This is a genomic window from Roseburia sp. CLA-AA-H209, from assembly GCF_020687575.1.
GTDB lineage: Bacteria > Bacillota > Clostridia > Lachnospirales > Lachnospiraceae > Roseburia_C > Roseburia_C amylophila.
The window spans coordinates 1-57,671 of the sequence record NZ_JAJEQU010000011.1 but is presented as its reverse complement, the minus strand read 5'-3'; the positions used below and the strand labels follow the sequence as shown (position 1 = coordinate 57,671).

53 protein-coding genes and 1 pseudogene (1 of these 54 running past the window's edge) are annotated in these 57,671 nt (G+C 41.5%); 3 read left to right on the top strand and 51 right to left on the bottom strand.

The window, feature by feature from the left end:
• The 22 genes from ylqF to nifJ all read right to left on the bottom strand — a co-directional run.
• Positions 1-465 carry the 5' portion of a ribosome biogenesis GTPase YlqF gene (gene ylqF / locus LKD41_RS10945; RefSeq protein ID WP_117840819.1) on the bottom strand. Its footprint begins 387 nt before the window's first position, so only the first 465 of its 852 coding nucleotides appear in the window; it begins with the start codon at positions 463-465; its stop codon lies off the left edge, out of view.
• A 30-nt stretch (positions 466-495) separates the two neighbouring features.
• On the bottom strand, positions 496-1,083 hold the full coding sequence (lepB, locus tag LKD41_RS10940; protein ID WP_197420859.1) for a signal peptidase I: 588 nt from the start codon (positions 1,081-1,083) through the stop codon (positions 496-498).
• Positions 1,084-1,308: 225 nt separating this feature from the next.
• Entirely contained in the window at positions 1,309-1,662 is a 354-nt protein-coding gene (gene rplS, locus LKD41_RS10935) for a 50S ribosomal protein L19 (protein WP_227701182.1), read from the bottom strand.
• 115 nt (positions 1,663-1,777) lie between these two features.
• The gene (locus LKD41_RS10930; RefSeq protein WP_022242452.1) at positions 1,778-2,833 is read right to left on the bottom strand and encodes a type IV pilus twitching motility protein PilT; all 1,056 of its coding nucleotides are present in this window, start codon (positions 2,831-2,833) and stop codon (positions 1,778-1,780) included.
• Positions 2,834-2,852: 19 nt separating this feature from the next.
• Positions 2,853-3,344 (bottom strand): hypothetical protein, encoded by a 492-nt coding sequence (locus LKD41_RS10925; protein ID WP_227701181.1) that lies wholly within the window; start codon positions 3,342-3,344, stop codon positions 2,853-2,855.
• On the bottom strand, positions 3,337-3,792 hold the full coding sequence (locus LKD41_RS10920) for a hypothetical protein (protein ID WP_022242450.1): 456 nt from the start codon (positions 3,790-3,792) through the stop codon (positions 3,337-3,339). The genes LKD41_RS10925 and LKD41_RS10920 overlap by 8 nt, the downstream gene beginning before the upstream one ends.
• Before the next feature lie 10 nt (positions 3,793-3,802).
• Entirely contained in the window at positions 3,803-4,291 is a 489-nt protein-coding gene (locus tag LKD41_RS10915) for a DUF4860 domain-containing protein (protein ID WP_227701180.1), read from the bottom strand.
• A gap of 17 nt (positions 4,292-4,308) precedes the next feature.
• Positions 4,309-4,656, bottom strand: a complete 348-nt coding sequence (locus LKD41_RS10910; RefSeq protein ID WP_022242448.1) for a hypothetical protein — start codon at positions 4,654-4,656, stop codon at positions 4,309-4,311.
• Between the two features lie 13 nt (positions 4,657-4,669).
• On the bottom strand, positions 4,670-5,722 hold the full coding sequence (locus LKD41_RS10905) for a type II secretion system F family protein (RefSeq protein WP_227701179.1): 1,053 nt from the start codon (positions 5,720-5,722) through the stop codon (positions 4,670-4,672).
• Between the two features lie 15 nt (positions 5,723-5,737).
• Positions 5,738-6,709 (bottom strand): transglutaminase-like domain-containing protein, encoded by a 972-nt coding sequence (locus LKD41_RS10900; protein ID WP_227701178.1) that lies wholly within the window; start codon positions 6,707-6,709, stop codon positions 5,738-5,740.
• Positions 6,710-6,719: 10 nt separating this feature from the next.
• Positions 6,720-7,196: a signal peptidase I gene (locus LKD41_RS10895; RefSeq protein ID WP_242986144.1), complete on the bottom strand. Its 477-nt coding sequence runs from the start codon at positions 7,194-7,196 to the stop codon at positions 6,720-6,722.
• Between the two features lies 1 nt (position 7,197).
• Positions 7,198-8,277, bottom strand: coding sequence for a MucBP domain-containing protein (locus LKD41_RS10890; protein WP_227701177.1), 1,080 nt, complete (start codon positions 8,275-8,277; stop codon positions 7,198-7,200).
• A gap of 3 nt (positions 8,278-8,280) precedes the next feature.
• Complete coding sequence (locus LKD41_RS10885) at positions 8,281-9,039, bottom strand: hypothetical protein (RefSeq protein WP_022242443.1); 759 nt, start codon at positions 9,037-9,039, stop codon at positions 8,281-8,283.
• A 13-nt stretch (positions 9,040-9,052) separates the two neighbouring features.
• Positions 9,053-9,832: a hypothetical protein gene (locus LKD41_RS10880; RefSeq protein WP_118087287.1), complete on the bottom strand. Its 780-nt coding sequence runs from the start codon at positions 9,830-9,832 to the stop codon at positions 9,053-9,055.
• Positions 9,829-10,353, bottom strand: coding sequence for a hypothetical protein (locus tag LKD41_RS10875; RefSeq protein ID WP_118087286.1), 525 nt, complete (start codon positions 10,351-10,353; stop codon positions 9,829-9,831). The genes LKD41_RS10880 and LKD41_RS10875 overlap by 4 nt, the downstream gene beginning before the upstream one ends.
• Before the next feature lie 18 nt (positions 10,354-10,371).
• A complete protein-coding gene (locus tag LKD41_RS10870) occupies positions 10,372-11,346 on the bottom strand; it encodes a DUF5979 domain-containing protein (RefSeq protein WP_118087285.1) in 975 nt (324 codons plus the stop codon).
• On the bottom strand, positions 11,343-12,239 hold the full coding sequence (locus LKD41_RS10865) for a class C sortase (protein ID WP_227701176.1): 897 nt from the start codon (positions 12,237-12,239) through the stop codon (positions 11,343-11,345). Before LKD41_RS10865 ends, LKD41_RS10870 begins: the two co-directional genes overlap by 4 nt.
• A gap of 3 nt (positions 12,240-12,242) precedes the next feature.
• Positions 12,243-13,091, bottom strand: coding sequence for a class C sortase (locus LKD41_RS10860; RefSeq protein ID WP_118087283.1), 849 nt, complete (start codon positions 13,089-13,091; stop codon positions 12,243-12,245).
• Between the two features lie 121 nt (positions 13,092-13,212).
• Complete coding sequence (locus LKD41_RS10855) at positions 13,213-14,679, bottom strand: isopeptide-forming domain-containing fimbrial protein (RefSeq protein WP_022242437.1); 1,467 nt, start codon at positions 14,677-14,679, stop codon at positions 13,213-13,215.
• Positions 14,680-14,746: 67 nt separating this feature from the next.
• Positions 14,747-19,765, bottom strand: a complete 5,019-nt coding sequence (locus tag LKD41_RS10850; protein WP_227701175.1) for an LPXTG cell wall anchor domain-containing protein — start codon at positions 19,763-19,765, stop codon at positions 14,747-14,749.
• Positions 19,766-19,779: 14 nt separating this feature from the next.
• Positions 19,780-20,454 (bottom strand): signal peptidase I, encoded by a 675-nt coding sequence (lepB, locus tag LKD41_RS10845; protein WP_227701174.1) that lies wholly within the window; start codon positions 20,452-20,454, stop codon positions 19,780-19,782.
• A gap of 394 nt (positions 20,455-20,848) precedes the next feature.
• Positions 20,849-24,394, bottom strand: coding sequence for a pyruvate:ferredoxin (flavodoxin) oxidoreductase (gene nifJ, locus LKD41_RS10840; RefSeq protein WP_118056889.1), 3,546 nt, complete (start codon positions 24,392-24,394; stop codon positions 20,849-20,851).
• 228 nt (positions 24,395-24,622) lie between these two features.
• On the opposite strand from nifJ, the gene LKD41_RS10835 reads away from it, so the two are divergent.
• Complete coding sequence (locus LKD41_RS10835) at positions 24,623-26,263, top strand: ABC-F family ATP-binding cassette domain-containing protein (protein WP_227701173.1); 1,641 nt, start codon at positions 24,623-24,625, stop codon at positions 26,261-26,263.
• Positions 26,264-26,427: 164 nt separating this feature from the next.
• Here LKD41_RS10835 and LKD41_RS10830 read toward each other — a convergent pair whose 3' ends face one another.
• From LKD41_RS10830 to LKD41_RS10725, 22 genes are all read right to left on the bottom strand, one after another.
• The gene (locus LKD41_RS10830; RefSeq protein WP_227701172.1) at positions 26,428-27,198 is read right to left on the bottom strand and encodes a flagellar filament capping protein FliD; all 771 of its coding nucleotides are present in this window, start codon (positions 27,196-27,198) and stop codon (positions 26,428-26,430) included.
• Positions 27,199-28,019: 821 nt separating this feature from the next.
• Positions 28,020-28,697, bottom strand: coding sequence for a uracil-DNA glycosylase (locus LKD41_RS10825; protein ID WP_227701171.1), 678 nt, complete (start codon positions 28,695-28,697; stop codon positions 28,020-28,022).
• Between the two features lie 4 nt (positions 28,698-28,701).
• A complete protein-coding gene (gene hisF / locus LKD41_RS10820; RefSeq protein WP_022242430.1) occupies positions 28,702-29,463 on the bottom strand; it encodes an imidazole glycerol phosphate synthase subunit HisF in 762 nt (253 codons plus the stop codon).
• Positions 29,463-30,083 carry an imidazole glycerol phosphate synthase subunit HisH gene (gene hisH, locus LKD41_RS10815; protein WP_022242429.1) on the bottom strand — a complete coding sequence of 207 codons (621 nt, stop codon included), beginning with the start codon at positions 30,081-30,083 and terminating at the stop codon, positions 29,463-29,465. The genes hisF and hisH overlap by 1 nt, the downstream gene beginning before the upstream one ends.
• A gap of 9 nt (positions 30,084-30,092) precedes the next feature.
• Complete coding sequence (locus LKD41_RS10810; protein WP_022242428.1) at positions 30,093-31,664, bottom strand: hypothetical protein; 1,572 nt, start codon at positions 31,662-31,664, stop codon at positions 30,093-30,095.
• A gap of 135 nt (positions 31,665-31,799) precedes the next feature.
• Positions 31,800-32,705, bottom strand: coding sequence for a chemotaxis protein (locus LKD41_RS10805; RefSeq protein WP_022242427.1), 906 nt, complete (start codon positions 32,703-32,705; stop codon positions 31,800-31,802).
• A gap of 111 nt (positions 32,706-32,816) precedes the next feature.
• Complete coding sequence (locus LKD41_RS10800) at positions 32,817-33,530, bottom strand: DUF4352 domain-containing protein (RefSeq protein WP_227701170.1); 714 nt, start codon at positions 33,528-33,530, stop codon at positions 32,817-32,819.
• Positions 33,531-33,581: 51 nt separating this feature from the next.
• Positions 33,582-35,120, bottom strand: coding sequence for a sensor histidine kinase (locus LKD41_RS10795; protein WP_227701169.1), 1,539 nt, complete (start codon positions 35,118-35,120; stop codon positions 33,582-33,584).
• 22 nt (positions 35,121-35,142) lie between these two features.
• A complete protein-coding gene (locus LKD41_RS10790) occupies positions 35,143-35,829 on the bottom strand; it encodes a response regulator transcription factor (RefSeq protein ID WP_022242424.1) in 687 nt (228 codons plus the stop codon).
• A 68-nt stretch (positions 35,830-35,897) separates the two neighbouring features.
• Complete coding sequence (locus LKD41_RS10785) at positions 35,898-36,485, bottom strand: hypothetical protein (RefSeq protein WP_227701168.1); 588 nt, start codon at positions 36,483-36,485, stop codon at positions 35,898-35,900.
• A gap of 15 nt (positions 36,486-36,500) precedes the next feature.
• The gene (locus LKD41_RS10780) at positions 36,501-37,826 is read right to left on the bottom strand and encodes an enhanced serine sensitivity protein SseB (protein ID WP_117946718.1); all 1,326 of its coding nucleotides are present in this window, start codon (positions 37,824-37,826) and stop codon (positions 36,501-36,503) included.
• Positions 37,827-37,937: 111 nt separating this feature from the next.
• Positions 37,938-38,456, bottom strand: a complete 519-nt coding sequence (gene nrdG, locus LKD41_RS10775) for an anaerobic ribonucleoside-triphosphate reductase activating protein (protein WP_117698216.1) — start codon at positions 38,454-38,456, stop codon at positions 37,938-37,940.
• Positions 38,457-38,474: 18 nt separating this feature from the next.
• Positions 38,475-40,637: an anaerobic ribonucleoside-triphosphate reductase gene (nrdD, locus tag LKD41_RS10770; protein ID WP_227701167.1), complete on the bottom strand. Its 2,163-nt coding sequence runs from the start codon at positions 40,635-40,637 to the stop codon at positions 38,475-38,477.
• A gap of 434 nt (positions 40,638-41,071) precedes the next feature.
• Complete coding sequence (locus tag LKD41_RS10765) at positions 41,072-42,289, bottom strand: iron-containing alcohol dehydrogenase (protein WP_022242640.1); 1,218 nt, start codon at positions 42,287-42,289, stop codon at positions 41,072-41,074.
• Positions 42,290-42,420: 131 nt separating this feature from the next.
• Positions 42,421-43,563 carry an LCP family protein gene (locus tag LKD41_RS10760; RefSeq protein WP_227701166.1) on the bottom strand — a complete coding sequence of 381 codons (1,143 nt, stop codon included), beginning with the start codon at positions 43,561-43,563 and terminating at the stop codon, positions 42,421-42,423.
• Between the two features lie 164 nt (positions 43,564-43,727).
• Positions 43,728-45,053 carry an RNA polymerase sigma factor gene (locus LKD41_RS10755; RefSeq protein WP_227701165.1) on the bottom strand — a complete coding sequence of 442 codons (1,326 nt, stop codon included), beginning with the start codon at positions 45,051-45,053 and terminating at the stop codon, positions 43,728-43,730.
• Between the two features lie 114 nt (positions 45,054-45,167).
• On the bottom strand, positions 45,168-45,746 hold the full coding sequence (locus LKD41_RS10750) for a CAP domain-containing protein (RefSeq protein ID WP_227701164.1): 579 nt from the start codon (positions 45,744-45,746) through the stop codon (positions 45,168-45,170).
• Positions 45,730-45,930: a hypothetical protein gene (locus LKD41_RS10745; protein WP_227701163.1), complete on the bottom strand. Its 201-nt coding sequence runs from the start codon at positions 45,928-45,930 to the stop codon at positions 45,730-45,732. The genes LKD41_RS10750 and LKD41_RS10745 overlap by 17 nt, the downstream gene beginning before the upstream one ends.
• On the bottom strand, positions 45,927-46,070 hold the full coding sequence (locus LKD41_RS10740; protein WP_227701162.1) for a hypothetical protein: 144 nt from the start codon (positions 46,068-46,070) through the stop codon (positions 45,927-45,929). Before LKD41_RS10740 ends, LKD41_RS10745 begins: the two co-directional genes overlap by 4 nt.
• 111 nt (positions 46,071-46,181) lie before the next feature.
• Complete coding sequence (locus LKD41_RS10735) at positions 46,182-46,592, bottom strand: L-2-amino-thiazoline-4-carboxylic acid hydrolase (protein WP_227701161.1); 411 nt, start codon at positions 46,590-46,592, stop codon at positions 46,182-46,184.
• A gap of 222 nt (positions 46,593-46,814) precedes the next feature.
• The gene (locus LKD41_RS10730) at positions 46,815-47,339 is read right to left on the bottom strand and encodes a flavodoxin family protein (protein ID WP_227701160.1); all 525 of its coding nucleotides are present in this window, start codon (positions 47,337-47,339) and stop codon (positions 46,815-46,817) included.
• Between the two features lie 140 nt (positions 47,340-47,479).
• A complete protein-coding gene (locus tag LKD41_RS10725; protein ID WP_227701159.1) occupies positions 47,480-48,226 on the bottom strand; it encodes an alpha/beta hydrolase in 747 nt (248 codons plus the stop codon).
• 407 nt (positions 48,227-48,633) lie between these two features.
• On the opposite strand from LKD41_RS10725, the gene LKD41_RS10720 reads away from it, so the two are divergent.
• The gene (locus LKD41_RS10720; protein WP_009203541.1) at positions 48,634-48,864 is read left to right on the top strand and encodes a DUF6061 family protein; all 231 of its coding nucleotides are present in this window, start codon (positions 48,634-48,636) and stop codon (positions 48,862-48,864) included.
• Positions 48,865-49,021: 157 nt separating this feature from the next.
• Here the strand turns inward: LKD41_RS10720 and LKD41_RS10715 are convergent, their stop codons facing one another.
• The 5 genes from LKD41_RS10715 to LKD41_RS10695 are packed head-to-tail and all read right to left on the bottom strand — an operon-like array spanning position 49,022 to position 55,293.
• Positions 49,022-50,731 carry an ABC transporter ATP-binding protein gene (locus LKD41_RS10715; RefSeq protein WP_227701158.1) on the bottom strand — a complete coding sequence of 570 codons (1,710 nt, stop codon included), beginning with the start codon at positions 50,729-50,731 and terminating at the stop codon, positions 49,022-49,024.
• Entirely contained in the window at positions 50,724-52,487 is a 1,764-nt protein-coding gene (locus LKD41_RS10710) for an ABC transporter ATP-binding protein (RefSeq protein WP_227701157.1), read from the bottom strand. The genes LKD41_RS10715 and LKD41_RS10710 overlap by 8 nt, the downstream gene beginning before the upstream one ends.
• Before the next feature lie 3 nt (positions 52,488-52,490).
• Complete coding sequence (locus LKD41_RS10705; protein WP_227701156.1) at positions 52,491-53,963, bottom strand: ABC transporter ATP-binding protein; 1,473 nt, start codon at positions 53,961-53,963, stop codon at positions 52,491-52,493.
• Entirely contained in the window at positions 53,960-54,685 is a 726-nt protein-coding gene (locus LKD41_RS10700) for an energy-coupling factor transporter transmembrane component T (RefSeq protein WP_117499175.1), read from the bottom strand. Before LKD41_RS10700 ends, LKD41_RS10705 begins: the two co-directional genes overlap by 4 nt.
• Complete coding sequence (locus LKD41_RS10695) at positions 54,682-55,293, bottom strand: MptD family putative ECF transporter S component (protein ID WP_009203546.1); 612 nt, start codon at positions 55,291-55,293, stop codon at positions 54,682-54,684. Before LKD41_RS10695 ends, LKD41_RS10700 begins: the two co-directional genes overlap by 4 nt.
• Before the next feature lie 186 nt (positions 55,294-55,479).
• Here LKD41_RS10695 and LKD41_RS10690 point away from each other — a divergent pair, with 186 nt between their 5' ends.
• Positions 55,480-56,448, top strand: coding sequence for an AraC family transcriptional regulator (locus LKD41_RS10690; RefSeq protein ID WP_117499173.1), 969 nt, complete (start codon positions 55,480-55,482; stop codon positions 56,446-56,448).
• 278 nt (positions 56,449-56,726) lie between these two features.
• Here the strand turns inward: LKD41_RS10690 and LKD41_RS10685 are convergent, their stop codons facing one another.
• Positions 56,727-57,437, bottom strand: coding sequence for a DUF6040 family protein (locus tag LKD41_RS10685; protein WP_227701206.1), 711 nt, complete (start codon positions 57,435-57,437; stop codon positions 56,727-56,729).
• A pseudogene (locus LKD41_RS10680) lies at positions 57,415-57,671 on the bottom strand (MobA/MobL family protein); the annotation flags it as partial. The pseudogene LKD41_RS10680 and the gene LKD41_RS10685, both read right to left, overlap by 23 nt.

Below are 57,671 nucleotides of genomic sequence, written 5' to 3'. Positions count from 1 at the left end.
GGTTACACCCGGCTTATTTCCGGTCTTGGCGCAGGCTTTTCCTGCAAAAGTATTGATAAAGGTGGATTTTCCCACATTCGGGATTCCCACTACCATAGCCCGCACCGGACGGTTCTTGATTCCTCTTCGTAAATCACGCTCCGTCTTTTCCTTGCAGGCTTCTGCTATAATTGCAGACACCTGCTTCATGCTTCCTTTATTTCTGGCATCCATGCGTACTACATAATAGCCCTTTTTCTTAAAAAACTCTGTCCAGCCTTCATTTTTTCTTTCATCTGCAAGGTCAGATTTGTTCAACAAAATCAGACGGGCTTTTCCTTTTCCCAGGGTATCTATATCCGGATTTCTGCTGCTCACCGGAATTCTTGCATCCACCAGCTCTATTACTAAATCTACCAGTTTTATATCTTCCTGCATCTGACGTTTTGCTTTCGTCATATGTCCCGGATACCATTGAAACTGCATCTTATTTTCCTCTCTTCCCTTACTGTCCTTCTATTTGATAAAACCGATTTTCCGGAGTGGAGAAATCCGGAACCATGCTTTTCCTATAATATATTCCCGTTTTACATTTCCAATATTGGCATAACGGCTGTCCTCACTGCTGTTGCGGTTGTCTCCCAATACAAAATACTCATCTTCCCCTACCGTAATCTCTTCGGATGCCAGTCCTGCATCTTCAATGGCAGCTGTATCTACTTTTTCATCAAACAGTTCTCCATTTACATAGACTGCTCCATTCTTTATCTGTATCTTATCTCCCGGCACCCCAATGACACGCTTTACATAATAATGCGACTTTTCATTTCCATTTGGAAGAAATACAATAACATCATTTGCTTTTGGTTTCTTCAGTTTATAAACAAAACGATTAACCAGAATCTCTTCTCCGTTCTCTATCGTAGGGTTCATGGACTGTCCTACCACAGTGGTCCGAAGTCCGATAAAATATACAAATACAAATGAAATCACCAGGACAATTGCAATCTCAATGACCCAGGTGCCGATTTCCTTCAGCAGTGGTACATTTATTTTCTTTCTACGTCTGCCAAAATTCAGACCACGAACGCTTCCTCTACGCATAATCTTATGTTCTCCTTCTTACCTGAATATCATTCGATCTATCTGCAGAATCTGCCACCGGCAGCTTCTTATGAATACGTGGTAACTACGAGAAACACGCTTTGCGAGTTTCTCGAGTTATCGCGGTGCTCGCCAAATCTGCATGCAAGCATGCGATTTCTCTCGCTACTCGCGTAAATACAACAAGAGGGACGATACACATTGGCACGTCCCTCTGACAGATTCTTATTTTACTAACTCTTTTACTTTTGCTTTCTTACCGATACGACCTCTTAAGTAATTCAGCTTAGCTCTTCTTACTTTACCAGTTCTTACTACTTCAACCTTCTCTACGTTAGGAGAATGTAATGGCCAGGTCTTCTCTACGCCAACACCATTAGAGAATTTACGAACGGTAAATGTCTCACGGTTGCTTCCGCCCTGTTTCTTTAATACAACACCTTCGAAAACCTGAATTCTTTCACGGTTTCCTTCTTTAATTTTCGCATAAACCTTAACGGTATCTCCTACACGAAACTCTGGTGCATCTGCCTTTAACTGCTCTGCTTCAATGTTCTTAATAATTTCACTTGCGTTCATTTTGTGACCTCCTGTATATTTTGATGTTCTTAATGCATTCATTTGCAACAGAGGACCATCGCCTATTCACAACTGTTGTATTGTATCATGTTCTCTATGCCTCGTCAAGCTATTTTTATAAGCGTTTCTGTAACATTTCCGGATTGGATGCATAAACCAGTGCTGTCTCTTTTGTAATCTTTCCTTCCTGATACAATTTCAAAAGACTGCTGTCCATGGATATCATATCTTCCCGGTTCGAGGAATATACAACGCCGTCAATCTGTGGCACTTTATTCTCACGAATCATATTGCGGATTGCCGGTGTCACAGTCATAATTTCAAATGCCGGGATCACATTGCCATTCACATCCGGCACAAGCTGCTGGGAAACAATCGCCTGCAGCACCATGGAAAGCTGTACTGCAATCTGCCGCTGCTGATTTGCCGGGAACACATCAATGATACGGTCGATGGTATTAGCTGCTCCTATGGTATGTAAGGTGGATATAATAAGATGACCTGTCTCTGCTGCCGTCATAGCAACACCAATCGTCTCGTAATCACGCATTTCTCCAAGAAGAATCACATCCGGACTCTGCCGCAGGGATGCACGTAATGCCGTTACATAATTTTCAGTATCTACATTTATCTCACGCTGGCTGATAATTCCATGCTGATGGCTGTGCAGATATTCAATCGGATCCTCTAACGTAATAATATGCTTGGCACACCGGCGGTTCAGTGCATCTACCATGCAGGCTAACGTGGTAGACTTACCACTTCCTGCCGGTCCTGTTACTAATACCATTCCCTTTGGCTGCAGACCAAGGTCAATGATATTCTGTGGAATTCCAATGTCCTCCGGCTTTGGCAAATCAAAGGTAATCACACGAACCACTGCTGATAATGCGCCTCTTTGCTTATAAGCACTGACACGGAATCTTGACAGTCCCTGCACCGCAAAGGAGAAATCATCATCCCCATGCTTTAATAACCGGTCAATATCACGATGGTCCGCCAGTTCATATATCTGCTCTAAATAATTTTCTGTCTCAGGAGGCATCAACCGCTCTCCCTCTTCTTTTATAATTACATTATTCGAACGATATGATATCGGAAGTCCGGCTATAATAAATATATCTGATGCGTGTTCCTCTACTGCTTTTCGTAATACTTCTTTTACATCCATAATTTTCCCACCAATCTCTTTATTTCTGCCGCTCCATCAACGGAAGCCTTGTTTCCTCCTGTCTTACATCAGTAGCAGTTTCTTTCCATTCTAATATGCTCCATTCCAGCATTTCTCCTGTCTCTCCATCCGTCTCTTCCGTAATAGAAAGCTTTACACGTAACTCCTGTGTGTCCGTCTCCGGCACACAAAAGCTTATGGTATCAGCTGCGTCCTTCACCTCCGGCAATCCTGAAATTTCCTGCAGCGCCATTTCTTTATTTTCGGATTCTTCCAGAATAGCATCTATCTCTGCTAAGACATCATTTGCCTTGTTACATGCTTCATAATAGGCACTCATCTTATCTGCCGCCCGTTTACTGTATTTATAATCCCGCAGGGACGAAGATAATGACAACACTGCAAATAATAAAAAAGTCAGAATCAATACTACCACTAACAAAAAAGAGTATCCAAAAGGACTGGCTATACGCGGTCTGCGTTTTTCTTCGTATAATGCACTCTTACTCATCTTCTGCCGCCTCTCTCTGACTGATTACTCTCTTTAGTTCCACTTCATAAATAATCTTATCTTTCTCCCCATTCTTCTGCTTTACTGCAAAATGACCGACCATCCGCTGCTTCGCTTCACCCAGTGTAATCCACAGGGTATATTCCGCATCTTTCGTCTTACAGTTCTCCCAGTCAGCAGCAAAGGATACCAAAAATGTATTATCCTCTTTCTCATAATAAGAATACTCTTCCTTCAGATAATCTTCCATATCTGTTCCGGAGCGGAATACTTCTGCTGCCGCTGCAGCCTTATGTACTGCCATATTCATATTTCCTGCATCTTCACTGATGCAATGGGATTTTACAAATAGCTGCAATCCCACCGCTGCAGCAATACAGAAAAATAAAATCGATATCATAAGTTCCAGTAAAAATACCCCGGAACGTCTTGCCTGCCTTTCTATCATATGCCTTCCTCTATTCCTGCCCACTGCCGACAACAGCCACCACAGTATCCATTTTTCTCCCCTCTTCCGACATACAGGAAAAATGCAATAATCCATTTTCCAAAGCTTCCATCTTAAAATCTTCAACCGGAATAACTGCCTTTCCATCCGCTGTACTTACAGCAGTTCCGGACCGGACAAAAAGCTCTTTCAACATGCCATCCTCTTCAAAAATATAGGTACAATATTCTTCTCCATCATAATCCTGACGGATGATAAGGCTGTCTGTTCCATCCACCGAACCAATAGTAACTGTCCCATTATCATTCTGATGAATCTTCTCCGTAAGATAAGACAATACTGTTCTGCTTTCATAATTTTCATCTGCCATAGTCGTCGTATCCTGATAAATATCTGCTGCCAGGATAAGCACCAGAAGTCCGCAGATTGCCAGCAGCCCAAACAATGCCCATGGAAATAATATATCAATTGTATGTTTTCTGGCGGTACTCTCTGCCATATTCATCCCTCTTCACTCTAATTCTTGCGCTCAATTACTGTCACATCCGGCATAATGTTTGCTCCAAGCAGCTGGTAGTCCACAAAAAAATGCTCCTTATCATAGGAAAAACCATACTGTTCTTCCAGATACGAAAGACTGTCCGGGTAATGTCCTTCCAGCACATAACACTGCACGATTTCTCTCTGCAAAGCCTCTTCTAAAGAACGTTTTTCCTCCTCTTTACTATCCGCCATCAATCGGTTCAATCCATGGCAGGTCAATAAAATAATACAACTGGAAATGACCACCGTAAATAATATCTTTGCCCAGACAGAATGCCTTTTTTCATGAAAAAAAAGCCTCTTTCGACGAAATCCTTCCATATGCATCTCCTTCTTACAGTCCTGCCATAATTCCCATCAACGGAAGAATCACGGATAACAGTATCATTCCGACAATAACAGACAAAATAATTACAAGTGTCGGTTCTAATATTGCAATATAAGAAGACATTCTCTGATCAATTTCTCTTTCATACTGTCTTGCTATCGTCTCTAATGTTTCATCGGTCTCTCCGGTTTTCCCGGAAATCACCAGCATCCTCTCATACAAGCCCTCAAATATTCCGGCACCGCCTACTGCTGCTGCAAAATCCTCGCCCTCTTCCATTTTCTGGCTGCATTTCTTAATCTTCTTTGAAAAATTCTTATCTGCAATCAATTCGTCTGCAAATTCCAGTCCTTTTTGCGGATTTTGTCCACTCTTTAAAGTCAGATACAGGCTGTCTGCGAAACGACATGCTGCGATTTTATCGTATAAGCCATGAAACAAGTGCATTTTTCTGCTAAAACCAGCAAACGCTCTTCGTCCTCTGCTGCTCTTTACAAAATAAACAAATACTCCAACGATTACCGCCGCTATTGTAATGAATACAATTGCATAATTCGAAATTGTTTTTCCCAATACCAGCATGCCACCGGAAAATCCGGTCATCTGTCTGCCTAACTGGCGAAATACCTGTTCAAATACCGGCATTACTTTTGTTAAAAGTATCACAATTACAGCTATCATCATAGCAACCATAATCAAAGGATATGTAAGTGCGCTTTTAATACTCTTCTCGATCTCATCCTCACGCTCGTAATGGTGAGTCAGCCCATTCATAACATCATCCAGTGTACCTGTTTCTTCTCCTATCTTAACCATCTGAAGAAGATAATCCGGAAATACACTGGTCTTTTCCAGTGCCGGATATAACAGTCCTGTATTTATCATTTCATCATACATTACCTGAAGTATTGCCTTTTCCTGCACATCCTTTGCATCTTCCAGTAATAATGACACCCCCTCAACTGCCGGAAAGCCTGCATGCAGAACCATTGTCATCTGGCTGCAAAAAGATGCACATTCAAGATTTGACAGCTTTTGCTGTTTTTTACTTTTTCCCATACTTTTCTTCCTCTCTTAATATGTGTACTTTATAATATAACGGCTTCCGTCGCCAATATAATCTTTTACAGTATCATCATCATTATTGGCTGCCAGGGTCGGGTCCATAAGAGACCAGTCCTTTCCGTCAAAAGATATCATATTATCTACCCAGCCTATCTCATCCACATAACAGCTGATCCACGCATGATAAGCCTCACCCGCATATCCTACCTGAAGTTTGGTTGGAATTCTCTGCGAACGAAGCATCGCTGCCATCAATGCTGCATAATCAAAACAGATTCCTTTTCCGGACGAAAGTGTTTCATCTACATCCGGCACATATCCATATGCAACATTCTCTGCTTTTTCTTCATCATATGTAATATTTTCAATTACATAATGATAAATGTTGGTTACTACATCAAGGTCACTGTCGCAGCCTGCTGCCAGTTCTTCCCCTTTCTTTACCGCCTTGGAATTCTCATCAAAATCCACATAGCAGTTAGGTGCCAGAAATGGGACAAATTCATCCGTAATGGTAACATCAATACTCTGGGTAAATGCTGTTGCATACAAATTTTCTTCTACTGATGCAGCTTCATATAAGGTCAACTGGTAAGTACCGCTTCCCTGTGTCAGCGGATATACAATATACGTTCCATTCTTTGTCACCAGATAGGTATATGCTTCCCCTTCCGGTGTCTCTATCTGGAATTTCACTTTTTCATTAGTTCCGGTATAATTAAGCATCACATAACCATCGGATGCATGCGATGCATCAATGGCAATCTGATCTGTCCCATAAGCCACTTCTCCGGAAGCCTCCGGATGTAATACTTCTGCTGTCGCATCACGATTTCCCTTTGCGGTATCATTGCTGCTTTGCTCCGGAGAATTCTTCTCTCCGCCACAGCCTCCCAATGCACCGCTCATCAGCAATATCCCTGCGGCCATCCATATTATCAGGTAATATTTCTTACTGTGCCGGCTCTTCTGCCTCTGCATGACAACACACCTATTCCTTTTCCTGTATATTCCTGCTATCTGTACCTATATATAATAAAATTGCCGCCAGTAATACAACTGAGACGATTACAATTTTACCGTAAAAGGTTACCATAGCTGCAAATATCCCTCCTAATACCGGAATGGTCAGGGTTACTTTTCCAATTACCTGTGCATAGGAAACCGGGGAAATATCCTCCGCTTCATTTGCATCTCCTTTGGTAATCAGCTGACCGGACACCACCTGATTCTTCACCACACGATGGGTAATGATAATTCCCGCATCTGTATCGCTCCGATATGCCACAACTTCACCTTCCATAAGTTCTGCCGGTGCTTCTTCCCTGACATAAATAAGACTTCCTACCGGAATCGCCGGTTCCATGCTTCCGGTTACAACTGTATAAATATCAAACCCTGTAAGCCTTGGTAATGTCAATGGTATGCAAATCAGAATCACCAATATCAGAAGAGATACTCCTATCATACTACAGATTCTGGCTATTGTCCTCTTTTTTCTTTTTGTTTTTCCCATTCGTTAATGCCTCTGCTCTGACATTCATTTTCTTTCTTCGTAATGCAAAAGCAGTAAGAGCCACAAGTCCTGCAACTGCCGCTGATGCTACACCAATCAGCAATGGCATATTTCCTGCCGGTCTTTTGGTCTTCTCATCCTTTTGCTGCATATCTGCTAACGGAGTTTCCTCATCATCAAGATTTACCAGTTCCTGCGGAGTCTCTTCATCCGGAATATTTACATTTCCATCTGCCCCTTGATTATTATCCGCATTGGCATCATCTGCTGCATTCGCATTGTTTGCCGCATTTGCATTGTTTGCTGCATTCACATTGTCTGCTGCATTTGCATTGTTTGCTGCATTTGCATCATTTCCGGCATTTGCACTGTTTGCCGCACTCTGTGTATCCGTCGTGTATACAAACGTAAAAATGTTTTCTGCTTCATTGCTGCTTAAGGTTTTCGTCAGATTATATGCCTGCGGACGATAATTTTCAAAATATTTAAACGCCACCACCGGCTGGTCACCCACTGCACCATAGAAGGTCTCACTGTCTGAAAGTGCATTTCCATTGGCATCCTGATAATTCACAGTATATGCTACCATATTTCCCGCAATTGCATATGCTGCTACATACTCCTGATCAGATTCTACCACAAAGGCAGATTTTCCAACAGTATTATTATCCCTTCCGCTCTCCCGGATTCCACCAATATAATATTTTCCATCTTCCTTTAGCTGAATACAGGACTGTGCCCGAACCATAATCCGGTCACCATATTTCAGTCCACTGATTTTTATTTTTTCTCCCTGGCTTTCCTTTTCAATCTGATAAGAAGAACCTGTTATATGATTGTCTACTGTAATTCCATTCGTATCTGAAAAATATCCCTGATTTCCAGAGCATAACGTTACTGTATAGGTATATTCTGTTTCATTTCCACCAACTTTTGCCCATGCCTGTACCGGAAATGCCAGTGTAAGTAATGTTGTAAATAAAATACTTCCGTGAAGAATACGTTCCATTCTTTCTTTTATTTTATTCTTCATCCCTTACTCCTCCTTTTCCAACCGATTTTCAGCTGCCTCATCTTCTTTTCGTGTCCTCTTCACTCTCACAACAAAAAGGACGACTAAAACAAGTCCTGCCGCCAGAGCAAGTGCTGAAAAAAGAAGCACCTGATTATTATCACCCGTTTTAATAACGACATGATTCGACAATGGTGTTGAACCACTGGATAATAATTCTACCGCAAAATTCATCTGCAATTTTGCCAGGGTATCCTGATAGGTATTTCCCTGTGTCTCACCTTCCAGCTTTACGGTTAGTGCAATCTCTGCTTTTTCACCTTTCGCAAGCTCATCCAGATAGAAATAATCTTTCATTGCATTGGTTGCCTGGTGAAGACCTTCACCACTTTCTCCTACCGTATCTCCACCTACATTTTCACTGCTGTATAAAATACGGTTACTTCCATCCGGAGCCGTAAAAGAAAGTATGTACGAATACGCTCCTCCGGAAGCCACACTCTGTGAATCCTCAAGGCTCTGTAATACCTGATTTGTCATATACCACTGCGTATCCCCATCATAGGTATTCTTTAACTCCAGTCTGATATTTACCGTATCTCCCGGCTGAAGCTGATATATCGCATCATCAATATCTGCATTTTTAAATGTGCTGTTTAATTTTTCTCCATCAAACGTTACGTTCCAGTCATCACCGCCGGAAAACTCTTCTGCCTGTACCTGAACAGGGGCTGCTGCAACCAGAGCCAGAGCTGCCATGATACCAATCCATTTTCTCTTCATCTCAGTCTCCTCCTTACTGCAGTAATGTCAGATTTCCATTGGAATCAACAGAAACATCAACTCCCCAGGCACTCTTAATCGCATCCTGCGCATTGTGTGTCTGTACGGCATCCACTTCTGCCTCTACATGAAAGGAAACCCCATCATAATTAAATGTTGTAGTAGTGGTCTTAAGTCCATTTTCCTCCGTTGTATGCTCCGTTACCTTTGACGTAATAGAATTATCAATCTTTAAAGTATCAGAAAATGCCGGTGTACTCTCACCCACCTTCAATACCGATGGCCAGTAAAGAACAGTTCTCTCCTCCGTAGATGCATTTTCATCCACAATCCAGCCATTCTGGGTCAGGTTTAATTCAATCAAACTCGGAGCAAGTGTTGTTTCCTTGCTTCCATCCTCATTCTTCCAGCTCTTATAAATTCTCACACGGACATATTCATCAATATTGCCACTGTTTTTTACGGAAAGTGCTTCCTTATAATTTCTTCCGGCTACCAGCTTTCCATCGGTCTCATCCAGCATATCTGTAAGAAGTGCTCCCTGATTTTGCTTCCAGGCATCATCACTTCCTGCATAATCACGGCTGCTGATATCCTTAGAACCCTTGGCAGATTCTTCCACCAGAGTCACTCCGATATCATACATTTCCATCTGTGCGGTATAATTCTCACTATAGTAAGTAAGTGCTGCTCTCGCACTTCCAACCGCACTTCCTGCCAGAAGAAGTACTGCTGCACCCAATAATAAAAAGGTTCCTTTTCTTCCCTTCATTACTTTTTTCAATCGGCTCATTCTTCACCAGCCTCCCTTGCATCTGCAGTTCCTATATCTGTCCTGGTATCTGCAATCCGGTTCCAGTCTGCATATGGTGTTCCATCCTCTTCATAGAGAACCGGTGTACACTCCTGAACGACCACTACATTAAAACTCTCTTTATATTCCTCCGGTATTGCTATTTGGGCTAAAAGTTCTTCTGTATTGCCACTTACCGGAACAATATCACTATAATACCAATAGCCATCTTCGCCCTGATTCCATGACGAGCCGGACATAGTTAATGTAATCTGACTTCCTGCGAATACCTTTACTCTGACAAAGCAATCACTTTCTCCTGTATTTGTAAGTACGATATGCTTCTCCATATTTTCAACTTTTTCTTCTATTGTAGTTTCATTACCAAGTGTAATCGAATATCCTCCTTCCGCTTCCACATAAGTTGTAAAATACGCCATTGCCGGTGGCACTGCTGCCCCTGTAAGGAATACCAATGCTGCTGCAGTCAGCCAGAACACTTTTGTTTTTTTCTTCATCATCTTATATTCCAGCCTCCTTTAGTCTTTCTTTACACTATTATCCGGTAATTGTGTCCACTGCCATCCCTCATCTTCATCATAATCGAAATGATTGGTCACTCCGTAGCCCGGATTCAATCCGTGGTCATATGTATTATCAAACTCCACTGTTACGATTTCATCCGCACTGATTTCTGCTGTCTGCTGTGGCTCACTTACCAGTCTATAACCAGCCCCACTATATACCTCTGTCACAGTAACTTTTGCACCTGCCGGAATATGATCTGCAATTGCCGCTTTCGTTCCTGCCGATGAATGTGTGGTCGATACTACATTACTGTATACCGTATTACCATTTTCATCTACTGCTTCTATCGAAAATACAAAAGTTACCTCTTTCATTGTCTCATTATAGTTATCAAGATTTTTCTGTATAAGAAGACTTCCATACCGTGGAGAACGTTCCGGTTTTAGATTTGCTGTAACCTCGTAAATCCATTTGTTTTCTGCGCCTGCAGAATGAAATGCCTGATTATCCGGCAACGCAATCAGACCTGGATTAAAATTATACTCATAAAAACCGGTTGATGCAGTTTCAACCACAACAAGATATATCCCAGAATTCAGTTCTTTCTCTCCTGTTCCATCCGTAATCGTGCATTCTGTATCCGGGGTTTTATCCGAAGCGAGCTCCGCTGCCTTCGCTGTCATCTCTTCCCATGTAACATCTCCATTTACCGCATCTTTTAAAGAGAGGGATTTAAATTCTGATGTTTCGCTGTACTCTCCTGCTGCATCCACAGTCGCTACCTGATATATTTTAGCATGCAGTTCCATCCCATTCAGTTCTTCCGTATATTCTTCGCCCTTCGGCACAGATAAAGTCAAAGTACAAGGTTCTGCCGGATCTATTACATTGGTGGCATATGCAGATGCCACATGTAATCCTGCTGCTGCCAAAAACAACGTCAGTAATCCCGCAATATACCCTTTCTTTATTTTTAACTTTTTCATTTTCCACCCTCCTTAGAACCTCTTGAAACTTTTCTATCTCGAATAATCTTTATCAAAACTGTAATCAGAATTGCTGCTGCAACTGCCAGTATTGCATATAACATATAATAATCTTTCACCGTCTGAAGCATAGATTCATTGGCTATTGCCTTCTCATCATCCTCTCCATTATACGGGACACTGTGACCACGCACCAGCAGTCTATGGCTGTTTACACCATATGGGGTGCAGGTGAAAAGTGTTACATAATCTTCCCCTTCGACATTCTTCATTGCCTCTGTCAAAGTATCCGTATCATCCTTTTCTACCATCGGCAGAATCTGATCCACTTCATATGCAAGCACCTTATCCAGTACATGCACATAGAATTTATCACCTTCTACAAGCTGGTCAATATCGGTAAAAAGTTTCGCACTTGGCAGTCCGCGGTGTGCTGCCAGTACACTATGTTTTCCCTTACCACCAACCGGAAGACTGGTTCCGGACATATGACCTGCGCCAATCTGTAATACTGCCTCCGAAGTTCCATGATAAATCGGAAGTCTCTGTTCTATTTTCGGGATGGAAATATATCCCATAATCCCATTATCTCCCGGATTTAATACGGACCAGTATTTACTTTCTCTCATATTCTGTTCTTCCTGTGAAAATGCATCCCCATCGAAGGTATTATTACCTATCTGGGAATTATATTCCTCTGCCATCTCCCAGAGCTTCTGATAGTCTACTTCATCCATATCTGCAACAGTTTCTTCATAACTGGCAATTGCCCTGCTCTGATGGTATTTATTCCATTGATCTGCCACAGTCGGATATGCAAAGATTCCCAGTCCGACCAGGAAAACCAGTCCAAGCAGAATTCCAGGTAATTTCTGCTTCCATTTCTGTTTCATTCCCTACTCCTTTTTCCTCTTCCAGCTAAACCGCTGCCAAATCAAAAGTCCCAGTAAAATCCAGAACAGTAATATAATCGCAACTACAATTGCAACTGCAGAAGTATTGACAAGATATCCATCTGCCGTCACAAAGTTACCGCTTTCCTCCTGTGAAATCCGCTCACCCCTTACCAGCAGCCGATGAGAATTGATTCCATATGGAGTGCAGGTCATTAATGTACAATAATCTTTTCCCTCTTCAATTGTAAGATCATTAATTTCCTGTGGTTCTACAATTTTAATCTGATCCACCTGATAAGTCAGTTTGCGATCCAATACGGTAACGGTAAAGGTATCTCCTGCTTCCATTTTATCCAGATTTGTAAAAAGTCTTGCAGACGGAAGTCCTCTGTGTGCAGAAAGAACACTATGTGTGCCTTCTCCTCCAACCGGCAAACTACTGCCCTCTAAATGGCCTGCTGCAACCTGTAATACTCCTTCCGAAGTTCCATGATAAATCGGGAGTTCCACACCTAACTTTTCAATTGTAACATAACCCATGATGCCGGTGCCAGAAATATCAAGAATGCTGTTATAATCGCCTGCCTCTGCATAATTCAGAAATGGCCGGTTCACATCCTTTAATTTTTCATTGTAGGTATCAGCTTTTTTTAACATTGTGTCTTTTTCTTCTTCTGTCAGTGATTTTACGGCATTACTATAAGACGCAACGGCTCTTGACTGGACTTTTGAATTCCAGTAAGAACTAATTGGCGGATACAGCATCACGGAGAGACCTATGATAAAAACAAACACTAACATTACATTCAGTTTATCTTTCTTAAATAATTTCTTTAATGTCCTCTTCATAGATTTCTCCCTAATGCTGTCAAAGTCCCAGCGAGCGGGAATTTTCTTCCAGTCTCGTTCGTGTATAAATCGGCGGTTCACCGGGAATTCCCGGTGAATTACCGCCGTTCATCTTAAAACTCTAGTTTTTTGCAGTACGTTTTCTTGTGATTAACAATACAGCTGCTACAATCATGATAATTGCACCTACGGTATAGAAAATCTTAGTACCGATACCACCGGTTGCAGGAAGTTCAGTTCCACTTAAGTTCTGTACATCCGTGGATACAGCACCTGTTCTTAAAGTTGCTGTAAAGATTGCTTCTGTTCCTTCTGAAACAACCTTTCCAGAAGCATCTTTTACTACTAATGTCTTTAATTCCGGATTATCTGATGTTGTATCATAGGTTGCTTCTACTGAAAATACAAGATCATCTGCTTTATTATATCCTGCCGGAACAGTTGTCTCAACCAATTTATACCGGCCTGCATCTACACCTTTGAAATAGAAGGTTGTTACTCCTGTAATCTCATTTCCAACTGCAACATAATCACCTGTAGTGCTGTCTAATTTGTAAAGGGTAAATCCTGCACCCTCAAGAGGAGCATTGTTACCGTCTACCTTATTTGCAATTAAATTATATGTAAATACAATAACTTTATCTTCTGGAGTTACACCTGTGCCATCCCCATAAGGATTGTTGCTGTATTCCAGTTTGGATACGTTGGTGTTTCCACCTTCACCGATTACTGCATTTTCATTCAGTTTTGCGGTGTAATTTACAACTACTTTACTTCCAGCTTTTACTGCTTTGATATTCTTTAAATCTGCAAAACGAACTTCAAAAGTGCAGCCATCATCTAAATCTTCTGTAACTACTTCATAGCCGGTTGTTACTGCTGTTCCGTCCACTGTTACAGTTACAGAATCTGCATTGAAAGTAAGTCCGTCAGACATGGTATCATGGAATGCATAATAATAACTTCCATATTTATCATATTTTGCATCTACCGTACCGGTTAACTGGAATGGTACGTTATCTCCGATATCATAATCTGCTGCATCCTGCCAGTCACTCTCTGCACCGGTAGAGTCATTTTTCTCTTTTACTTTCTTTTCAAGTTCCGGTCTGTCTTCCTTTGTTGTTACAGTTACGCTGTCATTTCCAGCTGTGTCTAACATAACAAGGGAATAGGTATCACCTTCATCACCTGTTTTTGTTTCTGCAATCAGGTAATAACCCTGATCAACACCGCTAAATTTATCATCGGATGTTTTTGCTTCCGGCTCTAATGTCTTGATTTTTGCAAATACTGCATCTGCAAATGCACGAATACCATCTGCATCTAATCCTGAAATGTAATTAATTACATCCTTATCTTCTGTTTTTCCTGTTACTTCTTTCAATGCTGCTGCATACTTATCATTTAATGTGTATGCAAATTTTCCTTCACCACCATCTGTAGCATTCAGTAATCTGTATGCCGCATATTCAGAACCTGCTGCGCCATTTGTAATTGTAATGTCTGCTGCATAAACAGTAACACCCATTGCGAATGCCATAACCATTGCAACCATTGCTGCAAAAAGTTTTTTCAATTTTTTCATCTTCTTTCTCCTTCTTTGACCTTTTAATATATTTGATACCTGAAACGGATTTCCTCAAAAGGGGGCTTTATATGCCTGCACCCCTTTCTCTTTTCCGTCTCATCCGGTATCCATACAACAGGGATGACATAAGCATAATTGCTGCACCACCTATAGTATAAACAGTAGTACCTGTTCCTCCCGTTGCCGGAAGTTCATAACCGTATTCCTGATTCTTAACCTGAATCGAAATACTATCAAGATTATCATAATAGGTAAAGGTATATTTATTTTCTTTGCTTAATTCTGTACCCTTCTGACCTATTCCAACTAACTCATAACCATTTACCAGTTTTTCTTTCACCGTGTAGACCTGACCATCTTCCAACGCTTTATTACCATTCTGGTCTGTAATGGTCTTCAATGCAACCGATCCACCCTGGCATACGGCAAATTCTGTAATATAATCAGCTTCATCCGTTGAGTCACCTTTATATAATACAAAAGTAAAGGTTTTCATCTGATCATATGGAAGTTCATTTCCATATGCATCCAGAACGTCTTTCTCAATTACCGGTTTCTTATAAATCTTTACTCCGACCTTCGGAGGCTCTGCCCGCAGTGTTTTTTCATTTCCGTTTACTTCTGCCGTATACTGGTATGCGAAGCTGTTCCATGCAGTCTCACCCGGGTTTGCATTCTCTCCTACTACTCCATTATATTTCACGGTAAGAATACAGCCCTTCTTTAATGCAAAGGTATCTGCCATCTTTATACGGAAGGACACATCATCTGACTGCCAGAAGGAATGCCACTGTTCTGTTGAAGTACCCGACATATCAGCTTCAGTAAAGCTTACCAGATTTGAAAATTCCACAAAATAATCCACGCCTTCTTCCAGCTGCCGTTTTGTGCCGCTCTCCTCAGTTACCCAGAGTTCCAGTCCTTCGGCATATGCAACAGAGAATTCACTTCCTCGTTTTTCTTTCTGGTTCAGTACTCCGGTATCATTTATATGTGGCATACTGTCTACAATAACCATCTGTGTAAAGGAGTTATTGCTGACATTTTCAATATTGTTGGTGTAAATCACATCTTTTCCATCTTCATCCAGATAAATGTAATTCTTTCCTTCCAGTCCAAGATAGCCGCTTCCCCGGTTATCTGAATTACCGGTTTCCTCTACCGTTTTCCATGAGAATGAACCATAATCACCCAATGCATAAACGCAATCAGAAGCTTTTACTCCAATATATTTTCCACTGTCATCCGTCACCAGTTCTCCCGTTTTTACACTGTTATCATCAAACGGATCATCCGGCAGGAGATATGCAGTATTTTCATAAATCTTGTTCTCATATACTGTATTTCTGGTATATACCGTAAACTCCGCTTTTCCACCTGCAGGAATCTGATATTCTTTTCCCTCCAGATACAGTGAAAACTCGTGGGTCGCATTATCCGGTATCAGCTTCCATACTTCTTCAGACAAATCATACTTATGAAGTACATTATCATCCTCATCATAAATGGTCAGTACAAAAGCATTTTTGTCAAGTCCCAGGTGAAGGGTTTTATTAGTTGCCTCTTCTTTCGACAATATATGGAACGGAGACTGAACAGAATCTTTCATTGTATAATCGCAAATTGGAATGGTTCCATCGTTGCGTAACTCCAACAGCCACTTTGTCGTTACATTCGGCTGTATATTGTCCTTCTCTTCCAATTCAACAGCATCTTCCACATTTTTACCAGATGGTATATAGGACACTGCTTTCTTGGTAATTCCCGGAACAATTACATCCTTTGGTGTTATCATTACAGATGACGAAATAACACGCTTTTCTCCTACAATTCCTTTATCTTCCGATGTGCCGTTATTCTGTCTGGAATCATCCCTGGTTCCTCTCATTGTAATGTCATTCGGATTCTCACGATATTCCACATCCTTATCTACCAATAAATCCACGGTATTGGTAATTGGAACATCTAATTCCACGTCTTTACTTACCTTGCACATCACAAAGAATGAAAGATTCTTTCCTGCCGGCAAATCATAACCTTTGCCCTCGGCTCCAATCGTAAAGGTAACCATATGATTTTCCTTATCATCATTGGTCATTGCAATGGTAACATCCCTTACCAGACTTCTGCCATCGATATTGGTTACCTGCGCCATGTTCCAGTCGTTTGACTTAATTGGTTCACTATAACTCTTTTCAATCTGAACCGGAAGCGTATATCCCAGGCTCGGACGTATTCCAACATATTCCAGACCATCCGCCATATGATCTTCCAATGTATCAATATGAACCGGATCTTCTCCTGTATTTGTTACTGTAATATTGTAAATCACATAATTTCCGAGATAATTTCCTTCATTTACACTCTTAGAGAATATGGACTTATCTTTTAACTGGCTGGTCTTCCACTGATGGAACTGATCCAGAATTGCCCACACACTCTTCTGCACATCCACTGCCTGATCCAGTTTCTTTTTTCCTTCCGGCTCCCCTTTTACCGTTACTGTATCCTTCATTCCGTTTACGGTTGCACTATTGGTATAAGTAAAGGTTCCCGTCTGTTCATTCTCTTTATCATCCATATAAATGTAAGCATTGAATTCTTTTTCAATCACTTCACCCGGTGACATGGTGCCAATCTTCCAGATTAAACGGATTCCTTTATGTGCACTGATATTTATTCCATTGCTCTTGCCAATCCAGTATCTCTTTATCTGCACATATTCACCATTTATCTTTGTATAATAAGTTCCCCAGTCAGATGTATTTTCTACATACTCTTTCCAGCTGATACCAGCCTCTACCAGTTCCTCATCATTCTTTGGATATCTGGAATTTAACGTTCCTGCCTGCTTTGCCTTATAAATCTTGTATTCATCCGAAGGAAAGACATGATATGGCATATCATCTGTCAATGACAGTCCGCCTTTCTTATATGCGGCATCTCCATCAGCATTTGTAATCGTTATGCTGTATTTAAATAATTCCTCTGCTTTAAAGGTTTCTCCACCTTCCCCGCCATTAACCTTCTTATCTACGGTAATTGGATTTTCCACTTCAATGGTTTCTCCGGTGCTTTCGCCGGATGAGTTGCTGGTGATATGATTTACAAGGTCATAATCCGCTGCTTCCGGCAATTCATTCAGGTCTACCTTACATACATATTTAATCGTTACTTTCTCTTTGGCATTCAGTCTGCCCAAAGAAAATGTCAGCTTCTTGCCATCCACCTGAAGTCCTACATAGCGGCTGCCGCCTACTGCATTGGATGACTCTGCCACGAAGTCCGTTGCACTTTCGGTTACCTGATTTCCATTCTTATCTATGATATATTGGAACACCAGTCCCTTTGGCAGCGTATCCTCTAAAATCTGTTCAATGGTTTGATAGTCTTCTTTATTTTCGATAGTTACAGTATAAGTAACCAAATCGCCATTTTTTACATTTTTCTTATCACTGCTCTTGTCAATGGTAAGCTCCGGTTTCTTATAAATAACGGTAATGGTTGAATCTTTGCCTTTATAGGACGCTTTGTTGTGAATGGAGGTATTGTTTGGATATTTTGCCAGTTCCTCCTGGCTCTTCACATTAACCGCAAATGTAAATTCTGCTTTCTCACCGGCTTTCAATGTACCCGGTGCCCAGCTTATTGTGCGGGTTTCTTCGTCATATTCCGCGCCCTGATTCCGGATTGCCTGTATCTGCTCCGCAGTCAGCACCAGATGCTCCGGCAGTTTATCTGTCACCTTATAAACGCTTCCATCTGAAGCTTCTCCTTTAATCGGATTGTTTCCAGTATTTTCTACCGTAATCGTATAATTAATGGTATCACCGGCAATTACTTCTTTCTTATCTGCCGTCTTAACAATTTTAAAGTCCTCTTTTATTTCCGGTCTTGACTTTACATCTGCGGATAATTTTGTGTGATCATATTCTTTATAAGGAACAGATTCAAAATCAACATGATTTGTAATTACATCCTCTTTTACTTTTTCTGCGGCTACTGTAATGTAATTATCTGTTAATACTAATTTTGATACATCCAGACTTGCGCTTACATTCAGATGCTCCTGTTCTCTTGTTGGCACACCATCTGTCATATACTGGTTCGGCACACTAATCTTATATGTAACGGTTTTTCCATCCAATGTCAGGCTTGTAACGGTTCCTCCCTGAAGATCAGTAAACTGGAAAATCACATTTCCATTGCTATCCACAACGGAAACACCATCTTCACTGACCTTGGTTCCTTCCGGAAAGCTGATTCCATCCGGTAATGTCAATACATCGCTCAACTCTACATGGTCTGTCCAGATTGCTCCCGTATCACCAACGCCACATGGATTCATACTGTTTGCAGTGATTCTATAATCTAATGTTCCTTCCAGCTTATTGATCTTTCCATTCACCGGAATAATTTCCTTGCTGACAGTTTTTTTCAAATCCTGCCAGAGATTCGTTCCATGCCAGATTAATTCTGCCGGTTCAGAAATCACATCATTGTCTTTCTGATCCGGAATCTCCGGTGTCAATGTTACCTTGGAATCCTTTTCCATAATTCCATTTAAGGAATTAAACTGCAAATCGAAGGAAACGGTTGAACCTGCAGGTGGTTCAAACTCTATGTAAGTCTCATCATCCTCTTCTACCAGTTTTACTTCCAGTGTTTCTTCTGTTGTTTCACTGACCGCTTTATAGGTAACCTGCATAACATCACTTTCTTCAAAACCGGTCAATGTAACTCCTTCCGGCAAATCACTAATCCGGATACGAACCGGTACCAGCTCTGTATCTGTCGGATTTGAGTTGGTTGCACTAACGGTTGCATACAGAATCTGTCCATTTTTCCCATCATCCGGACTCTTCTGTGAAACGCTCAAGTTAATACGCTCACTAATCGTGCCTCCGGCTGACGTCTGCTCTGTTTCCTTATTTCCTGTTGCTGCAAGTCCCGGAAGAATCAGTCCCCAGACTACACCCACCGCCACAAGAACGCAACATATCCCCAGTAAAATTTTTGTTCTTCTGCGGATTTTTCTCTTTTCTTCTGCTTTCTTTACATGTTTTCTTACATTTTCCTGCATATCCCTATCTCTCCCTATTTAAGGAATCCCATTTTACTCAATGGCCAGAATCGAAAAGCCACCTTTCCAATTATCTGATCTTCTGCCACACACCCAATGGCTGAACTCCGGCTGTCAACCGATACTGAACGATGGTCTCCCATCACAAAATATTTGCCTTCCGGCACCTGATAAGGAAAATCAATATCACATTCCCCTAAATCTTTCTTTATTGCATATGGTTCATCTAATTTTTCACCATTTACATATACATTGCCGTCTTCGTCTATATCTATGTAATCACCTGCAGTTCCTATGACCCTTTTTACAAGAATCTTACTCTGATAGTAAAAGCCGATGATATCTCCCTGTTTGATTTTTGTGGTTTTCTTTATTACTACCAGTTCACCATTCTCTAATGCCGGTTCCATGCTCTTGCCCGAAACCTGCAATACCGGTACTAATCTTGTTGCAATCAATACTGAAATTGCTGCCACCACAAGCAGTATTCCGAGTGCACTGAAAAGATGCTGCTTCTTCTCTCTGTGAGCCTGTTCCGCCCGTATACTTTGAAGTGCCACATCTAATTCTATTTTCTTGTCCTTATTCCCGTCATTTTCTTCTGTAGTTTCCTGCAAATCCTTCTGGAGTCCCTCTATAATTTCAATCAACTCCCAGCGTTTCAGCTTGCGGAAATCCTTATCTGCCACAAACTGCACCCCCTGTTATTCTTTTGCTGCCCTTATTATGACCTTCCCCTGTCTTTTCATTCATGTGATTTTTCTTTTGTGTTGAATGTAAGTATATATATTTTTTGTATAGAATTATGTCATATTCTGGCATATAGATTTGATTTTTTCAAACGAAATAATCAGACTAATTTTCGTCTTGAAGATTATATTTTCTTTTTTTCATTGAGTCAATACTTTCTATCAAAAATGAACCAAAAGTACCACAAAATCTCTCAAAAATTGTGTCGTTTTCAGGATTTTTAATTTGATATCGTTCTTATAAAGTAAAAAAAGAGACGTAACTTACACTTCTGTAAATTACATCTCTTTTATTTTACCTAATCGTCAGATTCTTCTGCCCAATCAGCTAATCTTATTTATAAAGCTCAACTAATCTTAACAGATGTTCATAACGAGCCTTTGCAGCTTCCTCAGATGCTTTGAACAGTTTTTCTGCTCTGTCTGGGAAGGAACGTGTTAATCTGCTGTAACGTGTCTCGTTATTTAAGAAATCCTGGTAAGATCCATCACCTGGCTTAGAAGTCAATGTGAATGGGTTCTTTCCTTCTGCTTTCAATGCCGGGTTGTATGAGAATAAGTTCCAGTAACCTGCTGCTACTGCTTTCTTCATCTCATCCTGGCAGTGGTTCATTCCACCCTTAACACCGTGTAACTCACATGGAGCATATCCGATGATAAGTGAAGGTCCGTTGTATGCTTCTGCTTCAGCAATTACCTTAACAGCATTTGCCATATTTGCACCAAGAGCGATCTGTGCTACATATACATAGCCGTAGCTCATAGCGATTTCTGCAAGGCTCTTCTTTCCAACTTCTTTACCAGAAGCAGCGAACTGACAAACCTCACCGATGTTAGAAGCTTTAGAAGCCTGTCCACCTGTATTAGAGTACATCTCTGTATCGAATACCATTACGTTTACGTTCTCACCGGAAGCAAGTACATGGTCTAATCCGCCGAAGCCGATATCGTAAGCCCATCCATCACCACCGAAGATCCATACAGACTTCTTAGCAAGGTAATTCTTCTTATCTAATGCATCCTTAGCATCCGGGCATCCTGCTGCTGCAGCTTTCTCTAACTCAGCAACTAATGCTTCTGTTGCAGGTGTATTAGCTTTTGTATCATTCTTAGTCTCTTCGAACTTGTCAAATGCAGCCTTTAATTCTGCGCTTGCTTTATCAGACTCAGCACATTTCTTAGCGCTTGCAATTGCCTGCTCACGAAGAACTTTCTGTCCGATTTCCATACCAAAACCATGCTCAGCGTTATCCTCGAATAAGGAGTTTGCCCAAGCCGGACCTTTCTTGGAATCTTTGTTTACTGTATATGGTGATGTTGCTGCAGGACCGCCCCAGATAGAAGAACATCCTGTTGCATTGGAAATATACATATGCTCACCAAATAACTGAGTAATCAAACGAGCGTAAGATGTCTCTGCACAACCTGCACAAGAGCCTGAGAACTCAAGCAATGGCTGATTGAACTGGGAACCTTTAACGGTATTGTCTGCCGGCATACCAGGTTTCTTTCCAACGTTTGCTACTAAGTAATCGAATACTGGCTGCTGATCTGCCTGTGATTCCTGAGGAACCATTTCGATTGCGCCTACTGGACATACCGTAATACATTCGCCACATCCCATACAGTCTAATGGGGATACGCTCATTGTATATTTGTACTCGCCAGCCTTTGGCTTTGTATCAGCAAGTTTTGTCTGCTCTGGAGCAGCTTTTACTTCTGCTTCGTCTAACATGAATGGACGAATGGTTGCATGTGAACATACGAATGCACACTGGTTACACTGAATACATTTCTCAGCATCCCATGTAGGAACGGTTACGGCTGTACCACGTTTCTCATATGCTGCTGCACCATGTTCGAACTGTCCATCCGGATTCTTTGCAAATGCAGATACCGGAAGGCTGTCTCCGTCCATCTTGGAGATTGGCTCCATTAAGTCTCTTACCATCTTAACAGTCTCAGGACGTCCGGTTAATTCCTTCGGAGTTGGATCTGCTTCTGGGTTAGACCAGGATGCTGGAACTTCAACCTTATGTACTGCGTCTACACCAGCGTCGATAGCTTTGTAGTTCATTTCTACGACAGCGTCACCCTTCTTACCGTAGGATTTCTTAGCTGCTGCTTTCATGAATTCTACTGCATCGTCGATAGGCATAACGTTTGCAAGTTTGAAGAATGCAGACTGTAAAATTGTGTTGGTACGTTTACCCATACCAATTTCAATTGCTTTGTCAATTGCATTGATTGTATATAACTGAATGTTGTTATCAGCAATGTATTTCTTTGCTTCAGCATTCAGATGATGAGCTAACTCTTCGTCTGACCACTGGCAGTTAATCATGAATACTCCGCCTGGTTTAACATCCTGGGCCATCTTGAATCCTTTGGTTACATAAGATGGGTTGTGGCATGCTACGAAGTCAGCCTGGTTGATGTAATATGGGCTCTTGATTGGCTTGTCACCGAATCTTAAGTGGGAAATTGTTACACCACCGGTCTTCTTAGAGTCATACTGGAAGTATGCCTGGATGTATTTATCTGTGTGGTCACCGATAATCTTAGTAGAGTTCTTGTTAGCACCTACAGTACCGTCTCCACCAAGACCCCAGAACTTACACTCTACAGTTCCTTCTGCAGATGTGATAGGTGCTGGCTTAACCTCTGGTAAGCTTAAGTTTGTAACGTCATCTACGATACCTACTGTAAATCTGCTCTTTGGAGCATCTTTTTCCAGTTCTTTGTAGATAGCGAATACAGATGAAGGAGGAGTATCCTTAGATCCTAATCCGTAACGGCCGCCGCATAATACAACGTCGTTTAATCCTGCTTCACGTAATGTTGTAGCTACGTCTAAGTATAATGGGTCTCCTAATGCTCCTGGCTCTTTTGTTCTGTCAAGAACAGCAACTTTCTTTGCAGTCTTTGGAAGAACTTTTAATAAGGAAGCAGATACCCAAGGACGATACAGACGAACTTTGATTAATCCGACTTTCTCTCCTGCTGCTGTTAAGTAGTCGATTACTTCTTCTGCTACGTCACAGATAGATCCCATTGCTACGATAACACGGTCTGCATCTGCTGCTCCATAGTAGTTGAATAAGTCATAATCTGTACCAAGTTTTTCATTGATTTTGCCCATGTATTTCTCAACGATAGCCGGTAACTCATTGTAAGCTGTATTACAAGCTTCACGATGCTGGAAGAAAACGTCTCCATTTTCATGAGAACCACGCATAGCTGGATGCTCTGGGTTTAATGCATGCTCACGGAATGCTTTTACAGCGTCCATGTTGCACATTTCTTTCAAATCTGCGTAATCCCATTTCTCGATTTTCTGAATCTCATGAGATGTACGGAATCCATCGAAGAAGTTGATGAATGGAACTTTTCCTTCAATTGTTGCAAGATGAGCAACTGGGCTTAAGTCCATAACTTCCTGTGGGTTTGTCTCACATAACATAGCAAAACCTGTCTGACGACAAGCATATACGTCACTGTGATCACCGAAAATATTTAAGGACTGGGTTGCAACGGTACGTGCTGACACATCAAATACACATGGAAGCTGCTCTCCAGCGATTTTGTACATATTAGGGATCATTAATAAAAGACCCTGGGATGCAGTAAATGTAGTGGTTAAAGCACCTGCTGCAAGAGAACCATGTACGGCACCTGCTGCTCCTGCCTCTGATTCCATTTCTACGACTTTAACCTGATTTCCAAAGATATTCTCCTGACCTGCTGCGGACCACTGGTCTACGGAGTCAGCCATTGGACTGGACGGGGTAATAGGATAAATAGCTGCAACGTCTGTGTATGCATAAGCTACATGAGCTGCTGCTGTATTACCGTCCATTGATTGTTTTGCTCTGGACATTATTTATTCCTCCTTATTTAAATAAAAAACTTATGTCTTATCGACCTAAATCACATTTTAGCATTTTATTTGTCGATTATCAAGATTATGGACTGTACGAAATGAAGAACAATCATGAATTTCTTCTATAAGAAGTTTTAGTTGCTTTTCCACTGTTTTTCTAGTATGATACGAATTGGTGCATAAGCATGAAAGCACCGTAAATTCAAAGAGTCAGGAGATTTGATTATGATAAGTGCAAACAATGTAACTTTACGAATCGGGAAGAAAGCCTTGTTTGAAGATGTAAATATTAAATTCACGGAAGGCAACTGCTACGGTCTGATTGGTGCCAATGGTGCCGGTAAATCTACTTTCTTAAAGATTTTATCCGGACAATTAGACTCCACCAGCGGCGATGTGGTTATTACACCGGGACAACGTCTTTCCTTCCTGCAGCAGGACCACTTCAAATATGATGAGTACTCCGTTTTAGATACCGTTATCATGGGAAACAAACGTCTCTATGATATCATGAAGGAGAAGGATGCTATCTATGCAAAAGAGGATTTTTCCGATGAAGATGGTATCCGTGCCAGTGAACTGGAAGGCGAATTTGCTGAAATGGACGGCTGGAATGCAGAATCCGATGCTGCCATGTTATTAAATGGTCTTGGCATCCCGACAGAAGACCACTACACCACTATGCGTGACCTTCCGGGTGCTACCAAGGTTAAGGTGCTCTTAGCCCAGGCATTATTCGGTAATCCAGACATTCTGCTCTTAGACGAGCCGACCAACCACTTAGACTTAGATGCCATTGCATGGCTGGAAGAATTCTTAATCAACTTTAACAACACTGTAATCGTCGTATCCCACGACCGTTACTTCTTAAATAAGGTATGTACTCATATTGCCGATATCGATTATGGCAAGATTCAGTTATATGCCGGTAACTACGATTTCTGGTATGAGTCCAGCCAGCTTCTTGTTAAGCAGATGAAAGAAGCCAATAAAAAGAAGGAAGAAAAGATTAAAGAGTTACAGGAGTTCATTTCCCGTTTCTCTGCGAATGCTTCCAAATCCAAACAGGCAACTTCCAGAAAACGTGCCCTTGAGAAAATCGAGCTGGATGAAATCAAACCTTCCAGCCGTAAATATCCTTACATTGATTTCCGACCACAGCGTGAAATCGGTAATGAGGTTCTTACCGTAGAGGGGCTAAGCAAAACTATCGATGGCGTAAAAGTATTAGACAATGTATCCTTTATCTTAGGACATGATGATAAAGTAGCTTTTGTCGGAAGCAACGAGCTTGCCAAGACTACCCTCTTTAAAATTCTTGCCGGTGAAATGGAGCCGGACGAAGGAACTTACAAATGGGGTGTTACGACTTCCCAGTCCTATTTTCCGAAGGACAATACCGAAATCTTTGATACTGACCTTGTTATCACAGACTGGCTGACCCAGTATTCCGAGATCAAAGATGCTACTTATGTACGTGGTTTCTTAGGAAGAATGCTTTTCGCCGGTGAAGATGGCATGAAGAAAATGAGAGTCCTTTCCGGAGGAGAAAAAGTGCGTGTACTGCTCTCCCGTATGATGATTCAGGCTTCCAATGTCTTAATCTTAGATGAGCCTACCGACCACTTAGACATGGAGTCCATTACCGCATTAAACAACGGTCTGATTAAATTTCCGGGTGTTGTACTCTTCGCTTCCCGTGACCACCAGTTCACACAGACCACTGCCAACCGCATTATGGAGCTTCTTCCAAATGGCGGACTCATTGATAAGATTACCACTTACGATGAATACTTAGAAAGTGATGAAATGGCAAGAAAACGTCAGGTTTACTCCATGAGTGAAGAAGACGAGAAGGATAACTAAAAATAGCTTTTAAGATAGAAAGCAGGTGTTCCAATCGGAACACCTGCTTTTTTGCTTTACCGAAAATTGCTTTCCTGTAACACACGTTTCTTGCTATTTGCATATATTATTTATACCTGACATTTACACCGTCATTATGCGAATCATAATTATTAACCGGTCACTTAGGTTGTCGTATTATAAATCTCGCCGGTATTATAATTGTAGGTATATGTACCTGTATTACCATATGTATTGCCCTTGGATGCTTCCCGTTCTGCATAATAATCTGCTAAAGATGCTTTTGCAGATACCTGATATCCATAGGAACCATTTCCATTGAACAAAGATTTTACCAAAGACATATTTGCCTTCTTAAAAGTATCCTCATCAATACTGAGTTTGTTATCTACACCAACGGTAATTCCAACCTTAGAAAGTAACTTTTCATTGGAATCCGTAGTCCGAACCATGGAAGAAACTGCATTGAGAATTCCATTGGTATTGGAATCTTCTGATTTCTTCAGCAGGTTATTGTAGCTGTCTACGAAAGCACTTACTTTCTTATAAATTGCGTCTTTATCATAATCTGTTGTGGTATTACCCTTTGCATCGGTTGTTGTTACTTTGTTAAATACAGACTTCTTGGTCTTATCCAGTAAAGCATCGGATGCACCCTTCAACTCTTCCGCAGCATCTTCAATTTTTGCTAATGTCTTAGTATCATCCTTTGCAGTAGACGTTGAAGTCTTCTTGTTTGTCTCTACAATCTTGCTGGCAGAATCATTTCCACCATAATATGCCTTCATCAGTTTAAAATAGGAACCGGTACGAATTGCAGAATAATCAGCAATATTAATTCCTAACAAACCGCTGTTTGAAGTTCTGCTTCCATTTGATAATCCGGAAAACAATGTGTTAATTGAATTTGAATCATAATTTGAAATGCCTATCATATAATCACTCCTTTGATATCTGATGTGTAACATCCTTGTCCCACGTCTGCCTATTGTTAAGGCTATTATAGCATTTTAGGCACAGGATTGCAATATTGTGTAAAATTCACAACTTTTTATGTGATTTTTTTCATCTATTGTAACTTTTCACAAAGTTTTTATGGTTTGTTCATAGTTTTGTCATATTTATAGCATACTATAGAACCATCAAAAGAAACTCATGTTTTTAGATATATTTTTTCATAATAGCCTCGGCATCCGAAAGATGTCGGGGCACTCCTCATTTTAGGAATAATTTTTTATGTTGGCTGGATACCATGTTGGCAATTCGAAGAATAACAGGATTTCATGGGGTTCTATGTTGATTCGACATGAAATACCTGCAGTTCTTAGCACATATTTTTCTTGATTACAAAATGTCTTTCCGTTGCTTTGACTGACTATCCGCACTGTCCGCCAAAGACGGATGTTACACAAGATTTATAAGGGGCACTAAGAATTTCGAAACATATTGTGTTTTGCCCGGCAACCGGTGCAAATTCACATCCATGTTCAGATTGCACCTCGCCGGCACATCCTGTGCCGGCGTTGCCGGTTGCAATACGAAATTCTAAGTGCCCCTAATAAATTGTGTCATACATCCGTCCTTTTGACGAACCGTGCGGATAGTTTGTCAAACATTGGAAAGACACTTTATATTGTAAAAAGAAAAATATGTGATTTAGAACTGCGGTATTTTATGCCTGACATAGAAACCTGTTAAATCCTGCAATGCTTTGTTATTCAACATTATTGGTATCAAGTCAACATTAAAATCCATCCTACAAATTCTCAATCTGCCAGTCTATCGATGCCACTCCATGCTCTTCTAAAAATGCATTCGCCTGTGAGAAATGTTTGCATCCGAAGAAACCACGGTATGCCGAAAGCGGGCTTGGATGAGGTGCTTTTAATATCAGATGCTTCGGATTGGTAAGCATCGGAATTTTGCTCTGTGCCGGTCTGCCCCACAGCATATAGACAACTGGTCGATCCTGGGCATTGACCGCCTGGATAATGGCATCCGTAAAATGCTCCCATCCTTTGCCCTGATGGGAGTTCGCCTGATGTGCACGGACGGTCAGAACCGTGTTCAATAATAATACACCCTGCTTTGCCCATTTTTCCAGATAACCATTGTCAGGGATATAGCAGCCAAGGTCATCCTGTAGTTCTTTATAGATGTTCTGTAAAGATGGTGGAATCTCTTTCTGATCCGGCAGTACGGAAAAACTAAGACCATGTGCCTGATGTTCATTATGGTATGGATCCTGTCCCAAAATCAGCACCTTTACTTCTGAAAGCGGTGTCAAGTGCAAGGCATTAAAGATATCATCTGCCGGTGGATATACCACATGGGTGCTGTATTCTTTTTTTACAAAATCATATAAATCTCTGTAATATGGCTTTTTAAACTCGGCAGATACACTGTCCAGCCAGTCATTGGTAATCATTGCCATAGTTTTATCTCCTTACTGATACCCCGCGACCTGCAAGATAATTCTTAAGGTCCATAATTTCAAGTTCTTTATAATGGAATAATGATGCTGCTAGTGCTGCATCTGCTTTACCTTCTGTCAAAGCTTCATAGAAATGCTCTTTCGTTCCGGCTCCACCGGAAGCAATGACCGGAATAGATACATTTTCTGCAATCTGTCTGGTCAGTTCCAAATCGTAACCGGCTTTCGTGCCATCACAGTCCATACTGGTCAAAAGAATTTCTCCGGCTCCAAGCTTCTCGACTTTCATTGCCCATTCTACCGCATCAATACCTACATCAATTCTTCCGCCATTTTTATAAATGTTCCAGCCGCTGCCATCTTCTCTTCTTCTCGCATCAATAGCAACAACCACACACTGACTTCCGAATTTGTCTGCCGCATCACTGATTAACTGTGGTGTATTAATTGCAGAAGAATTAATGGAAATCTTGTCCGCACCTTCCCTAAGCAGCACTTTAAAATCTTCTACACAGCGGATTCCTCCGCCTACGGTAAATGGAATAAATACATTTTCCGCTACACGTCTTACCATATCTACTACTGTATTACGGTTATCCGAAGATGCTGTAATATCTAGAAATACCACTTCATCTGCTCCGGCTTTATCATATGCTGCCGCAATTTCCACTGGGTCACCGGCATCTCTTAAATTCACAAAGTTCACACCTTTTACAACTCTTCCATCATTGACATCCAGACATGGAATAATTCTCTTGGTAAACATTATTTCACACCTCCCTGTAATGACGCAAAGTTCTTAAGTATCTTCAGTCCAACGGAGCTGCTCTTCTCCGGGTGGAACTGGCAGGCAAAGATGTTGTCCTGCTCCACAGATGCATGAATAGTGACTCCATATTCCGTAGTTGCTTTTACAATTTCTTCATGCTTTGCCTGTAAATAATAAGAATGCACGAAATATACATAGGCATCCATCGGCACATTCTGAAACAGTCTTCCATTATTCTGTAAATGCAGGGAATTCCAACCGATATGCGGAATTTTCAGCCCATAAGTATCCGGGATTCGCACAATTTTTCCCTCTAAAAGCCCAAGTCCCTCTACTCCTTCTGACTCTTCGCTTCCTTCAAACATTAACTGAAGTCCGAGGCAGATTCCAAGGAATGGCACTTTTCTTTCACAGACTTCATGGATGACCTTGTCCAGTTCATAGCGTTTCAGATTATCCATTGCCACACCAAAAGAACCAACGCCCGGTAAAATCACCTTATCTGCCTGTTCAATGGTATGAAAATCTCTTGTAATTACGCTTTCCTCACCCAGATATGCTAATGCTTTTTCCACACTCTTTAAGTTTCCTGCATCATAGTCAATAATTGCTATCATAATGTTCTCCTATTCCAGTCCTGCTGCTGCAAGTATCCCCTGAATTGCCTTTGTATAATCTGTTCTCTTTGTCATCGCATGCAATTCTGCTGCCTTTTCCTCCGATACACCAAAATGGTCTGATAACTGCTGCAAAATCTGATTCTTCAGTCCTGCCATTTCGTCTGTTATCTCATATTCCTGAGCCAGGTCTGCGCCATCTACGCATCTGCCATATCCACGAATCAGTGCGTCTAAAGCCATCTCGTTTTCATTGATTCCGCTTAAGCTCTCATAAGACTGATATTCTCTCTGTATGGAAGCCAGCACCTGTGCCTTCTTATAGAAATTCTCGTCTTTTCCCTTTACAGAAGAACCAGCTATGGTCTGGAATGCTGTTACATAGGAGCCGCTTGCAAAATCATCCTTTGCCTGCTGCATGTCCTGTCCATACTGCAAATTGGAGCTTCCCAGCAAAATCAAAATAAGAATGGAAAGTGCCATAATAAAAATCAGAATAACCGGCTTCTTTGGAAGAGGCGGCGTACGGTCTATTTCTTTTGGAGGCTTCTCTTTCTTTACCTTTGGTGCCTTCTCCTTCTTCGCCTTTTCCTTCTTTTCTTTTTTCTCTTTCTTGCCCTTCTTACCGGCTCCCTCGTCTGCATCCATCTCTTTTAAGATTTCTCTATTTTCGAATGAAATGCTGCCAAGGCTGTCATCTTCTGCAATCTTTGTATCATCCTCTTCTTCATCCGGTCCAAATAAAGCGGACATAATTTTACTGAAGAATCCCTGTTTTTTTCTCTTTTCCTTTGCTTCCTTTAAATCCTTTAATTCTTCGATACTTCCAAGGCGTTCAAATTCATCCTGGACCTCACTGTCCTCATCTTCTGAATGCTCTAATTCTTCTCCATTTTCATCTGCTTTCAGCAAATCGCCGATATCGGATAAGTCAGCATCTCCGGATAACATATCCATAAGATTAATGGCATCATCATCTTCTGAAAGAAGCGGTTCCTCTTCCTCAGATTCTGTCTTTGATGCTTCCGGTATCTCCGCCGCCGAATCTTCATCCAGCGTATCAAAGAAGCCCAGCGTCTCTTCTTCCCCGGAAGCATCATCTTCCGGTGTTTTCGACGTATCCGGGTGTTCTTCCTCTCCGGAATCTCCAACCTTCTTCCGGACCGCATCCATGATATCATTCACATCTTCCATCATATCTGATGCTGCAGACCCATCTGTTGCCATATCTGTGGTTCCTGATGAGATTGACTCCGAAGCTTTCTCGACATCGGATGTCTTGTCTTCATTGACATCAATATCTGCCTGATTTGATGCCTCTTCGTCTAATTCCATTTCGAATTCCTGCAGGAAATCATCTGCTGCTCCTGTTGCCAGCTCCTGTTCAAATTCACGCTGGAATCCTGTGCCGGAGTAGTCCTCGTGCTTCTTTTCCACCGGCTTTTTCTCCCGTTCTCTTGGCTTTGCAGCTTCTTCATTCATTGATTGAATCAGATTCTCGATATCCTTCTTATTATTTCTTCTGTTAGCATCTGAAACTGAATTCAGCAAATCGTCCAGATAATCTTCACTCTTACTCAAATTTATACCTCCATGTATCCAAGTTGCCTGTATATCTGCTTACAGGGTCTGCCACAACATCTCCCAGCAGATGCCGGACAGCGTAAAGGAAAGGGATGTGATGTAACATCACACCCCTTTGTCTGCGTTCTTTCCTTACTTTCCAGTCTGGTCAATCAGTCTGTCGATAGCCTGTACCAGACTTCCAATCTCCGGTTTAGTCAATTGGGCGTCTGCTCCGAGTGATTCACCTTTTCTTCTCATTTCATCATTTACCAGGGAAGAGAAAATGATTACCGGAATATCATGCATGTTATCGTTCTCTTTTACCAGTTTTGTTAACCGGTGTCCGTCCATCAATGGCATCTCGATATCTGTAATAATACAATGTACTTTATCTTTTACATTGCCGGCTTTCTCATAAGCACAAAGCTTGTCCCATGCTTCCTGTCCGTTCGTATTGACATTCAGGTTGGTATAACCTGCTTTCTTCAGACAATCTGTAATCAATTTACTTAATAATGGGGAATCCTCTGCGATCATAATCGGGGAATCATTACGGTTACGATTTTCCAGATGCTCTACATCAGATACCTTAAGTCCTGTTTCCGGGCTGATATCAGAAATAATTTTTTCAAAGTCAAGAATAACAATCAACTGTCCATCCAGTTTAATGACTCCGGTTGATACACCCTTGTCCTGGACATTAATTGTTGCATCCGGTTTGATAATCTCTGACCAGGAGACACGATGAATTCCAATAACCTGATCTACATGGAATGCAATATTTAATTTATTAAAGTTTGTGATAATAAACAAACCTTTTCCTTCTTCATCCTGCATACCAAGGCATCTTCTCAGGCTGATTACCGTCAGCATGGTATCTCGTGGCATAAAGATTCCTTCCACACTCGGATGTGCATTTGGTACCGGGGTTACCGGCTGATAGGATAAAATCTCACGAATCTTCGCTACGTTAATTCCGTAATGATTATCCCCTAAAGTAAACTCCAGCACTTCCAGTTCGTTCGTACCATTTTCTAACAGAATATTTGTCTCCATTTATGTTTTCCTCCCAAGGTCATTTCTTAGAATATTTCTATTTCGAATTATAACATAATATCACATAAAAATGCACCGTTTTTTTACAATTCTCTAGATATTTTTACCATTTTATAGATTACAGGTCTTATGTACCGTGTTTTCGACTACTTCCAGAGAGATTTTACTCAAATCTTCCGGTGTACTTTCCGGCACCTCAAAGAGTAAAACCGTATCTGTACCACTTCCTGCTTCAATAGTTCCCTGATATGTTCCAAAGTCATTTAACAGAATTGTGACCTGTGCAACAGCTTCCACGCTGTCATTTAACGTCACGCGGAATGACACCTTGCGGCTTAACATATCACAAGCTACTGCTTCCGTTCCAGCATTCTCTAAATGAAAATGTAAAACCAGGTATTTATTTCCGGCATCCGGCTCTACCATATAGGATGAATTCTGCTGATAAACTGTTGCAAATTCCGCACCGGTGTACTGCGTATCAATACCCGGTATTGCTACTGCATCGTTTAAGGACACACTGTTGTCCGATGCCGCATTCTCCGGAGTTCCTGTTGCATCTCCACCTTCTGATGACATCTGCTCAGTGGAATCCGGCTGTTCCACAGCCTCGGTATCTGCAGTCTCTGTTGTCTCTTCACTCTTCGATAGTCTTACAATTCCATCCTGCCGCTTTATATTATACTTTGATACTACATGTGCTGCATAATCTACAATTGTCTGTTCTTCCTGCTCCGTTAATTCAATCGGCTGCTCTCCGCATCCACCTAATAATAACGCAGCCAACAGCACACATGCCGTTGTTTTTATCTTTCTGTCCCTCATAGGCACTCCTTAACTTATCAATCTATTCCTATGTTAGCATTTTTCCGGCTTTCAGGCAATAGTTATTTCACATTCTTCCTCGTTATCATCGCAATTGCTGGTGTCTAATTCTATCCAGAATTCCACACCATCCTCATGGTTAATGACTCCGCACTGCTGATGCATGGAATCCATAATTGCTTTTACAATGGACAGACCAATTCCGCTGCCTCCATAAGCTCTGGTTCTTGCTTTATCTACCTTATAGAATTTAATCCAGATATTATCAATGTCTTCTTCCGGAATCGGCTTTCCTGTATTAAACACGCTGACTCTTACTACATCCTGCTTACATTTATAAGAAATTTTAATCCGGTTTTCACCTTCCAAATGGTTGATTGCATTGCTCAGATAATTGGTTATAACTTCTTCTATCTTAAATTCATCCGCCCATACAAAAAGCGGCTGCTCGTCAAATTCCAGAATAGCTCCCTTCTGTTCTAAGATAATGGCATTACTGGCAGTTACTCCACGTATCAGTTCGGTGATATCAAACCGTTCCATCACAATAGCATCATTCCCAAATTCCAGCTGATTCAAAGTAAGAAGTTTCTTTACCATGCGGTTCATCTTCTCTGCTTCATCTGTAATGACCTCACAATAGAAATTTCTGCTCTCCGGATCGTCCTGCACACATTCCTGTAAGCCTTCTGCATAACCCTGAATCAGTGCCAGCGGTGTCTTTAACTCATGTGAAACATTTGACAGGAAATCTTTTCTCATCTCGTCAATCTGTTCCTTCTTTTCGATATCTATCTTCAATTCATTATTGGCACTCTTTAATTCCGATATGGTCCGCTCTAAGATTTCCGATAGCTGATTCATATGCTCGCCCAACTGTTCAATCTCATTATCTCCCTTGACCTCATACTTCGCATCAAAGTCGAATTCTGCCATTTTCTTGGATATATCTGTAAGCCGCAGAATTGGGTTAGTAATACGGCGGGTAACAAAAAAAATGATAATACCACTCACTATTACCGCAACAACTCCTACATCCATCAGCAGACGATTAGACACCTGCGCACTTTCCTTGATACTTTCCAACGGAGTTCTCGCCAGCAAAAGATTACCATCTGCCAGGGTTCCCCAGAGAATCAGATAATCCGACTCCAGTCTGGTATCCTCTTTTTCTCCCATGACATAATTGTCGGTTGCTTTCAGTACTTTCATATTAAGATGCATATCATCATTCTGCACACTTGCCATGATAATTTCCATAAACTGCATCCTGAGATTTTCCACACCATTGGTAGAAGAACGCACTACTGTACCATCGGATGTAATAATTAAAATCGTCAGGTTACCATTGGAACAGATTTTTTCAAAATCTATATCATAATCTGATGTATTTAAGATTCCCTGTTCACTGGCCGCATTTATCTGCTGAAACCCATTTTCCAGCACTTCCTGTTTATAGCGGGTATAATAGCCTTCCAGCAGGGTAACATTAAGAAGCCAGCACAGTAATACCGTGCCGGCCACTAATCCAACGATAGTCAATGTAATCTGCGTTGTAATGGAATGCTGTTTTTTCTTATTCTTTGCCATATATCTTCCACCTTATCACATTCTATTGCGGTGCATCAATGTCCAGCTTATAGCCCATACCCCAGATTGTCTTGATATAATCCCCTTTTTCGCCCATCTTGCTGCGCAGCTTTTTCACATGGGTATCGATGGTTCTGGCATCACCGAAATAATCATAATTCCATACATGATTCAGAATTTTCTCACGGGATAAAGCAATTCCCTTATTCTCCATGAAATATGCCAGAAGCTCAAATTCTTTATAGCTCAAATCAATATTTTTGCCGTCAATTGTTACCATGTGGGCAGCCTTGTCCATTACAATGCCACCTACTTCCAGCACATCATCTTCCGTATAATTGCCGGTTCTCCGCAAAATTGCCTCTACCCTTGCCACCAGGATCTTCGGGCTGAATGGTTTACTGATATATTCATCCACACCAAGTTCAAATCCCAAAAGCTCATCACTTTCTTCACTCTTGGCTGTCAGCATGATAATCGGTGTCTTGGAACTTTCCCTGATTTCCCGGCATACATCCCAGCCGTTCATCTTCGGCATCATAACATCCAGAATAATCAATGCAATATCTTTATTTTTATAAAATACATCTAAGGCTTCTTCTCCGTCTCCTGCCTCTAACACTTCAAAGTTCTGTTTTACTAGGAAATCCCGCACCAGCTTACGCATACGGCTTTCATCGTCTACCACCAGAATTTTACGTTTTTCCATATTTGCTTCCCTCTTCTTTTTTCTATAGTTTAACGGATAAATATGTCAAATTTGTGTTCTTCTGCGATTTAATTCTGCTTTTCCAAAGCATCCAGTGCCGCTTCTCTTTCATCCAGTTCCTGTTCCCACTCTTCATATTTATTAATGATTTTCGTCTCATAATTTAAGATTGTGGTACTGCCACTGGTAAGGCTGATGGCAAACATGGCAATAATAATGATAACCAGCACAATATTCACAGAAAGTAAGATGCGGCAGCGCTTCTGTAATTTCGTTTCCTGTTTTTCCTCTGAATTTTTATCAGCATTTTCATTCTGGTGCTCACCAGATTTTTCTTTGCCAGCTACATGGTCAAGGTCTAAGCCCATATCTTTCACCGGAATACCTGGTATTTCGGATGCATCCACCCCGGGCAGTCCTTTCAGATAATCCTGCAGTTCTTTTAGATAGGCATATCCTATCGGTGTATGGAACAATTCCTGAGCCATGATTCTCTGGTAGATTTCCTGTACCATCTGTGGATTATCCATATTCATATTATCATGTATGTACTGGATTCCTTCCACTTCCTTTTTTGCCAATTTTGCCTGATCTTCATTTTCAAATACGAATCCACTTACTTCCCAGACTTTGCCATCTAATTCTTTTTGTTCCATATTTCCTCCTGCAATTTACAATCCCAGAAAAGTCTTTTTATAAAATGGTGCAACCTCACCAATCAGCTCCATTGCCTTTTCGTCTGCTTCATGCATATCAAGACGCATATAGCCAAGGGACGGCTTTACAGCTTCAGCAATTCCTTCAAAGACGCTCTTTCTCTCACCCTTAAACTCTACAACCAGCAAATAACTAATGTCATCCTTACGTTCAATCTTCGTTACCAGATATGCTTTCTTAATATTCTTCTGTTTCTTCATATATTCACTGAGTATCTGTTTCAGTTCATCCGCCTCCGCAATTGGCTCACCAACAAATACACCCGTTTTCTTTTCAACAAGATTGCCAGATGCCATCTCAGCTTCCTGCCTCTTATAGCGTTTGAAATAACCTATAATAATTTTCTTCCGGTTCTCTTCTACCCGAAGTTCCATACTGCCCGGATTGATTACAAAATCTCGCTCTCCTGCAATCTTCATCAGCTGGTCAAAACTGACTTTCTGTCCCTTCCATTCCTTTACATTATAAATCTTCTGGAAACTCTGCCAGTCTGTATACACCGGCATCCACTGTGCTCCATTGCTATCCTGTAACAATGCAAACTGAAGGGCTGTTCCCTTTTTTCCGTCTGCATCCTTTTCCTCCTTCGGGTCCTCTACCACTTTTACCGGACATAAGAATTCCCCACGGACTACCTCTTTTAACATACGGTCACATAAGAACTGCTCCGCACGTTTCCACTGTTCATCTTTCTTTTCTTCAAATAAAATCTGTCTGTGTCTTGCCATTGCAAGAATCAGAGCCGGATTTACGACCGGAATCTGTGCTTTGGAAAGCTCGGAAAAATCCGGTGGTGGAAGCAAGTCATCTCTTTTTAATCTGCAGGAATAGCTTCCCACATCCAGTATCAGATCTTCCATACCCCACCAGTGGAGGTTTGCCCAGAAGAACATCTGCTTGTCTCCTCTGATTCCTTTTAATTCCAGTTCTACATTCTGCTCTTTATAATGTTCTATTGCCTTTTGGGCAAATTCTTTCGTTGAAAAGATTAATACACTTCCATCCCCCATAACACGCGGGTAACCGGTATGCTTGTCCCATGCGCAGTAAAGCTCTTTGCATCCCTTTATTTTATCTGCCAGAATCTTGTTAAACACTTCTATCTTCTTTAAAAAGTTATCTGCCACAAAGGTTTTCTTCTTATGATGTACTTCTGCAGAACGAATCAGAAATTCCAGTTCCTCTAAAGTAAGCTTTGCAAGCTCCTGTTCATCCGGCATTTCATAATTCAAAAGATGGGTCTCTAATAATTCTTCTTTACGCTCTTTACTAATTTCCATGTTCTTCTCCTATATCTTTCCTTAAAACAATCACGTTATTTCTATTTTAATATAAAAATGCTATAAAGTAAAATAGAATCCTTCCGGATTCTACTTTATCTTTCACGCAGTTTACATCAGTTCTTCAATGACTCCTGTTTCATTGTATTTTCTGCAGTCAATGACACGCTGATTGGAAGAACCTTTGAATTTTAATGTAATATCATATAGCTCTGCCACATAAGGGCCATCCACCAGCACATCGATTAAGGATAATAATTCTTTCGTATCCTCGGTATATCTTCTTCCCTCCGGTACCAAATCCTTATCCAGTACATATCCGGTATATGCCCATATGTCTTTTTCCGGATGTTCCGTCCGCACCCGCTTGATAAATGGAAGCAGTGCATGCTGGTTTTCCGGTTCAAAAGGGTCTCCTCCCAAAAGAGTCAGTCCCTTGATATAGGGAGATTCCAAAGATGCAAGAATTTCATCTTCTACTTCTTTTGTAAATTCCTCTCCATTTTTAAAGTCCCATGTTTCCGGCTGAAAACACTCTTTACAGTGGTTCCGGCAGCCGGATACAAACAGCACCGTTCTTACACCGGTGCCGTTCGCAATATCATTATATTTAATCGCTGAATAATGCATTTTCTTTTCACTTTCTTTTTATAAGTGAAGTACACGCTCCTTGATTTCCTGGGTTCTTCCCTGATTCCAGAACTGGGAACCAATATAACCACAGGTACGTCTTGCCACGTTCATCTTATCCTGGTCACGGTTGTGGCAATGCGGGCACTCCCATACTAATTTTCCATCATCATCTTTTACAATCTGAATCTCACCATCATAGCCACATACCTGGCAGTAATCACTCTTGGTATTTAACTCTGCATACATGATATTCTCATAGATGAATTTCATTACAGATAAAACAGCCTCCAGATTATCCTGCATGTTCGGAACTTCCACATAGCTGATTGCTCCACCCGGTGAAAGTGCCTGGAACTGGGATTCGAATTTCAGTTTGGTAAATGCATCGATATTTTCGGTTACATGCACATGATAGCTGTTGGTAATGTAATTCTTATCGGTAACACCCGGAATAACTCCGAAACGTTTCTGTAAACATTTTGCAAATTTATAGGTGGTAGACTCAAGCGGTGTTCCATATACGGAGAAATCAATATTTTCTTTCTCTTTCCACTCCTTGCAGGCATCATTTAACCGTTGCATTACCTTTAAGGCAAATGGTGTTGCTGCCGGGTCGGTATGTGGTTTTCCAGTCATATATCTGGTACATTCGCAAAGTCCTGCATAACCCAGTGAAATAGTAGAATATCCACCATATAAAAGCTTGTCTATGGTCTCGCCTTTTTTCAGACGGGCAAGTGCTCCGTACTGCCAGAGAATCGGTGCCACATCAGAAGGTGTTCCCTTCAGGCGGTTATGACGCGCCATCAATGCACGGTAGCAAAGGTCCAAACGCTCATCAAATAGCTTCCAGAATTTTTCAAAATCTCCGCCGGAAGAGCATGCCAGATCTACCAGATTCAAGGTTACCACGCCTTGATTGAAACGACCGTAGAACTTTGGCTTGCCATCTTCATCATGATATACGGTAAGGAAGGAACGGCAGCCCATACAGGTATAGCAGTTGCCATCTTTTAATTCCTTCATTTTCTTCTCAGAAATATAATCCGGAACCATACGCTTTGCAGTACATTTTGCTGCTTTCTTGGTCAGATAATAGTATTCCGAATCCTCATGGATATTATCCTCTTCCAATACATAAATCAACTTTGGAAATGCCGGTGTAATCCATACGCCATCCTCATTCTTAACACCCTGATAACGCTGGTCTAGCACTTCCTCTATAATCATGGCAAGGTCTTTTTTCTCCTGCTCATTCTTTGCTTCGTTCAGATACATGAACACGGTTACGAATGGGGACTGTCCGTTGGTAGTCATCAGGGTTACTACCTGATACTGGATAACCTGTACGCCCCGCTCGATTTCCGCATGAAGTCTTCTTTCCACAATGCTGTTAATCTTCTCTTCGCTCAGCTCCACATCGCTCTCTTTTAATGTCTGCACCAGCTCTGCATGAATTTTCTCGCGGCTGATCTGGACAAATGGTACTAAATGTGCCAGTGAAATACTCTGTCCGCCATACTGGGAGCTTGCCACCTGAGCAATAATCTGGGTTGCAATATTACACGCTGTAGAGAAAGAATGTGGCTTGTCAATTCTGGTTCCGCTGATAACGGTTCCGTTCTGTAACATATCCTCTAAATTTACCAGATCACAGTTATGCATATGCTGTGCAAAATAATCTGCATCATGGAAATGGATAATTCCCTGTTCATGTGCCGCTACAATATCCTCCGGGAGAAGGAATCTTCTGGTAATATCCTTACTCACCTCACCAGCCATATAGTCACGCTGCACGCTGTTTACGGTTGAATCCTTATTGGAATTCTCCTGTTTTACTTCTTCATTATTACATTCAATCAGACTTAAAATCTGTTCATCCGTAGAGTTGGATTTACGTACCAGGGCACGTTTATAGCGGTAAGTAATGTATTTCCGGGCAACAGAAAAAGCCCTCTTGTCCATTAACTGATCCTCCACTAAGTCCTGAATATCTTCTACATTCAGGGCATGGTTGGCATCCTTACAGGAATCCTCTATATATTGTGCAATCTCCTTAATCTGGTCTGCAGTCAATCGTTCCGCTTCCACCACCTCATGGTTCGCTTTATTGATTGCAATAATAATTTTTGAAATGTCAAAAACAGCCTCTGCGCCGCTTCTTTTAATGATTTTCATTGAAATCCTCTCCCATAAAAAAATAGTCTATTCGCATAAAATCGGCACAAAACTGTACTAGATTTTGTGTCGAATCTCTTCAACGCATATACAGTATACCATATCTTGTGTTTTACGCAAGGGGAATATACAAGATTCATGAAATTTTTTCAGAAAAAATTTTTTAGAATTTAACGCTTTTTTCATAATCTGGACAATTATTTTTCACAAAATCCGGGTATACTACAAATATCAATAGAGAACAGGTTCATCCCCCAATGTCTTGTCTCTCTATTTGATAAAACTTTTTTCATAAATTTTCATAACTCCCCTTTGTACCCCCGCAGTGCTGTGGGGGTATTACCTTTGTAAAACCATTTTTCAGACTGTAAAAACCCCGTCTCAAATATCAATGCGATATCGAAACGGGGCTTACTTCATTTTTAATCTATTTTTTAGAAATCTACTTCTGTGTCATAGTAACAGCATTTCAGCAGTTTTTCCATTTCTTCCTGACTTGGCTGTCTTGGGTTGGAGCCGGTGCAGGCATCCAAAATTGCATTGGCTGCAATCTCAGGCAGTCTCTCTAAGAATACTTCTTCCGGTACAAAGCCCTGCTCAGCCGGATAGCTGTCCGGTCCGTAGTTCTTAATACAGTGCGGAATATTCAAGTCATCATTCATCTTACGCAGGTACTGGATTAAAAGTGCGACTTTCTCGTCCAGTGTCTCTCCGCCAAGCTTCATAAAATCTGCAATCACGCCATAACGTTTCTTTGCAGTCTCATCCTTTGCATTAAATGCAATAACCTTCGGCAGATACATGGCATTAGCTGCGCCATGAATAATATGTGCACCGTAGTCGGCAAATGCGGCACCGGTCTTATGTGCCATAGAATGTACGATTCCAAGCAGTGCATTGGAAAATGCCATTCCAGCCAGACACTGGGCATTGTGCATGGCATCACGTTTTGCCATATCTCCGTTATAGGAATCAATCAGATCATGCTGAATCATCTCAATGGCATGGAGTGCCAGCGGGTCTGTAAAATCACTGTTTGCAGTTGAAACATACGCTTCGATTGCATGTGTCATCGCATCCATTCCGGTGTGGGCTACCAGTTTCTGCGGCATGGTCTCTGCCAGTTCCGGGTCAACGATTGCTACGTCCGGTGTAATCTCAAAATCCGCAATCGGATATTTGATTCCCTTCTCATAATCCGTAATAATAGAAAATGCAGTTACTTCTGTTGCTGTTCCTGAGGTAGAAGAAATTGCACAGAAATGTGCTTTCTTTCTTAATTTCGGAATTCCAAATACCTTACACATGTCTTCAAAGGTAATATCCGGATATTCATATTTAATCCACATTGCTTTTGCAGCATCAATTGGTGAACCACCACCGATTGCTACAATCCAGTCCGGCTTGAACTTCTCCATAGCGGCAGCACCCTTCATCACGGTCTCAACAGATGGATCCGGTTCAATTCCTTCAAACAGTTCCACTTCCATACCTGCTTCTTTCAGATATGCCTCTGCTTTATCCAGGAAACCAAACCGTTTCATGGAGCCTCCACCAACACAGATCATTGCGCGCCTTCCTTCAAAGTTCTTCAGTGCCTCCAATGCACCTTTGCCGTGATATAAATCTCTTGGTAATGTAAATCTCTGCATTCGTAATACCTCCTTGATAATCATTGTATGTTTACTGATATATTTTTATCATAACATAATAATATACAAAAGGTAACTGGATTTTTCTTGTTTTTTGTGAAATTTTTATAAAATTTGGTTATATTTTCCTCTTACTCTGTTATTTCAGCAGCAGCCGCATCCTGCACCAGCGGATTCGTATCCCGGGTGGTATCTGCTGCCGTCTTTCCTGTCCGGTTACTTACTGCCTTGCTGATTTCTTTTACCTCATCTGTCGTTTCATAATCCTCTACATCAAATAAATAGCGGTGCAATAAATCTACATTGGTCTCCAAATCCGTTGGTACAACTACTGCTCCGATGGATTTTTCCATCATCTTGGTGTCTAACTGGAATGGCCAGCCCTGGGTATCTGCAAGCTCATACTCTTTGACATGGGCTGCAAGTCCCAATATTTCTGTGGTAGAAAGGCTGGTAGAAATGTCCGGAAACAGCTTGTCTACCAAATCATTTAAAGTAAGGATGTCTGCCTGCTTTGCTTTTTCTACAATCTTTCCTACTACGATACGCTGGCGCTCGGTTCGGCGGAAATCGTCTCCGCCGCTCATTCGGTCACGGCAATAGGCAAGTGCCTGTATTCCATTGACCTGCTGCACGCCCGGTCCGGAAACCGGCTTGCCATGGGTTCCCATGACTTCATTCATTTCATCAATCCAGATGTGCATATTGCTGGCTTCTTCCTTGGTAATATCCAACTCTATTCCACCTAATGCATCCACAACTTCCATTACTGCATTGAAGTCTACGGATACATATTCGGTAATATTCAAATCCAGATTCTTATTTAATGCCGCTACTGCACCGGTCGGTCCTCCCTTGGCATAAGCTGCATTCAGTTTCCGCAGGCTGTCTTTATCATCTACTGCCAGAAAGGAATCCCGGTATACGGATACAAGCTTCACTTCCTTGGTATCATCATTGATACTGGCAATCATGATACAGTCGCTGTTTCCGCTCTCATAATTTCCACTGTTCCGGTTGTCAATTCCAAAGATAGCTATATTGGTATAATTATCTAACACTTCCTGGGTCTCGCTGTCTATATTAATATTCAGCTTCTTCGCGTCTAAGGAACCGGTATTATTGATTTTATTCAGCTTACTCATTACATAAAATACTACCAGCAAAATGAGTATCACTAATACTTCTACAATAAAAAGTATCAGTTTTCTCTTTCTTCTCTGCTTTTTTCCAACCTTCTTTTTCGGACCTGTCTTCGCCTTCTGCTTTTCCATGCCCATAGTTCCTCCTTACTTTGATATACTTATACTCCTTAATCCGGACTGTTTTTCCACAGCCCATTAATTCAAATATATCTTACTGGAATTGGTTGGTCAATGTCTCACAGACAACCTTAAGAATCGGTTCCATAAATTTAACGAAATCTTAAGTTTTCGTATTAATCAAAAGCAGAACTCTTTCCATTATACCAATGATCCCACATGGCATCATTTACCACAACATACTGTCCGTTATAAATTGCAATGGCATGGGTACCGCCATCCAGTGTACAGCCAATAATAAGGAGTTCATCCTCATAGCCATCTACATCATAGGTAACTTCTTTGATAATCTGTGTTTTATCCCAGTCTGCATAAATCGTTCCCTTGACACCGTCAATCCAGCAGGTTGCCTTTACCGGCTCGTCCCAGAATTCAAAATAGTCTTTATCATTACGCACGGAACTTGGAAGCACAGATTCCGGAATATCAGCATATTTTTTACTTCCATTTTCATCCTCTGGTGCATCCGTTGTCTCTGTATCCTCACCCACGCCATCTATTGGCTGGTCTGCATTTACCGGAACTTCTTCTTCTGCCGGAACATTTTCCTGTGCGGTCGCATTTTTATCATTTGATTTATTGTAGCTGATGACACCAACTGTCACTGCACTTGCTATAGATGCCGTTGCCACGATTCCAATTACCGCTTTTCCAGCTGCAGTTGACAAAAATGATATCTTTCTTGCTGTGCCTGCGGCTTTTACCGCTGTTGAGGCTGCAGTTTTTCCTGCACCATATGTACTCTTTGCTATACTTTTTCTACATTCACTTAATAAAAGCTGGGTGGATGGCTCTGCCGCAGATACAACCATTTCCTTTTTCAACAGATACAGCAGTAACGGCATTGGTGCAACACTGTAAAGCTTGTATCCCCTCTTCTGCAGTTCCTCTGCCTTTGTCTTGATATTATTCCTGCCATAACGCAGTCTTGATTTCACTGTAGCTTCCGGGCAGCCCAGCTGTTCTGCAATTTCTTTTGTGGTAAGTCCCTCTAATTCAAAAGCAATTACCACCAGACGCTGCTCGTCAGACAATGCATCGATCAGCTCATGCACCAGCTGTCTGGTCTCTTCTTTCGTATATTCTAATTCCGGCTCATTTTCCCAGACGCTTACTGCCTGATCCATGATTTCTGCATCTTCTTCCTCACCACTTTCCATGCGTAAATCAAGCGGTGTATGATTGCGTTTTTCCAGTTCATTTTTTGCTGTATTTACCACAATCTGTGCTAACCAGGAATCAAATTTTTCCGGTTCTTTTAGTTTATCCAGATTTTTCCACGCCCGTATGTATGCTTCCTGCAAAACATCTTTTGCTGCCTCTTCATCTTTCACATATTTTAAAGCCAGATAATATTTATTATTTTTTGTTGTATCATAAAGAAATTCAAATCCCGTCGAATCTCCATTACATGCTTTTTCAACTGCCTGTGTATATGTCATTTTCTTTTCCTTCTTTCTTCCTTATTTCTTATGTGTTTTTCCTATAACGCCTGGTCTCTTAAAATTTTAACAAAAACAGTGCTTCCACCGCAAGCACATTTCCATCTTCTTTTCTCACCAGTCATGACTGTCAATATACTCATTTAAAGCTGCTTCTGCCTCCGGTCCATAGGCATTGCAGGATAACGTTCCATCGCTGTTTTCACTTTCTTCCAGTGCAAAATTTTCCACTGCATACCAGACACCCTGATATACATATATGGCACAGGCACCTTTTACATAGGAAGATAACATATAGTTATTGTGATGACCAGTTGAGTAAAACCACTGCATGTGGATTCTATATGCGCTTCCCGCAGAATTTAATGCTATGTTTTCTCCATAATTGCCACAGCCATTATGGGAAAAATCTGATACAATTGCCTGTGCTCTCTGGCATGCAAAATTGTATATGTCCTCATCCCAGGTAAGTGCATTGAGGCCTGCTGCTGTTCTCTCTGCATTCACATAAGACCACACCTCTTCGGCTGCACTTCTGTCAAAACCATCCGGATGAACCTCCGGCATATCAATCCATGTTCCTTCATCGACATCATATATCATTCCGTCATGTGGCGGCTTATTTGAATCGGTTGTATCTGCTACTGTTGAATTCTTTTTCTTACCGCTTTTATTTTTATCTGACTGTTTCAATAGCTGTTTCTGCAGCATTTTCTACTATAACTTTTACCCTCTTCTGTGGTGTTTTCTCTGCTACTTTTTCTTTTTCCGTAGTTGGACTTCCCTTTGCTTCTGTCACATTGCTACATCCTGTTAAAGCGATTGTTGCTGCCATCAGGACAGCAAGTGCAATATATCCAGGTTTTCTCATTTTCATCCTAATCTTTCACCTTCCTTTTTGCGATTTGTTCTGTTCATAATCTGTTTGCGAACCGAGCAATCCGTATCCTCGTTCATTTCAAAATTCTGCATGTCCTTATGCATCTGCAGCACAAACCATTTTATTATGTTTTTCATCTGTTCTTCCTCCCTTCTATTAAGTAAGACAGGAGGGATTGGAAAAAAAGATTTAAATTTTTCAAAAAAAATAAGAGCAGTCTGTGAAACCACTCTCATTTCTATAACATTTTATTTTGCACTTCTTTTCGTATAACCGCAGTCGCAATACGGTCCACCCGAAGCGATTGTATATTCCCTGGCAAAATTACTGACACAATCTGCTTCACTCATTGTATAGTCAAGGCGGCACATTGCAGGTATCAGCTTAGTCAGTCCCAGTTCATTCATCAGTGTGCAGATTCCACAAGTTGTAAATCTCGCTTCGTATCCGCTGCCATCCTCATACTCATAAAATTCCATATTCCAGGAATAAGGATTTCTGTCACCTGCTTTGAATTTTGCAATCTCTTTCTTTGCTTCTATATCTGATTCTAAAAATTTTTTCTTTCCTCCTGTCCGGCAAAACCACTGCATAAATCCCGTCATCATGGATTGCTTGTAATATTCCGTTGTAGCTTCAACCTCCGGCAGTTCCGGCATACTTCATATTAATTCGCCCTCCACTTTTCCAGCACCGATGATGATTTCTCACAATCCGGATATTGCGAATACGCTTTCGTATTCTGCAAATATTTCTACTTGTACATTTGTCGAATATACCGACAGAATTCTCATCTAATATTAGCTTTCCTTAACACATTATAAATTAACACTTCTCAGCACAAATTCTCTATCTCTGCAAATCCGAATCTGGAACGTGCTTTATAAATTTTTTCCGATCCCCTCAAGTTCGTTCAAGGAATCCTTGTTTTTTTCAAGTTCATCTCTGGCTGTTGCGTAATATGATTTTTTGAAAAGCATATCCCATGAAAGATATTTTGCCATACAGTCAAACTGCTTATCAATCAGCTCATACTGGATACTGTCTACGGGAGAACCGCCTACAACAATCGTGCCAACTTTTTTATTTTTTAACTGCAATCCACGGCAGTAGCACTTATCAATGATAAGTTTCAATTGTGCTGACATTCCCCACCAATAAACTGGTGTAGCAAAAAGAATCATATCTGCGGCAGCAATTTTATCAATTGTAGGATTTGTATCATCCTTATCGACGCATCCCTTAGAGCATTGACAGACACCACATCCCTTGCATGGTGCAATGTCGAGTTTGTCAGGTTCAATGATTTCAATTTCATTCTTTTCTGATGCTCCTTTTATAAATGCATTGATTGCTGTCAGCGTGTTTCCTTTTCTGGCACTTCCATTAATGATTACAATTTTCATACGTGTATCCTCCAACTTCTAATTGTTTTAATTCTTCTCAGTTCCACCTTCTTGCCCTTCGGACAAGAAGTATCCCCCGCTCAAAGAGCTCGGTCAATTCAAATCTTCTATTGCTTTCAGCCTCTGCTGAAGACTGAAAGTTACCTTCGCTTTACTATTTCTAATAGTTTTCTCACATAATCATCTGCGTGGTTTATTGAAAACTCTCCATGATACATATTAGGAAGAACTTGTATAAAACTATCCTGCAATTTTTCATGAATGATTTTAGCAGATTTTTTCATTGATTGCTTTTCTTTTTCTCCAACATAAATTTGAACGGTTGCTTCACACTCTCCAATGCCATCTTTTAGTGAATATACTGAGTTTTCCTGTAAAAAGGCAATCATATCACTCTTTCTAATAGCACAAGTATCTTTGTAATATTCATCAAACAAATTCGACTTTATTCGTAGTGATTTGAATTGCAATTTTGAAAACCACTTATACTTTATTAAGCCATAGCAACTTCCAAACGCCGGTTTAATCATAGAATATGTAAATTTTGAAGGTATCACAAGTACACTTTCCACTATTGCATACTTACATATATCTTTGCGTTGAGATAAAATTTCAAGCAAAATCTGCCCTCCAAGCGATAGTCCTCCCATCATTAAAACAGAACCGCCCAATTTGCTATTTACAAATTCTATAATATCCAAAACATTATTCTCTATCGTTGTAAACTGCTTATCACATCCTGCATGACCATCTAATATAGGCAAAACCACATGATAATCTGTTTGAAGTCTTTCAGCAACCTCTTTGTAATTCCACCATGATAAACCGCCTCCGTGTAAGAGGATAATTACATCGCTGCTTTCTTTTCCATATTCTACATAATTCAACCTCTTTCACCTCGCTGTAAACTTCCGATTCTAATGTCTCTATTATACCATAATGATACTATTATAAAAAAGGAAAAAGAGCTCCTTCGAGCTCTTTTGAGTCAGTTCTGCAAACTTGAATTGAGATTTCATATATTCAAAGGGATTTAATAACTGTTATATTTTATTATCAAATATCTCTCAAGCCCTTGAAAACACTAAGTTTGTCGCAGGTGAGCTTTCCCTTATTGTTTCCCTTGTATTATATTGTCCCATGAGTGTTTACGAACTCTGATAAGGGAAAAAACAAGGGAAAGAAAATCTTATAAAACAGTATAACACAAAATAAAAGTGACATGGTGAACTGATTGAAATGCTTCTGATTTTTGCAACAAATGATTGATTGAACGATAAGGAGATTTGATACGATGAGAACGATATTTGCAGAATACAATCCACAACGCAACAGCATTGATGTTTATACTTCTGCTGGCTATATGCTCCGCATTGACTGCTGGGAAGCGGAGAAGAATTTAACAACTACTCCCGGATCTGACTGTGCATTAAACGCACTTGCCATTGATGAACCACTTGAGTATGCAAGATTGTATCTTGATGGAACGATGCAAATGTGGATAGATGCGGAAGATTCCTTTTAGGTATACGCAAGAAACGGCGGCTCTGATTTCTCAAAACCGCCGTTAGGATAATAACTTAAAATAGGCGCGCAAAATCACCTGCCCCAGCCAGCGTTTTTTCTTTCCCCATAGTCGGGGCAGGTTCATGCGCTATGCAATTATTCTTCTTTAGCTTCTATCAAGCCGATATTTTTTGCTCTGCGTTCCACATAGCAGCATATTTTCCGCCTTTCGCAAGCAATTCCTCGTGGGTTCCAGATTCAGCAATCCTGCCATCACCCATTACAAGAATTTGATCAGCGTTTTTGACAATGGAAAGGGTATGAGCAATCATTACCACTGTCTTTTTCTCTTTTAATAGATTAGCGATGGCCTGCTTTACGGCAAGCTCATTTTCAATGTCAAGAGATGCTGTTGCTTCATCCAAGAGCAGGATGGGGCTATTTTTCAGTATAGCGCGGGCTATTGAAATTCGCTGACGCTCACCGCCAGAGAGAAGATTTCCGTTCTCACCAGTCGGCGTATCGTATCCCTTTTCCATCTTACGGATGAAGCTGTCACAGTTAGCCTCCCGGCAAGCATCCTCGATTTCCGTGTCCGTAGCATTAGGGCGGGCGTGTCGGATATTATCCCGGATGGTATCGTCAAAAAGAAATACGTCCTGGTCTACCATAGAAACTTGTTCCAGTACACGCTCTGCGGCAACATGGTTAATGTGTTTACCTCCAATAGAAATTGTCCCGCCCGTTGCTTCATAATATTTTGCAATCAGGTTCAAAATAGTAGATTTGCCAGAGCCAGAGTCTCCGACAATGGCCGTGAGCTTTTGATCTGGCACCGTAAAGGTGGCGTGTTTTAGTACAGGTTCACCGGGAACATACTCAAAATCTACATTGTCAAATGTGATTTCATGGGTAGCTGTGTGAAGCGGCTCCATGCTACCAGTTTCCTCTGGCTCATTCATTACACCCGAGATTTTGTTTTTTGAGATCATCAGGTTCTTATAACTGGTGAGGTCTACAAAAATCGAGTTAGCCAGCTTTGCACAGAACAGGGGCAGCATACAAATCAAAAGGTAGTCCACCGTGTTCAGTGTCCCTGCGACCCAGGGGGCATAGGACAGCAAGATAACCAGCGGGCAGGACAGCCAACTCAAGATACCAAAGCCCGCACCAATAGGAAGCACTTTTGCCTCGTATACAAAGCTAATCCGGCAAAACTCCCGCATGGCGTTGATAACAGTTTTGTTCTTCATACCGCCCACACCATAGGCTCGAAAAGTCTGAATACCAGAAACATACTCAACAATGCTACTGACGTTCTCCGCACAAATATCGTTCTTTTCTTTTCCGTATTTCCGTACCATGCGGAAAGAAAGCCATAGGCTGGGGATTAAAAGAAGGTCGGCTATCAGCAGGATAATTCCAGCCGGAACATAGAGCGTCATAACAAAGACAATCAACATCAATGACAGGGTAAAATTCTTTGCCAAATCTCCGACTTTATGGGTCAGGATTTTTTCGTAGTTGTTTACGTCGCTTGTAATGGTATTGATATAATCGCCAGTGTGCCCCTGCGAAAATCGGGACAGTGGGATGCGCTTTAAATGGTCGCCCATAAAAAGCCGAATATTTTTGCTGACCTCTGCACCGCCAATCTGCGCTTTGGTATAACCGTAGCTGTAAATCAGGATACGAAGAAGAAAAACCACTGCAATTATACTGGTCAGAGCCAGAACACGGTTCATGTCAAATTGGCCCGACCACAAAAACTGCATAACAGAGTAAAGCAGCATAAACAGGCTGCCGGAAAGAAGTCCTTCCAGAACGGTTCCGCCGACACCAATATAGAAATTGTGGTTCTTTTTCAATACATCATGCTCATTCATGCTGCTCGCCTCCCTCCAACTGATAAGTGATATTCCGGGCTGTTTCGTAGTCTTTCCACGCATTTCGATAGTAGGCGTTGTTCTTCCGAACTTCCTCATGGGTGCCAACGCTGGTAATTGTATGATTTTCCACCACAGCCACCCGGTTGCACATTTTCAAAGCACTCAAACGGTGTGCTACTACAATGACTGTTTTGCCTTTGCACAGATTTTGAATAGCTTTATCAATCTCCATCTGATTTTCCGGGTCAGAGGCACTTGTGGCCTCGTCCAAAATTAAGATAGGTGCATTTTTCAGAATTGCACGGGCAATCGCAATCCGCTGTTTTTCTCCGCCAGAAAAGCGTGAGCCGAAACTGCCCACTTTTGTGTCATATCCATCCGGCAGGGACATGATAAAGTCATCAATCTGTGCCTCTTTTGCAGCAGCCCGCACTTCTTCCAGAGTAGCGTTACTACCCATGCGGATATTTTCCAGCACACTGTCACGGGTGAGGAAAGTCTTTTGAAATACGATGGCTATATTTTTCAGAATGGTATCGTAGTCAAGCTCCTTGACATTTTTGCCGCCAATCAGCACTTCGCCTTCCTGCACATCATAGAACCGGGAAATCAGTTCAATCACAGTGCTTTTACCGGCACCAGATCTGCCCACAAGAGCCATGCGCTCGCCATCACTGATTTTGAGATTGACACCATGCAGCACATCGGTTTTTCCGTTATAAGAAAATCGAACATTCCGAAGCTCAATATCATGGTTTTTGGGGAAATCTGTTCCACCCTCATAAATCGGAATATCCAGTATCTCTTTGGTTTTGGTGATAGCGTTTAGTACATTTGCAAAGTTTGTTCCCAATTCCTGCAAAGGCCGGATTTCGGTTAAATACATAGAACCGACATACAAAAATAGCAAGAGCGTACTGGCTGCCAGTGAACCTTTCAGAAAAAACATCCCGCCTATCGGAACCATCAGCAACATTCCACATTCAATGATAACGACAAACGCTGCATACGGAGGCCCCATACGCCGGGAAGTCTCATTCCACATGGCGTTTTCCTCCTGGATTGCGCCAGATAATTTCTGAAATGACTTACTCCCCATGTTATAGGCTTTAATCAGTTTCATTCCGCTGATGTATTCAATCATAACGGAGTTCAGTGCAGTAATAGATTGGTTGGCTCGTTCCATCAGGTCATCTGTATTGCGGAACATTATCCCCATTACTACCACGGCCAGAACCAGAGGAACAAGGGAAATCAACGCCAATGGAATATTAACGGTCATCAAATAAATAAAGATGACTACCGGCCCAACCATATAGCATACAAGATCGGGAAGATTATGTGCCAGAAATAGCTCCAGCTTTTCAATATCTTCATTCAGAACTGTTTTTATATCTCCTGTGCGCCGTTCATTCAAGGCACCCAAAGGAGCTCTGGCCATGTGTTCCGCCACCATACAGCGTACTTTGAACAGTGCGCCGTAGGCACCTTTATGAGCCGCCACGCCAGAACATCCGAACAGGACAAAACGCAGGGTAACAGCGGCGGAAATCATTGCAACAGTCTGCACCACAAGTTCTTTTGTGCAGGCATTGTTAAATGTGGCATCCATCAACCTGTAAATCCCAATGTATGGGACAATAATACACAGCCCGCTGCACATGGACAGCAGGATTGCCAGAAACAACCAAAATTTTTGTTCTCCGGCCCAATGGAGCAGCAATGCCACACTGTTTTCTTTTTTCTGCTTCATAGACTACATCTCCTTTCCATCTGAAACAGAGAATAGCTCTCTCAATTTCGGGAGAGCTTCCATTGTAACTGATACGTCATCGGGCATTTCGCCTTCGTCAAAATGCAAGACACGAGAACAGGTACGGCAGACAAACTCAAAATCATGAGTGACAATGAAAATGACTTTTCCCATATCGGATAATCGTCGAATCAGTCCCGCCACCTGCGTCATACTGTCAAAGTCAAGACCGCTGGTCGGTTCATCGAATACCAGCAGATCTTTCCCACAAATCATGCTGACAGCTACAGCTACTCGTTGCTTTTGACCGCCAGAAAGCGTGTTTGGATGGCGCTCCCGATATGGGGTAAGGCCTAATTCCTCCAAAGTTGCATTTACCAGTGTTTGATCTGGATTGCATATACCAAAGGAGCACTCTGCCTCCACGCTGTCAGCGAAAAGTTCATAATTCACATCCTGCATAACCATGTAAGAGCGTTTCAGCCTTTCCTTACGCTCAATCGGCTCGCTTTCCCACAAAAATTGTCCATCGCAGTCTTTGTGAAGCCCACAGAGAGCGCGGGAAAATGTAGTCTTTCCAGCTCCGTTGTGGCCGACAACACCAATCACTTCGCCCTTTCCGGCGGATAGCTCAATGTCATGCAAAATTGTTTGCTTCTTGTAACGGAGCGTCACATTCCGCAGCTCCAATACAGGGGTAGGCGCAGGCAAGTGGGCTTTTTGCGGGAATACCGCCTGTAGATCAACAGCTCGCAGCCCCATGTGTTCACGATCAGGTTCAGATAGCTGCCGAAATTCTTCCGAGGTGTATATTCCTTTGATTTCTCCTTTTTCCAGATAAACAATTCGGTCAGCCAACTCCATCAGATAGTACAGACGATGTTCCGCTATCAAAACTGTTTTGCCCTGTTTTTTTATCAGCCGCAAATGTTCCTTTAGTTCCTGGATCGAAGTCATATCCAGATTAGAGGATGGTTCATCCAATAGATAAATCTGTGGGTTCATGGCATAAACAGAAGCAAAGGCGATTTTCTGCTTTTCTCCGCCGGACAACTCAAAAATATTTCTGTTTCGTAGCTTTTGAATATGCAAATCTTCAGTTGTCTGCTCTACTCGCTCAGCCAATTTCTCAGGAGGGCGAGCTTCATTTTCAATTCCAAAGGCAATCTCACTGTCTGTATCAACATTGAAAAACTGCGTCCGTGGATTTTGGAAAACGGAGCCAACCTTAGCGGCAATCTGATACATGGGGATATTGCTGATTTCCTGACCATCTACCAGCACACGGCCATGAAGCTCCCCCTGATAAAACTGAGGGATCAGTCCATTCACCAGCCTTGTAATCGTTGTTTTTCCGCACCCGCTGCGGCCACAGAACAAGACGCATTCTCCGTCCGAAATTTTCAAATTGATGTCGCGCAGCCCACCATGTTCCTGCCCCGTATAGGAAAACGATACATTTTCAAACTCAATCAACCGATCACACCTCCTCGCACACATAATTCAAAAATCAGATAAGCTACGGCAACGGCCATGACGACCCAATCGGAAATTCCGCATTTTATCTGGACAATACAGGTGCGTGGATTGGGATTTTCAATTCCACGAGTGACAGAAGCAACAGAAAGATCATCCGCCGCTTTTGAAGCTGCCATCAATAAAGGCACATAAATACACTCAACCGTCATGCCCGGATGTGTTAAAAAGCCCGCCAGAGATGGTGAAACATCTCTCATCCGCATAGCGTCTGTGATATAGTGCCAGTCCTCTTGAATAGTTGGAATGTACCGCAGCATAACTGCCATAGGAATTACTAACTTTTTTGGTGCGCGGACACGGTTCATAGCAGACAGGAACTCATTGACTTTTGTAGTAGTCAGAACAATCCCAGCCAAGGTTCCGCACGCATAGACCTTATGAAACAAGCCTAAAAAGGCAATAAACATTGTCCGCAGCGTGCCTGTCATTTCTGCCATGATCCAAACTGTCAGGGCACAGATGACCGCATAAAAGCATACAGCCTTAATGACATATTTCCACTTTCCAAAGAAAGCCCCCAATATCGCAATCAGCATAACAAGGATAAATTGATATGCAAGTGAGGGCGCAAACATGGACGATAAAACACACATAAGAATAAGAAAGAGCTTGGCCCGTGGGTCGAGCCAAAGCTCTTTCTTGTGGCGTTTACCGCTCATGCTGTAATACCTGCTTTTTCAAACTGCTTTTTCAGCATTTTGCAGCCTACAAAAGCGCTGATTGCAGATGTAATGATAACAGCAGCAAACATGGCAATCAGGATGCCGGTATTTGCAGTTGCCTGCATGGTGTCGATGTAACTCTGTTCAGTTCCGTTTCCCAGCATGGTCTGCGCCCAGCCGTTGGGGTCAACAAAGAACACGATATATGAACCAGTGCCACCGAGAGAGAACAGGATATAAGACAGGCTGTTGAGCTTTTTGCTTTTGTACTGCCCTGCACCAGCAACAAAGTCCGCGACAATCGCCATGATCATGTAGCCCAATGCAAAAGCCCAGTGCATACCAGTCACGAACCAAATAATACCCATGATAACGCCCATTATAGAAAGGCTCCAACGCTTATGTACTTTTGCAATCAGCAAAAGATAAATGGGGCCAGCAAGCAGCCCACCTCCTGCTGGCATGAAAAAAGTTAGTACAGGATTTGTTGCAAAAAAGACACCGCCCACCAATACAAAAACAAATAACAGTGCAGTAAAAATACCTGTTGTTACAAGGTCTTTCACTGTCAGACCTTTGTTCATAGAATTTACTTGATTACTCATTTTGACCTCCTACCTTTCATTGTCTTGACTCGACAAGTGGTTTGTGATATTCTTCGGTTAGATACCTCTAATCTTCGCCTAATACAATACGCATTTATCGAACAACATTCAATAGGTTCCGGCAATGTTCGTCTGTTCCTTTCAAAAGTTCGTCTAATCGTTGCAAAAAGGAGGCGGTTTGTTTTCATGTCTGAAATTATTGACCAGTTTTATACACCGCTACTGATTGAACACGGTTTTATCCGTGACCCAGACAACCAGCAATATGGGGCATTAGGTGACTGCTGGAAACTTTCTCCCGAAGTTGGAGAAGGCACCTACTGGACTTATGGACAGAAAGACTTATATGATATTAAAATCCATAACTTTTCCTTCCACGAAGATTTCATGTTGGAATGCTCCATGCCGGAATGTCTGAGTATCACTCGGTATGACTCTATTTCCGGGGAGGAATTATCTCCATACCGTAGACTGTCTGCCGGTTGTATCAAAACATTTATTGGAGGCTACGCTCCATACAAGGCTTTGATACATAAAAATATTCCAATCCGTTCGGTTGGGATTGAGATTGCACCGGCATATTATGAGGACTACCTGAAAAAACTGTACCCGGAGGCACAGATCAATCCTGTGGATGCATTTCGGAAGATTGACCAAACATCCGACTTTCCAGAAATGTCACGGTTACTCACAGAAATCAAAGACTATCGCGGGGAAGGGATTGCAGCAAAACTTTTTTATGAGGGTAAAGTCGCAGAAGCTGTTTCAATGGTGGTGGAATATCAGAAGAAACATCCTGATAAATCAGCCCATAAGCTCTCTCAACAGGATATTGAAAATCTCCAAATAGTTGCCGCTTATCTTAGCGATCACTATGCTTTTGATATTCCTCTGGAACGGCTAACACAGATTGCCTGCATGGGAACAACAAAGCTCAAAAGCTGTTTTAAGAAATACTACGACTGCACCATCACGGAATATGTTCAACAGCGGCGCATGAGCCAAGCAGAATATCTGCTGGCATATACAGAGCTGACAGTCGGGCAAGTTGCCCAAACAGTAGGCTATTCCACTTCAAGCCGATTTGCAGAATTATTCCGAAAAAGCACGGGATTGTTGCCATTAGAGTACAGAAAAAACGCACAGCGAAAGTAAAATGAGCGCCAGAGGGAACTCTGGCGCTTGTAAAATTTTTCACCCACATTCTAGTCGGGCTTAGCCATGTGTTGTGGAATATATACGGAATGCACCGTCAATATTCCACTGCTGCTTGCGGTTGTTACCAAGATAGTGAGAACTCATCTGAACACAAAGTTTCCATTGCCCTTTTTCGTACCTAAACGAAGTAAGATTTCATGTGCATGCTCATCACTGAATTTTTAGAATAATCTGTCCTAGCACGAAAGTAAATATGAATAGTTTCTAATAGTTTTTTAATAATATCCTCTGGCTTCTTGCCATCCTTTTACATACCACCTAATTCCAACATATACCAGTTGCACCAATAATAAGAGAAATAGCATATTGATCGGCAAGACTGTCTTTATCCAATCTCCAAAGTAGATTGCTATTTCCAGGCTTATAAGTGTTACCAGTATGGTAATCATATCCCAACAGTATTTCTTATATAGCCCTGCAATCTTTATCCCTATAAACGCTACAAGTATTCCCGCACCCACCAGACATCCACCGCAAATCAATATTCTTATCAGCCAGTATATAATTCCGGCAATGACTGGATTGGATATTCCATTACTAATCTGTGCCACATTCTTTCCTATCAGTGCAATCCAGCCAGCAATAGTCTGTGTGAAAGTTCTGATTGCATCAAAGAATATTCTGCAATCAGAAATAAATACCTTTGACTGTATCATCTGAAAAAGAGTAGTTGATGCGGAATACCATATCAGCAGAAACATCAATGCTTCATACATGACTGTTTTTGTTTTATATCTGCCTGCCAGTTTTTCCCTCTGCGTATCATACTTTTCTTTGGCTTTCAGATAAGCTGTCTGATTACAATTCTGACACTTTTGATAGAGTACCGGCTTTTCAACCGGTATCTCTACTTTTTTCTGATGAGAGAGTGCATAGTCCCGTTCCTGTTCTGCCTGCCTTAGCTTATCTTGACATTCCTCTGTCATGATTTCGGCAGCGTGCGTTTTCTCTTTCTCGCTCTGCAACAATTCTTTTGTTTTCCTCAAGTCGTTCTTTAAAGCTTGAATGTTCCCTGCTCTGTTCTCGCTGTTTAACCTCTCGTTCAAGGTCAGCGATTCGTCGAGCTGCATTTTCAGTTCCCGAATAGTCCGGTCTTTCTGGTCGAGTTCTTCCTGCATCTGCTCTGTCAGCAGAAGCAACTCTTCCAGTTGATCGTCGCT

What these genes read in the sequence shown, in the direction of transcription:
- lepB (WP_197420859.1), bottom strand. Translation starts at nt 1,083, where the DNA reads ATGCGTAGAGGAAGCGTTCGTGGTCTGAATTTTGGCAGACGTAGAAAG.
- rplS (WP_227701182.1), bottom strand. Translation starts at nt 1,662, where the DNA reads ATGAACGCAAGTGAAATTATTAAGAACATTGAAGCAGAGCAGTTAAAG.
- LKD41_RS10930 (WP_022242452.1), bottom strand. Translation starts at nt 2,833, where the DNA reads ATGGATGTAAAAGAAGTATTACGAAAAGCAGTAGAGGAACACGCATCA.
- LKD41_RS10925 (WP_227701181.1), bottom strand. Translation starts at nt 3,344, where the DNA reads ATGAGTAAGAGTGCATTATACGAAGAAAAACGCAGACCGCGTATAGCC.
- LKD41_RS10920 (WP_022242450.1), bottom strand. Translation starts at nt 3,792, where the DNA reads ATGATAGAAAGGCAGGCAAGACGTTCCGGGGTATTTTTACTGGAACTT.
- LKD41_RS10915 (WP_227701180.1), bottom strand. Translation starts at nt 4,291, where the DNA reads ATGGCAGAGAGTACCGCCAGAAAACATACAATTGATATATTATTTCCA.
- LKD41_RS10910 (WP_022242448.1), bottom strand. Translation starts at nt 4,656, where the DNA reads ATGGAAGGATTTCGTCGAAAGAGGCTTTTTTTTCATGAAAAAAGGCAT.
- LKD41_RS10905 (WP_227701179.1), bottom strand. Translation starts at nt 5,722, where the DNA reads ATGGGAAAAAGTAAAAAACAGCAAAAGCTGTCAAATCTTGAATGTGCA.
- LKD41_RS10900 (WP_227701178.1), bottom strand. Translation starts at nt 6,709, where the DNA reads ATGCAGAGGCAGAAGAGCCGGCACAGTAAGAAATATTACCTGATAATA.
- LKD41_RS10895 (WP_242986144.1), bottom strand. Translation starts at nt 7,196, where the DNA reads ATGATAGGAGTATCTCTTCTGATATTGGTGATTCTGATTTGCATACCA.
- LKD41_RS10890 (WP_227701177.1), bottom strand. Translation starts at nt 8,277, where the DNA reads ATGAAGAATAAAATAAAAGAAAGAATGGAACGTATTCTTCACGGAAGT.
- LKD41_RS10885 (WP_022242443.1), bottom strand. Translation starts at nt 9,039, where the DNA reads ATGAAGAGAAAATGGATTGGTATCATGGCAGCTCTGGCTCTGGTTGCA.
- LKD41_RS10880 (WP_118087287.1), bottom strand. Translation starts at nt 9,832, where the DNA reads ATGAGCCGATTGAAAAAAGTAATGAAGGGAAGAAAAGGAACCTTTTTA.
- LKD41_RS10875 (WP_118087286.1), bottom strand. Translation starts at nt 10,353, where the DNA reads ATGATGAAGAAAAAAACAAAAGTGTTCTGGCTGACTGCAGCAGCATTG.
- LKD41_RS10870 (WP_118087285.1), bottom strand. Translation starts at nt 11,346, where the DNA reads ATGAAAAAGTTAAAAATAAAGAAAGGGTATATTGCGGGATTACTGACG.
- LKD41_RS10865 (WP_227701176.1), bottom strand. Translation starts at nt 12,239, where the DNA reads ATGAAACAGAAATGGAAGCAGAAATTACCTGGAATTCTGCTTGGACTG.
- LKD41_RS10860 (WP_118087283.1), bottom strand. Translation starts at nt 13,091, where the DNA reads ATGAAGAGGACATTAAAGAAATTATTTAAGAAAGATAAACTGAATGTA.
- LKD41_RS10855 (WP_022242437.1), bottom strand. Translation starts at nt 14,679, where the DNA reads ATGAAAAAATTGAAAAAACTTTTTGCAGCAATGGTTGCAATGGTTATG.
- LKD41_RS10850 (WP_227701175.1), bottom strand. Translation starts at nt 19,765, where the DNA reads ATGCAGGAAAATGTAAGAAAACATGTAAAGAAAGCAGAAGAAAAGAGA.
- nifJ (WP_118056889.1), bottom strand. Translation starts at nt 24,394, where the DNA reads ATGTCCAGAGCAAAACAATCAATGGACGGTAATACAGCAGCAGCTCAT.
- LKD41_RS10835 (WP_227701173.1), top strand. Translation starts at nt 24,623, where the DNA reads ATGATAAGTGCAAACAATGTAACTTTACGAATCGGGAAGAAAGCCTTG.
- LKD41_RS10830 (WP_227701172.1), bottom strand. Translation starts at nt 27,198, where the DNA reads ATGATAGGCATTTCAAATTATGATTCAAATTCAATTAACACATTGTTT.
- LKD41_RS10825 (WP_227701171.1), bottom strand. Translation starts at nt 28,697, where the DNA reads ATGGCAATGATTACCAATGACTGGCTGGACAGTGTATCTGCCGAGTTT.
- hisF (WP_022242430.1), bottom strand. Translation starts at nt 29,463, where the DNA reads ATGTTTACCAAGAGAATTATTCCATGTCTGGATGTCAATGATGGAAGA.
- hisH (WP_022242429.1), bottom strand. Translation starts at nt 30,083, where the DNA reads ATGATAGCAATTATTGACTATGATGCAGGAAACTTAAAGAGTGTGGAA.
- LKD41_RS10805 (WP_022242427.1), bottom strand. Translation starts at nt 32,705, where the DNA reads ATGGAGACAAATATTCTGTTAGAAAATGGTACGAACGAACTGGAAGTG.
- LKD41_RS10800 (WP_227701170.1), bottom strand. Translation starts at nt 33,530, where the DNA reads ATGAGGGACAGAAAGATAAAAACAACGGCATGTGTGCTGTTGGCTGCG.
- LKD41_RS10795 (WP_227701169.1), bottom strand. Translation starts at nt 35,120, where the DNA reads ATGGCAAAGAATAAGAAAAAACAGCATTCCATTACAACGCAGATTACA.
- LKD41_RS10790 (WP_022242424.1), bottom strand. Translation starts at nt 35,829, where the DNA reads ATGGAAAAACGTAAAATTCTGGTGGTAGACGATGAAAGCCGTATGCGT.
- LKD41_RS10785 (WP_227701168.1), bottom strand. Translation starts at nt 36,485, where the DNA reads ATGGAACAAAAAGAATTAGATGGCAAAGTCTGGGAAGTAAGTGGATTC.
- LKD41_RS10780 (WP_117946718.1), bottom strand. Translation starts at nt 37,826, where the DNA reads ATGGAAATTAGTAAAGAGCGTAAAGAAGAATTATTAGAGACCCATCTT.
- nrdG (WP_117698216.1), bottom strand. Translation starts at nt 38,456, where the DNA reads ATGCATTATTCAGCGATTAAATATAATGATATTGCGAACGGCACCGGT.
- nrdD (WP_227701167.1), bottom strand. Translation starts at nt 40,637, where the DNA reads ATGAAAATCATTAAAAGAAGCGGCGCAGAGGCTGTTTTTGACATTTCA.
- LKD41_RS10765 (WP_022242640.1), bottom strand. Translation starts at nt 42,289, where the DNA reads ATGCAGAGATTTACATTACCAAGAGATTTATATCACGGCAAAGGTGCA.
- LKD41_RS10760 (WP_227701166.1), bottom strand. Translation starts at nt 43,563, where the DNA reads ATGGAAAAGCAGAAGGCGAAGACAGGTCCGAAAAAGAAGGTTGGAAAA.
- LKD41_RS10755 (WP_227701165.1), bottom strand. Translation starts at nt 45,053, where the DNA reads ATGACATATACACAGGCAGTTGAAAAAGCATGTAATGGAGATTCGACG.
- LKD41_RS10745 (WP_227701163.1), bottom strand. Translation starts at nt 45,930, where the DNA reads ATGAAAATGAGAAAACCTGGATATATTGCACTTGCTGTCCTGATGGCA.
- LKD41_RS10740 (WP_227701162.1), bottom strand. Translation starts at nt 46,070, where the DNA reads ATGAAAAACATAATAAAATGGTTTGTGCTGCAGATGCATAAGGACATG.
- LKD41_RS10735 (WP_227701161.1), bottom strand. Translation starts at nt 46,592, where the DNA reads ATGCCGGAACTGCCGGAGGTTGAAGCTACAACGGAATATTACAAGCAA.
- LKD41_RS10730 (WP_227701160.1), bottom strand. Translation starts at nt 47,339, where the DNA reads ATGAAAATTGTAATCATTAATGGAAGTGCCAGAAAAGGAAACACGCTG.
- LKD41_RS10720 (WP_009203541.1), top strand. Translation starts at nt 48,634, where the DNA reads ATGAGAACGATATTTGCAGAATACAATCCACAACGCAACAGCATTGAT.
- LKD41_RS10715 (WP_227701158.1), bottom strand. Translation starts at nt 50,731, where the DNA reads ATGAATGAGCATGATGTATTGAAAAAGAACCACAATTTCTATATTGGT.
- LKD41_RS10710 (WP_227701157.1), bottom strand. Translation starts at nt 52,487, where the DNA reads ATGAAGCAGAAAAAAGAAAACAGTGTGGCATTGCTGCTCCATTGGGCC.
- LKD41_RS10700 (WP_117499175.1), bottom strand. Translation starts at nt 54,685, where the DNA reads ATGAGCGGTAAACGCCACAAGAAAGAGCTTTGGCTCGACCCACGGGCC.
- LKD41_RS10695 (WP_009203546.1), bottom strand. Translation starts at nt 55,293, where the DNA reads ATGAGTAATCAAGTAAATTCTATGAACAAAGGTCTGACAGTGAAAGAC.
- LKD41_RS10690 (WP_117499173.1), top strand. Translation starts at nt 55,480, where the DNA reads ATGTCTGAAATTATTGACCAGTTTTATACACCGCTACTGATTGAACAC.
- LKD41_RS10685 (WP_227701206.1), bottom strand. Translation starts at nt 57,437, where the DNA reads ATGACAGAGGAATGTCAAGATAAGCTAAGGCAGGCAGAACAGGAACGG.